This is a genomic window from Streptomyces bacillaris, assembly GCF_003268675.1.
GTDB lineage: Bacteria > Actinomycetota > Actinomycetes > Streptomycetales > Streptomycetaceae > Streptomyces > Streptomyces bacillaris.
This window is the reverse complement of the sequence record NZ_CP029378.1, coordinates 3839306-3896346: the sequence shown is the minus strand read 5'-3', so window position 1 is coordinate 3896346 and position 57041 is coordinate 3839306. Positions and strand designations below refer to the sequence as shown.

At 72.2% G+C, this 57041-nt stretch carries 50 protein-coding genes and 3 tRNA genes (2 of these 53 running past the window's edge); 28 read left to right on the top strand and 25 right to left on the bottom strand.

Annotated elements, in window-relative coordinates; all coding sequences use genetic code 11:
* Together cydD and DJ476_RS16825 are read left to right on the top strand one after the other, a co-directional pair.
* Positions 1 to 2767 carry the 3' portion of a thiol reductant ABC exporter subunit CydD gene (gene cydD / locus DJ476_RS16830; protein WP_112490943.1) on the top strand. The gene continues 800 nt to the left of window position 1, outside the view, so only the last 2767 of its 3567 coding nucleotides appear in the window; its start codon lies beyond the left edge, outside the window; it ends in the stop codon at positions 2765 to 2767.
* 163 nt (positions 2768 to 2930) lie between these two features.
* Positions 2931 to 4637 (top strand): sensor histidine kinase, encoded by a 1707-nt coding sequence (locus tag DJ476_RS16825; RefSeq protein ID WP_112490942.1) that lies wholly within the window; start codon positions 2931 to 2933, stop codon positions 4635 to 4637.
* A gap of 152 nt (positions 4638 to 4789) precedes the next feature.
* Here DJ476_RS16825 and DJ476_RS16820 read toward each other — a convergent pair whose 3' ends face one another.
* The gene (locus DJ476_RS16820; RefSeq protein WP_103418499.1) at positions 4790 to 5635 is read right to left on the bottom strand and encodes a Cof-type HAD-IIB family hydrolase; all 846 of its coding nucleotides are present in this window, start codon (positions 5633 to 5635) and stop codon (positions 4790 to 4792) included.
* Positions 5636 to 5785: 150 nt separating this feature from the next.
* Here DJ476_RS16820 and DJ476_RS16815 point away from each other — a divergent pair, with 150 nt between their 5' ends.
* The gene (locus DJ476_RS16815; protein WP_112490941.1) at positions 5786 to 6688 is read left to right on the top strand and encodes an LLM class flavin-dependent oxidoreductase; all 903 of its coding nucleotides are present in this window, start codon (positions 5786 to 5788) and stop codon (positions 6686 to 6688) included.
* A 93-nt stretch (positions 6689 to 6781) separates the two neighbouring features.
* Here the strand turns inward: DJ476_RS16815 and DJ476_RS16810 are convergent, their stop codons facing one another.
* The 4 genes from DJ476_RS16810 to DJ476_RS16795 all read right to left on the bottom strand — a co-directional run bounded on the left by DJ476_RS16810 (position 6782) and on the right by DJ476_RS16795 (position 11070).
* The gene (locus DJ476_RS16810) at positions 6782 to 7324 is read right to left on the bottom strand and encodes an RNA 2'-phosphotransferase (protein ID WP_103418474.1); all 543 of its coding nucleotides are present in this window, start codon (positions 7322 to 7324) and stop codon (positions 6782 to 6784) included.
* A gap of 148 nt (positions 7325 to 7472) precedes the next feature.
* Positions 7473 to 8453, bottom strand: coding sequence for a MerR family transcriptional regulator (locus DJ476_RS16805; protein ID WP_112490940.1), 981 nt, complete (start codon positions 8451 to 8453; stop codon positions 7473 to 7475).
* Entirely contained in the window at positions 8450 to 10222 is a 1773-nt protein-coding gene (locus DJ476_RS16800; RefSeq protein WP_112490939.1) for an SDR family oxidoreductase, read from the bottom strand. Before DJ476_RS16800 ends, DJ476_RS16805 begins: the two co-directional genes overlap by 4 nt.
* Positions 10219 to 11070 carry a M24 family metallopeptidase gene (locus DJ476_RS16795; protein ID WP_112490938.1) on the bottom strand — a complete coding sequence of 284 codons (852 nt, stop codon included), beginning with the start codon at positions 11068 to 11070 and terminating at the stop codon, positions 10219 to 10221. The genes DJ476_RS16800 and DJ476_RS16795 overlap by 4 nt, the downstream gene beginning before the upstream one ends.
* 218 nt (positions 11071 to 11288) lie before the next feature.
* Between DJ476_RS16795 and DJ476_RS16790 the strand changes: the two genes are divergently transcribed.
* The 5 genes from DJ476_RS16790 (at position 11289) to DJ476_RS16770 (ending at position 15995) form a co-directional block, all read left to right on the top strand.
* On the top strand, positions 11289 to 12410 hold the full coding sequence (locus DJ476_RS16790; protein ID WP_103418478.1) for an ABC transporter ATP-binding protein: 1122 nt from the start codon (positions 11289 to 11291) through the stop codon (positions 12408 to 12410).
* Positions 12410 to 13318: an ABC transporter permease subunit gene (locus DJ476_RS16785; protein ID WP_070200724.1), complete on the top strand. Its 909-nt coding sequence runs from the start codon at positions 12410 to 12412 to the stop codon at positions 13316 to 13318. Before DJ476_RS16790 ends, DJ476_RS16785 begins: the two co-directional genes overlap by 1 nt.
* Complete coding sequence (locus DJ476_RS16780; RefSeq protein WP_070200723.1) at positions 13315 to 14226, top strand: ABC transporter ATP-binding protein; 912 nt, start codon at positions 13315 to 13317, stop codon at positions 14224 to 14226. Before DJ476_RS16785 ends, DJ476_RS16780 begins: the two co-directional genes overlap by 4 nt.
* Before the next feature lie 30 nt (positions 14227 to 14256).
* Positions 14257 to 14976, top strand: a complete 720-nt coding sequence (locus tag DJ476_RS16775; RefSeq protein ID WP_019767227.1) for an ABC transporter permease — start codon at positions 14257 to 14259, stop codon at positions 14974 to 14976.
* Between the two features lie 311 nt (positions 14977 to 15287).
* Positions 15288 to 15995: a hypothetical protein gene (locus DJ476_RS16770; RefSeq protein ID WP_112490937.1), complete on the top strand. Its 708-nt coding sequence runs from the start codon at positions 15288 to 15290 to the stop codon at positions 15993 to 15995.
* A gap of 112 nt (positions 15996 to 16107) precedes the next feature.
* Here DJ476_RS16770 and DJ476_RS16765 read toward each other — a convergent pair whose 3' ends face one another.
* The 9 genes from DJ476_RS16765 to DJ476_RS16725 all read right to left on the bottom strand — a co-directional run bounded on the left by DJ476_RS16765 (position 16108) and on the right by DJ476_RS16725 (position 26412).
* The gene (locus tag DJ476_RS16765) at positions 16108 to 16935 is read right to left on the bottom strand and encodes an HAD family hydrolase (protein WP_103418479.1); all 828 of its coding nucleotides are present in this window, start codon (positions 16933 to 16935) and stop codon (positions 16108 to 16110) included.
* Positions 16932 to 18209, bottom strand: a complete 1278-nt coding sequence (serS, locus tag DJ476_RS16760; RefSeq protein ID WP_103418480.1) for a serine--tRNA ligase — start codon at positions 18207 to 18209, stop codon at positions 16932 to 16934. The genes DJ476_RS16765 and serS overlap by 4 nt, the downstream gene beginning before the upstream one ends.
* 714 nt (positions 18210 to 18923) lie before the next feature.
* Positions 18924 to 19859, bottom strand: coding sequence for a prephenate dehydratase (pheA, locus tag DJ476_RS16755; RefSeq protein ID WP_070200721.1), 936 nt, complete (start codon positions 19857 to 19859; stop codon positions 18924 to 18926).
* A 91-nt stretch (positions 19860 to 19950) separates the two neighbouring features.
* Positions 19951 to 21312: an iron uptake transporter deferrochelatase/peroxidase subunit gene (efeB, locus tag DJ476_RS16750; RefSeq protein WP_112490936.1), complete on the bottom strand. Its 1362-nt coding sequence runs from the start codon at positions 21310 to 21312 to the stop codon at positions 19951 to 19953.
* Between the two features lie 4 nt (positions 21313 to 21316).
* Positions 21317 to 23332 (bottom strand): copper resistance CopC/CopD family protein, encoded by a 2016-nt coding sequence (locus DJ476_RS16745; RefSeq protein WP_318294720.1) that lies wholly within the window; start codon positions 23330 to 23332, stop codon positions 21317 to 21319.
* Between the two features lie 13 nt (positions 23333 to 23345).
* Complete coding sequence (locus DJ476_RS16740; protein WP_103418482.1) at positions 23346 to 23795, bottom strand: copper chaperone PCu(A)C; 450 nt, start codon at positions 23793 to 23795, stop codon at positions 23346 to 23348.
* Complete coding sequence (locus tag DJ476_RS16735; protein WP_112490935.1) at positions 23792 to 24451, bottom strand: SCO family protein; 660 nt, start codon at positions 24449 to 24451, stop codon at positions 23792 to 23794. The genes DJ476_RS16740 and DJ476_RS16735 overlap by 4 nt, the downstream gene beginning before the upstream one ends.
* A gap of 98 nt (positions 24452 to 24549) precedes the next feature.
* On the bottom strand, positions 24550 to 25320 hold the full coding sequence (locus DJ476_RS16730) for a YcnI family copper-binding membrane protein (RefSeq protein ID WP_112490934.1): 771 nt from the start codon (positions 25318 to 25320) through the stop codon (positions 24550 to 24552).
* 222 nt (positions 25321 to 25542) lie between these two features.
* Positions 25543 to 26412 carry a hypothetical protein gene (locus tag DJ476_RS16725; RefSeq protein WP_112490933.1) on the bottom strand — a complete coding sequence of 290 codons (870 nt, stop codon included), beginning with the start codon at positions 26410 to 26412 and terminating at the stop codon, positions 25543 to 25545.
* A 305-nt stretch (positions 26413 to 26717) separates the two neighbouring features.
* Here DJ476_RS16725 and DJ476_RS16720 point away from each other — a divergent pair, with 305 nt between their 5' ends.
* Complete coding sequence (locus tag DJ476_RS16720; RefSeq protein WP_103418486.1) at positions 26718 to 27230, top strand: ATP-binding protein; 513 nt, start codon at positions 26718 to 26720, stop codon at positions 27228 to 27230.
* A 53-nt stretch (positions 27231 to 27283) separates the two neighbouring features.
* Here DJ476_RS16720 and DJ476_RS16715 read toward each other — a convergent pair whose 3' ends face one another.
* Complete coding sequence (locus DJ476_RS16715) at positions 27284 to 28765, bottom strand: aminopeptidase P family protein (protein WP_112490932.1); 1482 nt, start codon at positions 28763 to 28765, stop codon at positions 27284 to 27286.
* 158 nt (positions 28766 to 28923) lie between these two features.
* On the bottom strand, positions 28924 to 30303 hold the full coding sequence (locus DJ476_RS16710; protein ID WP_112490931.1) for a PP2C family protein-serine/threonine phosphatase: 1380 nt from the start codon (positions 30301 to 30303) through the stop codon (positions 28924 to 28926).
* A gap of 698 nt (positions 30304 to 31001) precedes the next feature.
* Between DJ476_RS16710 and DJ476_RS16705 the strand changes: the two genes are divergently transcribed.
* Positions 31002 to 31751, top strand: coding sequence for a bifunctional DNA primase/polymerase (locus tag DJ476_RS16705; RefSeq protein WP_103418489.1), 750 nt, complete (start codon positions 31002 to 31004; stop codon positions 31749 to 31751).
* Positions 31752 to 32333: 582 nt separating this feature from the next.
* Positions 32334 to 32771, top strand: coding sequence for a hypothetical protein (locus DJ476_RS35155; protein WP_318294719.1), 438 nt, complete (start codon positions 32334 to 32336; stop codon positions 32769 to 32771).
* 259 nt (positions 32772 to 33030) lie between these two features.
* On the opposite strand, the gene DJ476_RS16695 is transcribed toward DJ476_RS35155, so the two are convergent.
* From DJ476_RS16695 to DJ476_RS16685, 3 genes are all read right to left on the bottom strand, one after another.
* Positions 33031 to 33996: a DUF5926 family protein gene (locus DJ476_RS16695; RefSeq protein ID WP_112490930.1), complete on the bottom strand. Its 966-nt coding sequence runs from the start codon at positions 33994 to 33996 to the stop codon at positions 33031 to 33033.
* A 205-nt stretch (positions 33997 to 34201) separates the two neighbouring features.
* The gene (locus tag DJ476_RS16690; protein ID WP_103418492.1) at positions 34202 to 34810 is read right to left on the bottom strand and encodes an ATP-binding protein; all 609 of its coding nucleotides are present in this window, start codon (positions 34808 to 34810) and stop codon (positions 34202 to 34204) included.
* A gap of 83 nt (positions 34811 to 34893) precedes the next feature.
* Entirely contained in the window at positions 34894 to 35730 is an 837-nt protein-coding gene (locus DJ476_RS16685; protein WP_103418502.1) for a glycerophosphodiester phosphodiesterase, read from the bottom strand.
* Between the two features lie 201 nt (positions 35731 to 35931).
* Between DJ476_RS16685 and DJ476_RS16680 the strand changes: the two genes are divergently transcribed.
* Complete coding sequence (locus DJ476_RS16680; RefSeq protein WP_112490929.1) at positions 35932 to 37542, top strand: S1C family serine protease; 1611 nt, start codon at positions 35932 to 35934, stop codon at positions 37540 to 37542.
* Positions 37543 to 37625: 83 nt separating this feature from the next.
* Positions 37626 to 37710, top strand: a tRNA-Ser gene (locus tag DJ476_RS16675).
* Positions 37711 to 37780: 70 nt separating this feature from the next.
* Here the strand turns inward: DJ476_RS16675 and DJ476_RS16670 are convergent.
* Together DJ476_RS16670 and DJ476_RS16665 are read right to left on the bottom strand one after the other, a co-directional pair.
* A complete protein-coding gene (locus tag DJ476_RS16670; protein ID WP_103420475.1) occupies positions 37781 to 38194 on the bottom strand; it encodes an Imm10 family immunity protein in 414 nt (137 codons plus the stop codon).
* A 143-nt stretch (positions 38195 to 38337) separates the two neighbouring features.
* A complete protein-coding gene (locus DJ476_RS16665) occupies positions 38338 to 39216 on the bottom strand; it encodes a bifunctional DNA primase/polymerase (protein WP_112490928.1) in 879 nt (292 codons plus the stop codon).
* Positions 39217 to 39613: 397 nt separating this feature from the next.
* On the opposite strand from DJ476_RS16665, the gene DJ476_RS16660 reads away from it, so the two are divergent.
* From DJ476_RS16660 to DJ476_RS16625, 8 genes are all read left to right on the top strand, one after another.
* A complete protein-coding gene (locus tag DJ476_RS16660) occupies positions 39614 to 39928 on the top strand; it encodes a hypothetical protein (RefSeq protein ID WP_112490927.1) in 315 nt (104 codons plus the stop codon).
* A 241-nt stretch (positions 39929 to 40169) separates the two neighbouring features.
* The gene (locus DJ476_RS16655) at positions 40170 to 41345 is read left to right on the top strand and encodes an acyl-CoA dehydrogenase family protein (RefSeq protein ID WP_112492543.1); all 1176 of its coding nucleotides are present in this window, start codon (positions 40170 to 40172) and stop codon (positions 41343 to 41345) included.
* Positions 41342 to 42310 carry a bifunctional MaoC family dehydratase N-terminal/OB-fold nucleic acid binding domain-containing protein gene (locus DJ476_RS16650; protein ID WP_112490926.1) on the top strand — a complete coding sequence of 323 codons (969 nt, stop codon included), beginning with the start codon at positions 41342 to 41344 and terminating at the stop codon, positions 42308 to 42310. The genes DJ476_RS16655 and DJ476_RS16650 overlap by 4 nt, the downstream gene beginning before the upstream one ends.
* A 1-nt stretch (position 42311) precedes the next feature.
* Positions 42312 to 43358 (top strand): acyl-CoA dehydrogenase family protein, encoded by a 1047-nt coding sequence (locus DJ476_RS16645; protein WP_112490925.1) that lies wholly within the window; start codon positions 42312 to 42314, stop codon positions 43356 to 43358.
* A 23-nt stretch (positions 43359 to 43381) separates the two neighbouring features.
* Positions 43382 to 43885 (top strand): MaoC family dehydratase, encoded by a 504-nt coding sequence (locus DJ476_RS16640; RefSeq protein ID WP_112492542.1) that lies wholly within the window; start codon positions 43382 to 43384, stop codon positions 43883 to 43885.
* The gene (locus DJ476_RS16635) at positions 43882 to 45048 is read left to right on the top strand and encodes a lipid-transfer protein (protein WP_103420485.1); all 1167 of its coding nucleotides are present in this window, start codon (positions 43882 to 43884) and stop codon (positions 45046 to 45048) included. The genes DJ476_RS16640 and DJ476_RS16635 overlap by 4 nt, the downstream gene beginning before the upstream one ends.
* 159 nt (positions 45049 to 45207) lie before the next feature.
* Positions 45208 to 45774, top strand: a complete 567-nt coding sequence (locus DJ476_RS16630; RefSeq protein WP_112490924.1) for a SigE family RNA polymerase sigma factor — start codon at positions 45208 to 45210, stop codon at positions 45772 to 45774.
* A 195-nt stretch (positions 45775 to 45969) separates the two neighbouring features.
* The gene (locus DJ476_RS16625; RefSeq protein WP_112490923.1) at positions 45970 to 47622 is read left to right on the top strand and encodes a long-chain fatty acid--CoA ligase; all 1653 of its coding nucleotides are present in this window, start codon (positions 45970 to 45972) and stop codon (positions 47620 to 47622) included.
* A 125-nt stretch (positions 47623 to 47747) separates the two neighbouring features.
* On the opposite strand, the gene DJ476_RS16620 is transcribed toward DJ476_RS16625, so the two are convergent.
* Entirely contained in the window at positions 47748 to 52109 is a 4362-nt protein-coding gene (locus tag DJ476_RS16620; protein WP_103420488.1) for a PAS domain-containing protein, read from the bottom strand.
* 281 nt (positions 52110 to 52390) lie between these two features.
* Positions 52391 to 52948, bottom strand: a complete 558-nt coding sequence (locus DJ476_RS16615; protein WP_103420490.1) for an SSI family serine proteinase inhibitor — start codon at positions 52946 to 52948, stop codon at positions 52391 to 52393.
* Positions 52949 to 53211: 263 nt separating this feature from the next.
* Here DJ476_RS16615 and DJ476_RS16610 point away from each other — a divergent pair.
* Positions 53212 to 53302 (top strand) — tRNA-Ser (locus tag DJ476_RS16610).
* A gap of 214 nt (positions 53303 to 53516) precedes the next feature.
* Positions 53517 to 53589, top strand: a tRNA-Arg gene (locus tag DJ476_RS16605).
* Positions 53590 to 53683: 94 nt separating this feature from the next.
* Here the strand turns inward: DJ476_RS16605 and DJ476_RS16600 are convergent.
* Positions 53684 to 54877, bottom strand: a complete 1194-nt coding sequence (locus DJ476_RS16600) for a site-specific integrase (RefSeq protein WP_112490922.1) — start codon at positions 54875 to 54877, stop codon at positions 53684 to 53686.
* An 85-nt stretch (positions 54878 to 54962) separates the two neighbouring features.
* On the bottom strand, positions 54963 to 55199 hold the full coding sequence (locus DJ476_RS16595) for a hypothetical protein (RefSeq protein WP_318294718.1): 237 nt from the start codon (positions 55197 to 55199) through the stop codon (positions 54963 to 54965).
* Between the two features lie 243 nt (positions 55200 to 55442).
* Here DJ476_RS16595 and DJ476_RS16590 point away from each other — a divergent pair, with 243 nt between their 5' ends.
* The 5 genes from DJ476_RS16590 to DJ476_RS16570 form a co-directional block, all read left to right on the top strand.
* Positions 55443 to 55769, top strand: coding sequence for a helix-turn-helix domain-containing protein (locus DJ476_RS16590; RefSeq protein WP_318294717.1), 327 nt, complete (start codon positions 55443 to 55445; stop codon positions 55767 to 55769).
* Entirely contained in the window at positions 55766 to 55978 is a 213-nt protein-coding gene (locus tag DJ476_RS16585; RefSeq protein WP_112490919.1) for a helix-turn-helix transcriptional regulator, read from the top strand. Before DJ476_RS16590 ends, DJ476_RS16585 begins: the two co-directional genes overlap by 4 nt.
* Positions 55979 to 56066: 88 nt before the next feature.
* Entirely contained in the window at positions 56067 to 56423 is a 357-nt protein-coding gene (locus tag DJ476_RS16580; RefSeq protein WP_162638732.1) for a hypothetical protein, read from the top strand.
* Positions 56420 to 57040 (top strand): hypothetical protein, encoded by a 621-nt coding sequence (locus tag DJ476_RS16575; protein WP_112490917.1) that lies wholly within the window; start codon positions 56420 to 56422, stop codon positions 57038 to 57040. Before DJ476_RS16580 ends, DJ476_RS16575 begins: the two co-directional genes overlap by 4 nt.
* On the top strand, positions 57037 to 57041 hold the 5' end (the start) of the coding sequence (locus tag DJ476_RS16570; RefSeq protein ID WP_112490916.1) for a hypothetical protein. It continues 274 nt past the right edge of the window; 5 of the gene's 279 nt are visible here — the first part of the coding sequence; its start codon is at positions 57037 to 57039; its stop codon lies off the right edge, out of view. Before DJ476_RS16575 ends, DJ476_RS16570 begins: the two co-directional genes overlap by 4 nt.

Below are 57041 nucleotides of genomic sequence, written 5' to 3'. Positions count from 1 at the left end.
GGTGCACGGGGACCTCGACCTCTACACCGGTCTGGTGGTCCTGATCCTGGCCCCGGAGGCGTATCTGCCGATCCGCCAGGTCGGGGCGCAGTACCACGCGGCGGCGGAGGGGCTCTCGGCCGCCGAGGAGATCTTCGCGGTCCTGGAGACCGAGCCCCGGGCGGCGGGCACCGGGGACGCCCCGGACTCGGTGCGCCTGGAGCTGGAGGGCGTGACCGTACGCCACGAAGGCCGCACCGAACCGTCCTTGGACGCCGTCTCGCTGACCGTCGAGCCGGGGGAGACCGTCGCCCTGGTCGGGCCGAGCGGCGTCGGCAAGTCCACCCTGCTGAATGTGGTCCTGGGGTTCGCCGTACCCGACGAGGGGCACGTCCGGGTCGGCGGCCGGGACCTCGCGGAGCTGGACCCGGAGCGCTGGCGGAGCCGGATCGCCTGGGTCCCGCAGCGGCCGCACCTCTTCGCGGGGACGATCGCGGAGAACGTCCGCCTCGCCCGGCCCGACGCCGACGACGAGGCGGTGGTGGCGGCGCTGCGGGAGGCGGGGGCGTACGACTTCGTCGCGGAGCTTCCCGACGGGGAGCGGACGCGGCTGGGCGAGGACGGGGCCGGGCTCTCCGCCGGCCAGCGCCAGCGCCTCGCCCTGGCCCGCGCGTTCCTGGCGGACCGGCCGCTGCTGCTCCTGGACGAGCCGACCGCGAGCCTGGACGGCGAGACGGAGGCGGGGATCGTCGAGGCCGTACGGCGACTGGCGGCGGGCCGGACCGTGCTGCTGGTCGTCCACCGCCCGGCCCTGCTGGCGGTGGCGGACCGGGTGGTGACGCTGGAGCCCCGGGCGGTGGACGCTGCCGGACCCGCCGCGACCGCCGCGCCCGGACTGCCCGTTCCGCAGCCCCTCGCGGGCGGTGAGCTGCTGGACGCGCGCCGCCCCGGCGACGTACTGGAAGCCGCCGATCTGCTGGAGTCCGGGGACGTACGGGAGGCCGCGACCGAAGTTCTGCGGGAGACCGAGGCCCGCCCCGGACGGACCTTCGCCCGGGTCCGGGAGGCGGCGGGTGCGCAGCGCGGGCAGCTGGCCCTGGCGCTGCTGCTGGGCAGTCTCGCCGTCGGGTCGGCCGTGGGGCTCATGGCCGTCTCCGGCTGGCTGATCTCCCGCGCCTCCGAACAGCCGCCCGTCCTCTACCTGATGATGGCCGTCACCGCGACGCGCGCCTTCGGCATCGGCCGGGCGGTGTTCCGGTACGCGGAGCGCCTGGTCTCCCACGACGCCGTCCTCAAGCTGCTGGCCGAACTGCGGGTGGCCGTCTACCGGGGCCTGGAACGCGTCGCCCCCGCCGGGCTGCGCACGGTGCGCCGGGGCGACCTGCTCTCCCGGCTCGTCGCCGACGTGGACGCGCTCCAGGACTACTGGCTGCGCTGGCTGCTGCCCGCCGGGACCGCGCTCACCGTCTCGGTGGCCGCCGCCGGGTTCACCGGCTGGCTGCTGCCCGAGGCGGGCGTGATCCTGGCGGTCGGGCTGCTCGTCGCCGGAGTCGGGGTGCCGCTGGTGAGCGGTGGTGTCGCCCGCCGTACGGAACGTCAGCTGGCGCCCGCCCGCGCCGCCCTGGCCACCCGGGTCACCGATCTCCTCGGCGGCACGGCAGAGCTGACCGTCGCCGGGGCCCTTCCGGCCCGGCAGGCGCACATGCGGGCCGCCGACGGTCTGCTCACCCGGATCGCCTCCCGCGCGGCCACCGCGACGGCCCTCGGCGGCGGGCTCTCCGCCCTGGTCTGCGGGCTGACCGTGGTGGCCGCCGCAGCCGTCGCCGTCCCCGCCGTGAACGACGGGCGCCTCTCCGGCGTCGCGCTCGCGGTGGTGGTGCTCACCCCGCTCGCCGCCTTCGAGGCCGTCGCCGGGATGCCGCTCGCGGTGCAGTACCGCCAGCGGATCCTGCGGAGCGCGGAGCGCGTGTACGAGGTGCTCGACGCCCCCGTTCCCGTACGGGAGCCCGCTTCCCCGGCCGATCCGCCCGCCTCCCCCTTCCCGCTGGAGGCGCGGGGGCTGTCGGCCCGCTACCCGGGGGCGGACCGCGATGCGCTGGAGTCGCTCGACCTGACACTGGTGCCCGGCCGCCGCATCGCGGTCGTCGGCCCCTCCGGCTCCGGGAAGACGACGCTCGCGCAGGTGCTCCTGCGCTTCCTGGACGCGTCCTCGGGGACGTACCGCCTGGGCGGTGTGGAGGCGGCCGGGCTGGACGGCGACACCGTACGGCGCTCCGTCGGCCTGTGCGCCCAGGACGCCCACGTCTTCGACAGCTCGATCCGGGAGAACCTGCGCCTCGCCCGTACCGGAGCGACCGACGCCGAACTGGACGAGGCGCTCTCCCGGGCCCGGCTGCTGGAGTGGGTCCGCTCGCTGCCCGAGGGGCTCGACACCCCGGTGGGCGAGCACGGCGCCCGGCTCTCCGGCGGCCAGCGCCAGCGCCTCGCCCTGGCCCGGGCGCTGCTGGCCGACTTCCCGGTCCTCGTCCTGGACGAGCCGGCCGAGCACCTGGATCTGGCGACCGCCGACGCGCTCACCGCCGACCTGCTGGCGGCGACCGAGGGGCGGACGACCGTCCTGATCACCCACCGGCTGGCGGGTGTCGAGGCCGTCGACGAGGTGCTGGTGCTGGATGCGGGCCGGGTGGTGCAGCGCGGACCGTATGCGGAGCTGGCGGCCGAGGAGGGGCCGCTGCGCCGCATGCTGGAGCGGGAGGCGGAGACGGTGGGGGCGGGGGCGCGGGCCTGAGTGCGGTGGGTGCCGGACGCGGTGGGTGCCGAGCGCGGGCCGGTACCGCGCCCGGCGGGAATCGAGCGCGGGAATCGAACCCGGCGGGAATCGAGGCTGCACGAAATCGAGCACAGGGAAAACCCGACTTTCCTCGCCAATCGTCACTAACTAGGCTCAGGTCATGGCAGAGCCGGACCCGCAGGACTCACTCGATGCCGCCACGCAGGCCACCCGTAGCCTGCAGGGCCTCTCCACCGAGCTGACGGCCCGGGTCCCGCAACTCCTGGAGGCGATGCGTTCGATCGGCACGGGGCTGGAACTGCACTCCACCCTCGACCGCATCTGCGCGACGGCGGCCGAGCTGGCCCACGCCCGCTACGCCGCCATCGGTGTCGTCGACGAGTCGGGCGACGGCCTCTCCGACTTCATCACCCACGGGGTCTCCGAGGAGGTCGCCCGGGCGACCGGGCGCAGGCCCGACGGCCACCGGGGCCTGCTGGGTGCGCTGATCCACGACCCCGAACCCGTACGGCTGGCCGATCTGGCCGAGGATCCGCGCTCCGCCGGGTTCCCGCCCGGCCACCCGCCGATGCGGACCTTCCTCGGGGTGCCGATCCGGGTCCAGGGGGAGATCTTCGGCAACCTCTATCTGACCGAGAAGGAGGGCGGCGGCGAGTTCAGCGACTACGACCTGCACATGGTGCGGGTGCTCGCCACCGAGGCGGGGATCGCCATCGGCAACGCCCGGCTGTACGAGGCGGCGCGGCAGCGGGAGCGCTGGATCGACGGTTCGGTGGCGGTGACCACCGCCCTCCTGTCCGGCGGGGACGCTGACGACGCGCTCTCCGTCGTCGCCGAACAGGCCCGCCATCTCGCGGACTCCGCCGCCGGGATCGTGCTGCTGCCCACCGGGGACGGCGGGCTGGAGATCGTCGCGGTCTCCGCCGACGATCCCTCGTCCTCGCTCGGGGTGATCATTCCGGCCCGCTCATCGGTGGTGGCGAAGCTGCTGGCCGGGGAGGCGGTCTTCATCGACGACTCGGCCACCGACAGCCGGATGGTCACCAGGCTGGCCGGTCTCTTCGGGCCCAGCATGCTGCTGCCGTTGCAGAGCGGGGGCCGGGTGCTCGGCGCCCTGGCGACCCCCCGGGCGCGGGGCGCGCGCCCCTTCAGCCGGACCGAGCGGACGCTCGCCACCCAGTTCGCCTCGCAGGCGGCCCTGGCGCTGATGATGGCCGAGGCGCAGCGGGACCGGGAACGGCTCGCGGTCTACGAGGACCGCGACCGGATCGCCCGTGACCTGCACGACCTGGTCATCCAGCGGCTCTTCGCCACCGGGATGATGCTGGAGAGCGCCCAGCGCCGCTCGGTCGTCCCCGAGGTGCGGACGGGGGTGGGCCGGGCGGTCGACGAGCTGGACGTGACCATCCAGGAGATCCGTACGGCCATCTTCGCGCTCCAGCAGGAACCGGCCGAGGCTCCTTCGGGGCTCCGCACCCGTGTCCTGCGCGAGATCAACATGGCGGCGGTCCCGCTCGGTTTCAAGCCCTCGCACCGCTTCCTGGGCGCTGTGGACGCGCTCGTCGGGGAGCTGACCGGCAAGAACCTGATCGCCGCGTTGCGCGAGGCGCTGTCCAACGCCTTCCGGCACGCCGGGGCCTCGGTGATCGACGTGGTCGTGGACGCCACGGCGACCCTGCCGGACGGCCGGGCCGCGGTGCGTCTGTCGGTGGCGGACGACGGGGTGGGCATCCCGGAGGGCGGGCGCCGCAGCGGCCTGCGGAACCTGGCCCGCCGGGCGGAGTCGCTGGGCGGGGCGAGCTGGTTCGGCCCGGGGGTCGGGGAGGGCGGGGGCGGGACGACGGTGGTGTGGGAGGCGCCGCTGTGAGCCGTACGGCCACGGCCGGGGGAGCCGGGGTGGCGCTGTTGCGACCACGGGGAACGGCCGCCGAGGTCAACGGCCAGAGCCGTCAACGGCCAACGAGGGCAATGGCCTTGGATGCCTGACGCCCAATGCCCATCGGCTATCGGCCGTCGACGTCAGCGGCCGGCGAGGATCCGTTCGATGACCACGGCCACACCGTCCTCCTCGTTGGTGAGGGTCTGCCCCGAGGCGGCGGCCAGGGCGGCGGGGTGGGCGTTGCCCATCGCGTACGACGTACCGGCCCAGCCGAGCATCTCGACGTCGTTGGGCATGTCACCGAAGGCGACCACCTCGGCGGCGGAGATGCCCCGCTCGGCGCAGCAGGCGGCGAGCGTACTGGCCTTGGAGACCCCGAGCCCGCTGACCTCCAGCAGGGCGGAGGGGCTGGACCGGGTGATGGAGGCCTGCTCCCCGGCCACCGTGCGCGCCAGGGCGAGGAAGGCGTCGGGAGGCATCTCGGTGTGGTGGGCCAGGAGCTTGAGCACGGGGGCGCCCTCGCCCGGTACGTCCTCGTGCAGCAGCTTCTCCGCGAGGGCGACGGCGGCGCCCGGGTCCAGGTGGAAGGGCGGGTAGGACGGCTCGTAGTTGATGCCGGTGGTCATCTCGATGGCGAAGGAGGTGCCGGGGGCGGAGTCCCGCAGGCTGTGCACGACACGGAGGGCGGCGTCGCGTTCCAGCGCCCGTACGGTGAGCAGCTCGCCGTCCGCCCGCAGGTCGGTGACCACGGCACCGTTGGCGCAGATCGCCAGCCCGTGGCCCTGCACATGATTGCTGACGACGTCCATCCACCGGGCCGGCCTGCCGGTGACGAAGAAGACCTCGATCCCGGCCTCCTCGGCCGCCGCGAGCGCGGCGACGGTGCGTGCGGAGAGCGTCTTGTCGTCGCGCAGCAGGGTGCCGTCGAGGTCGGTCGCGATCAGCCGAGTGACGGCAGGAAGAGGCGTATCGGTAGCTGAGGTCACCCCGCCATTCTCGCCCACCGAGGCGCACGTGCGTGCGGAGGGGCGCACATTTGAGTGGGCGCGCCGCTGAGCTGCGGAACATTCCTCAGGTATATGCCAAAGGGCTACGGGGGCGGCGGCGCGGGCTGCGACGGCCGTAGGCTCGGGCCCATGACCTTGCGCCTGAGCACCGTGATCCTGCCCGTCGACCGCTGGCACGAGGGAGGCCGCGACCGCTGGCGGCGGGCGGAGGAGCTGGGCTTCCACACCGCCTACACCTACGACCACCTCTCCTGGCGCAGCTTCCGCGACCGGACGTGGTTCGGAGCGCTCCCCACGCTCACCGCCGCCGCGACGGCCACGCAGCGCCTCCGCCTGGGCACGCTGGTCACCTCACCGAACTTCCGCCACCCGGTGACCCTGGCCAAGGAGCTGATCTCCCTGGACGACATCTCCGGCGGCCGGATCACTCTCGGCATCGGCGCCGGAGGCAGCGGGTTCGACGCCACCGCGCTGGGCCAGGAGGCGTGGACACCGAGGGAGCGCGCCGACCGTTTCGGTGAGTTCGTGCCGCTGCTGGACCGGCTGCTCACCGAGGACGCGGTGACTCATGAGGGGACGCACTACTCCGCCGTCGAGGCCCGCAACATCCCCGGCTGCGTCCAGCGCCCCCGGCTTCCCTTCGCGGTCGCCGCGACCGGCCCGCGCGGGCTCCGGCTGGCCGCCCGGCACGGGCAGGCGTGGGTGACGACGGGCGACCCGAAGCTGTACGAGGAGGGCACCCCGGAGCAGTCGGTGCAGGCCCTCCGGGAGCAGGGCAAGAGGCTGGAGGCCGCCTGCGAGGAGACCGGCCGGGACGCCTCCGAGCTGGACCGGATCCTGCTCACCGGCTTCACCCCCGACCGCAACGCCCCGCTGGAGTCGGTGGACGCCTTCGTCGACTTCGCGGGCCGCCACGCGGAGCTGGGTTTCACCGAGATCGCCATCCACGCCCCGATCCCGGACTCTGACTTCGACACGGACCCGGCGGTCTACGAGCGCATCGCAACCGAGGCGCGCGCGCAGCTGGCCTGAGGGGCAGCAGCCGTCCTGAGGGGCGGCAGCCGACCCGAGGGCCGTACGCCGGCTCACTCGTGGCGGGTCACGCGGCGGCCCGCGCGCCCCGGCTCACTCGCGCAGGCGCAGGAACTCCGGTGGTACGGCGTCGGCCAGCCAGACTCCGTTGGCGCTGACCCGGAAGACATGGCCGGCCCGGTGCATGGCGCCCGCGTCCACCGTGAGGACCAGGGGGCGGCCGCGGCGGGCGCCGACCCGGGTGGCCGTCTCACGGTCGGGGGAGAGGTGGACGTGGTGGCGGGCCATGGGGCGCAGGCCCTCGGCCCGGATCGCGTCGAGCACCCGGGCGACCGTGCCGTGGTAGAGGTACGCCGGTGGCTCGGCGGGCGGCAGGTCCAGGTCGACGGTGACCGTGTGGCCCTGGTTGGCGCGGATGTGGTCGCCGTCCACCGTGAAGCGGCGCTTGTCGTTGGCGGCGACGACATGGTCCAGCTCGGCACGGGTGATGGTGAAACCGTGCCGGGCCGCCGCACTCAGCAGCGTCTCGACATCCACCCAGCCGTTCTCGTCGAGCGCGATCCCGATGCGCTCCGGCCGGTGGCGCAGATGGGCCGAGAGGTACTTGGACACCTTGACGGTGCGGCGTTCGTCCATCCCGTCAGAGTGCCCGCAGGCGGATCATCGGTGCATCCGGATTTCGTACAGGGTTCTTTTCGGATTTCTTCGTATCGATGTTTGATCCACAACCAACTCGACTTATCCACAGGGTATTTGATCGCTCTGTGGACAACTGGCAGGCGTTTTACTCCTTTTCGTCAACTTTGTTGGCTATGGCATGAGATGAGGCGAGTCCATCCAAAGTGCGTGCCTGCACTTCGCGTTCGGTCGCCGCTGTCACGAAGGCCGCGACCTGGTCCGCGCCAACCAGCTCCTGAACAGCCTGGGTTGTGCGGAGCGGGAGCAGCACCGGACGGGTCTCGCTCCCCTCGATGACGCTCTCCTGGGCGCCGAGGTGGTGGTGCAGATGGCGGGTGGCGAACATCCGCATGGCACGGGCCAGTTCGGCGTCGACCGTCTGCTGCGCGAGCGGGCGGAGGCGGCGCACCATCGACGCCGCCTCGGCCGCATCGGCGTCGGTGGGCGGGTGGTGGCCCAGATAGCGGGCGAAGACGTGCTCGGTGGTGAACTCCAGGAAACGGGAGGCGATGTGCTCGACCTGGCCGCGAAGTTCCTTGAGATGGCCGGAGATCGCGAGCAGGGGCACGCCCGCCGCGTGCAACTCGACCGCCACGGCAAGCTCTTGAGGGCTGGGGACGAGGAACTCATCGGCTGTGCCCGGGACGCGCTCCAGCACCCCCAGCTCCACCGCCTCCGCGATCGCCTCGTCGTCCTGGGTGCCGCCGAACTTCGCGTCCAGCTCCGCACGGGTGATCCGGCCGGCCTCCTCGTCGGTCCAGGGGCCGTGCACCTCTGCGACCAGGCCGAGCACGCCGCCCAGCCCCCGCCCCGCGTCCCATGCCTCCAGCAGCTCCTTGATGCTGGCCAGGGTGTAGCCCCGGTCCAGCAGGTCCGCGATCCGGAGCAGCCGGGCCAGATGGGCCTCCCCGTACACATTGGCCCGGCCGCGCCGCTCGGGCGTCGGCAGCAGTCCCCGGTCCTGGTACGCCCTGATCGTGCGCACCGTGGCCCCGCTGGCATGGGCCAGATCCTCGATCCGGTACTCGGGACCGCTGCTGCCGTTCGCTGTGGGACCCGCGGAGGCCCCCGCCTCCCGCCCGGTCACAGCGGGGGCTTCACTCGGGCGAGCCGTCGCAGCGCTCCGGGGCTGAGCCGGGAGAGCAGCCGGGCCCCGCGCGCCTCCGGGGTCACCGGCACCACGGCCCGGTTGCGGACGACCGCCTCCAGGATGGCGTCGGCGACCTTCTCCGGCGGGTAGTTGCGGCGCCCGTAGAGCCGGGTGGTCCGCTTCCGCAGCCGCTGCTCCTCCGCCGCGTCGGCTCCGGCGAAGCGGGTGGTGGCGGTGATGTTGGTGTTGACGATGCCGGGGCAGATGGCGCTCACCCCGATCGACCGCTCCGCCAGCTCGGCCCGCAGGCACTCGCTCAGCATCAGCACGGCCGCTTTCGACGTGCTGTACGCGGGCAGGGCGCGGGAGGGCTGGAAGGCGGCCGCGGAGGCGGTGTTGACGATATGGCCGCCCTGGCCCCGGTCGGCCATCTGCTTGCCGAAGATCCGGCAGCCGTGGATGACGCCCCAGAGATTGACGTCGAGGACCTGCTTCCACTCCTCGCTCGTGGTCTCCAGGAAGGAGCCGGAGAGCCCGATCCCGGCGTTGTTGACCAGGACGTCGACGATTCCGTACTCCGCGGCGACCCTGGCGGCCAGCTTCTCCATCGCCGCCTCGTCGCTGACGTCGACCGCCTCGCCCCAGGCCGCCGGGGCCCCGATCAGCCGGGCCAGCTCCGCCGTCCTGGCGGCCCCCTCCGCGTCCCGGTCCACGGCCACCACCCGGGCGCCCGCCTCCGCGAACGCGAAGGCCGTGGCCCGCCCGATTCCGGAGGCGGCGCCCGTCACCAGCACCAGCTGGCCGCCGAGCCGCTCCGCGTACGGGCCCTTCGCGGCGGGCTGCTGGGCCGTGGGCCCCTCCTGGCCGCCCGCCTCGTTGGCGGCGGCGAAATCGTCGATCCACGCGGCCAGTTGGTCGGGCCGGGTGCGCGGGACCCAGTGCTTGGCCGGCAGCGACCGGCGTATCAGACGGGGGACCCACTGCTCCAGGTCGTCGTAGAGGCGCTCGGAGAGGAAGGAGTCACCGGTCGGTGTGATGAGCTGGACCGGTGCGTGGGCATAGGCGTCGGGGCGCGGCCTGCCCAGCCGGGCACGGACGTTGTCCCGGTAGAGCCAGGCCCCGTGGGCCGCGTCGTCGGGCAGGGAGGCGGTCGGGTAGTCGCCGGCGGGCACCTTCTCCAGCCGCTGGAGGATGCCGGGCCACCGCTTGCCGAGCGGTCCGCGCCAGGCCAGCTCCGGCAGCGCGGGGGTGTGGAGCATGTACACGTACCAGGACTTGGCGCCCTGGCCCAGCAGTTGGCCCACCCGGCGCGGGGTCGGCCGGGCCATCCGCTGCTTGATCCAGTGGCCGAAGTGGTCCAGGGAAGGGCCGGACATCGAGGTGAACGAGGCGATCCGGCCCTCGGTCCGCCCGACCGTGACGAACTCCCAGGACTGCACGGACCCCCAGTCGTGCCCGACCACATGGACCGGCCGGTCCGGGCTCACGGCGTCGATCACCGCGAGGAAGTCGTCGGTCAGCTTCTCCAGGGTGAACCCCCCGCGCAGCGGCTTCGGTGCCGTGGAACCGCCGTGGCCGCGTACGTCGTACAGCACGACGTGCCACTGCTCGGCCAGCCGCACGGCGACCTCGGACCAGACCTCCTTGCTGTCCGGATACCCGTGGACCAGCACCACCGTCGGCCGGCCCCCGTCCCCCAGCTCCGCGACGCACAGCTCGACGCCACCCGTACGCACCCGGCGCTCACGCGCTCCCGGCAGATTCACGCCGCCACCCTCTCCTCGGCCCAGCGCCGCACATGCGGCAGATCGTCGTCCAGCCAGAAGGCGCTCTGCTCGGGGTCCTTGGAGTCGGTGACGACCAGGATCTCCTCGAACTTCGCGCCCGTACCCCGGAATCCGAGGTGGGGTTCGACCGCCCACAGCCCCGGCTGCGGGGGATGGTCGGAGAAGCGGTACGGGCTCCAGAGCGGCGACCAGCCGTCCCGGTGGCCGTGCACCGCGTCGCTCAGCAGCCCCTTGAGGGACTGCGTCCCGAACCCGAACACGTGCGGGGACCAGCGCCGTTCGGCCACGCGGTCCACCTTGTGGGCGATCACGCCGAAGGGGTAGGCGCGGTGCCTGTTCGCGTACCCCTGGGCGGTCATGAGGCGTTCGACGTCCTCATAGATCTCGCGGAGCGAACGGCGCTCACGGACCTGGCGCAGGATCAGCTCGCGGTGCGCCTCCAGATCGGCGAGGAGCCTGTCGTGGAGCGGGTTGAGGCCGAGACAGCCCGAGTACCCGATGTCGGCGGTGTACCCCTTGTAGACCGGGGCCATGTCCAGGATGAAGGGCATGCCCGGCTCCAGCTTCCGGTCGGTCGGGAAGAACTGGAGCGGCATCTTGAACCCGGCGAACGCCGTCCGGTCCCCGAACCAGGCGAAGGGGAGGTGGAACCAGTCCCGCACGCCCCGCTCCCGCAGCCAGACCCGCTGCATCCGGGCCGCCTCCCGCTCGGTCACCCCCGATCTGAGCTGACCGGCGACGGCCTCGGCGCAGGCGTAGGCCAGGCGCTGCACTTCCCTGAACCCCCGCAGCTCCGGGGCGTTTTCGTCCTGCACTGCCGAGACCATGCCACCGTCCGTTCCCTGCCGTGTGCGGTACGTGCCCGTAACGTGACACTGATGAATGTGACAATGTCCAGCGGCTACGTCAAGAGGTGTGCACGGCCTGTGGATAACTCCCGGCCGAAGGGAGGCCGTCCCGCGCCCCGAGCCGTCACGGCGCGCTCCCGCGTCCCGGAACTCCTCCTTCGCGGGGTCCCCCTACGGGGCCGTACGCCTGGAGTCTGATGCCGATCCAGCCGTCAGGGCTGACGATCGCTGTGGCCCGCGCCACTACCGTCGTATCCGTGACTGCCGTTATCGCTACCGAAGCCCTGAGCAAGCGGTTCCCCCGGGTGACCGCGCTCGACCGGCTCACGTTGGACATCGGACCAGGTGTGACCGGTCTGGTGGGTTCCAACGGGGCCGGCAAGTCCACGCTGATCAAGATCCTGCTGGGTCTCTCCCCCGCCACCGAGGGCCGGGCCGCGGTGCTCGGGCTCGACGTGGCGACCAGCGGTGCCGCCATCCGGGAGCGGGTGGGGTACATGCCGGAGCACGACTGCCTCCCGCCCGACGTCTCGGCCACCGAGTTTGTCGTGCACATGGCTCGCATGTCGGGGCTGCCGCCGACCGCCGCCCGCGAGCGCACCGCCGACACCCTGCGCCACGTCGGCCTCTACGAGGAGCGCTACCGCCCCATCGGCGGCTACTCGACCGGCATGAAGCAGCGGGTGAAGCTGGCCCAGGCCCTGGTCCACGACCCCCAGCTGGTCCTCCTCGACGAGCCGACCAACGGCCTGGACCCGGTCGGCCGGGACGAGATGCTCGGCCTGATCCGCCGCATCCACACGGACTTCGGCATCTCCGTCCTGGTGACCTCGCACCTCCTGGGCGAGCTGGAGCGCACCTGCGACCACGTCGTCGTCATCGACGGCGGAGCCCTCCTGCGCTCCAGCTCCACCAGCGACTTCACCCAGATCACCACCACCCTCGCGGTGGAGGTCACCGACAGCGACGCCCACCCCGACGGCACCGACGCCCTGCGCAAGGTCCTCACCGGGGCCGGGGTCACCCTGCTCGGCCACGACGGGCTCGACACGGAAGGGCTGCCGGGCGCGGGCCACATCCTGCTCGTCGAGGCGACCGGCGAGGAGACCTACGACCTGGTCCGCGACAGCGTCGCCGGGCTCGGGCTCGGCCTGGTCCGCATGGAGCAGCGCCGCCACCAGATCGCCGAGGTCTTCCGTACGGAACAGGGCGCGGCCCGCACCGAAGCCGTCCCGGCCCAGGCCGTCACCGCGGGGCCCGGTCCCGTACAGCAGGCCGCCACGCCGGGGCCCTACCAGCAGGAAGGGGAGCGGTCGTGATGAGCACCGAGACCAAGTCCGCGGCCGGGCGCGACACCTCCCGGATCCACAACATCGGCTACCGCTCCTACGACGGCAGGCGGCTCGGCCGGGCCTACGCCCGCCGCTCGCTCTACTCGCAGACCCTGCGCGGCTCCTTCGGACTCGGCCGTTCCGCCAAGTCCAAGGTGCTCCCCATGCTGCTGTTCGGCGTGATGGCCCTGGTCGCGGCGATCCTGGTGGCCGTCTCCATGGCCGCACCGGACGCCACCAAGCTCGTCGTCAAGTACACGTCGTACGCCCTCTACATGCAGGCGGTCATCGGCCTCTTCATCGCCGCTCAGGCCCCGCAGGCGGTCTCCAGGGACCTGCGGTTCAAGAGCGTCCCCCTGTACTTCTCGCGGCCGATCGAACGCTCCGACTACGTCACCGCGAAGTTCGCCGCCACGGCGACCGCCCTCTTCATCCTCACCGGGGCACCGCTGCTCATCCTCTATGTCGGCGCTCTGCTCGCGAAGTTCGACTTCGCCGATCAGACCAAGTGGTTCGGCCAGGGACTGGTGTCGGTGGCGCTGCTGTCCGTGCTGTTCGCCGGGCTCGGCCTGGTGATGGCCGCCCTGACCCCGCGCCGGGGCTTCGGCGTGGCCGCGGTGATCGCGCTGCTGACCATCTCCTACGGGGCCGTCTCCACGGTCCAGGTCATCGCCTGGGAGACCGGTTCGCCCGGGGCCGTGGAGTGGCTCGGCCTCTTCTCACCGATCACCCTGATCAGCGGCGTACAGACCGCGTTCCTCGGCGCCACCTCCTCCTTCCCCGGAGGGGAAGGACCGGGGGCCGGGATGGGAGTGGTCTACCTGTTCGTTGTCCTCGCGCTCGTCGCCGGCTCGTACGCCGTCCTCATGCGCCGCTACCGGAGGGTCGGGCTGTGACCACCATCGAGATCGACCACACCTCGCGCTGGTTCGGCAATGTGGTCGCCGTCAACGACGTCTCCATGACGGTGGGCCCCGGGGTCACCGGGCTGCTCGGCCCGAACGGCGCCGGGAAGTCCACGCTCATCAACATGATGGGCGGATTCCTCGCCCCCTCGACGGGGAAGGTCACGCTCGACGGACAGCAGATCTGGCGCAACGAGAGCGTCTACAAGGAGATCGGCATCGTCCCCGAGCGGGAGGGGATGTACGACTTCCTCACCGGCAAGGAGTTCGTCGTCGCCAACGCCGAACTCCAGGGGCTGGGCGGGGCCGAGGCGCAGCGGGCGCTCGCCACGGTCCAGATGGAGTACGCGCAGGACCGCAAGATCTCCACGTACAGCAAGGGCATGCGCCAGCGCGTGAAGATGGCGTCCGCGCTGGTCCACGAGCCCTCGGTGCTGCTGCTGGACGAGCCGTTCAACGGGATGGACCCGCGCCAGCGGATGCAGCTGATGGAGCTGCTGCGGCGGATGGGCGCCGAAGGCCGTACGGTCCTGTTCTCCTCGCACATCCTGGAGGAGGTCGAGCAGCTCGCCTCGCACATCGAGGTCATCGTGGCGGGCCGGCACGCGGCCTCCGGCGACTTCCGGAAGATCCGCCGGCTGATGAAGGACCGGCCGCACCGCTATCTGGTCCGCTCCAGCGACGACCGGGCGCTGGCCGCCGCGCTCATCGCGGACCCGTCGACGGCCGGCATCGAGGTCGACCTGACCGAGAAGGCCCTGCGCATCCAGGCCGTCGACTTCGGGCGCTTCACCGAACTGCTGCCGAAGGTCGCCCGCGAACAGGGCATCCGGCTGCTGACCGTCTCCCCGTCCGACGAGTCCCTCGAATCGGTCTTTTCCTACCTCGTAGCGGCCTGAGTAGTGGCCTGAAAGGAGCTGTGCACCGTCATGTACGACCCCACAGTCGCCCGGCTCACCTACCGGGCCCTGCTCGGCCGGCGCCGGGCCGCCATCCTGTTCGTCCTCCCCGCGCTGCTGCTGGTCATCGCGGCGGCGGTCCGCATGTTCGCCGGGGCCGACGACCAGGTCGCCGCCAACGTCCTCGGCGGGTTCGCCATCGCCACGATGGTCCCGCTGATCGGGGTGATCGCCGGGACCGGGGCGATCGGCCCCGAGATCGACGACGGCTCGATCGTCTATCTGCTGGCCAAGCCGGTGAAGCGGCCCACGATCATCTTCACCAAGCTGATCGTCGCCATCGCGGTGACCATGGTCTTCTCCGCCCTGCCGACCCTGCTCGCGGGGCTGATCCTCAACGGCAACGGGCAGCAGATCGCCGTCGCCTACACGATCGCGGCGCTGGTCGCCTCGATCGCGTACAGCTCGCTGTTCCTGCTGCTCGGCACGGTCAGCCGCCACGCGGTGGTCATCGGCCTGGTGTACGCGCTGGTCTGGGAGGCCCTCTTCGGCAGCCTGGTGCCGGGGGCGCGGACGCTCAGCGTCCAGCAGTGGTCCCTCGCGGTGGCCGAGAAGGTCGCCGGTCAGGGCATGGTCACCTCGGACGTGGGCCTGCCGCTCGCCACGATCCTGCTGGCCGCCGTGACGGTGGCCGCCACCTGGTACGCCGGGCAGAAGCTGCGGGCGCTGAAGCTGGCCGGGGAGGAGTGAGCCCGCGCCAGGTCTGATCCCGGTGGCACCCCGTGCGACCCCCGTCCCTGTTCCTCAGGGGCGGGGGTTGTCGTATGAGCGGGACATCTGTGCGCGTAACCGTACGTTTATCGGGTCGTTGGGCAGGGTGCGTGGAGGCAACTGGAATCCGTGGCGTCGTAGCGTTCGTGAAATCGGGGTTAGCCGGACCCGGGTGAGGCTGGAGCCCACCGTTCCGGTCATCGAGTGAGTGGCAACCGTGAGCGTCCTCCACCCCTGCAGCCCGGGGTAGGGGCGCTCCCTTGTCGTTCCCTCGTACGGAAGGCATGCCCATGCCCACGGAAGTCGCCCTGCTCGAATCGCGCGCGCTGCGCGTCGAGCAGATGGGGCGCGTCGATGTCCTGGACAAGGTGAAGAGCCTTGTCATGCTCCCGGACGCAATTCACGTTCGCACAGAGGAGGTGGCACGTTACTTCGAAGTATCCACAACCTCGGTGCGAAGGCTCACCGATCGCCACCAGGAGGAGTTCACCGAGAACGGGCTGCGCGTGCTGCGCGGCTCTGACCTGCGGACCTTCCATAGCGACACGCTGTCGCTATGGAAGGGTGAGGGGGTGGAAAGTTATCCACAGGCGGCCACTCAACTGCGTCTCTACACCCGCCGAACCGTCCTCAACGTCGCCATGCTTCTTCGCGACAGCGACATCGCCCGCTGCGTCCGTACGTACCTCCTCGACGCCGAGGGGACGCTCCGGGCCGAGCACGCGGCGCTCGAGGCGAGGGTCACCCGGATCGAGAGCTGCCTCGTCGATGTCGGCCGGGCGCTCCAGGAGCTCGGGCCGGTGCTCTGCCGGATGTCGGAGCGGCTGGACGGTCTGGAGCGGAAGGTCGACGCGACGCAGCAGCTGGTCGGGGCGATGAGCGTGCGGCTGTCGGATCTGTCGCAGGAGGTCGCGCGGATGGACGCCCGGTTCGACGCGCGCATGGAGGCCTTCGCGTATCAGCTGAGGGACCTGCGGCGCCGCACCGGGCGCCGTTGACCGCCGTCGCCGGACGGGAGGCGCCGTGACCCGACGGGAGGCGCCGTCAAAAGGCCCTGCCCGCCGCCCCGGACATCCGGTGGCGGCGGGCAGGGCCCTCAAGGGCTGTGCGTCAGTGGGGCGTGGCCGCGACGGAGCCCGTACGGAGCAACTCCTCCAGCACGACCGCGATGCCGTCGTGCTCGTTGGACGCGGTGATCTCGTGCGCCACGGCCTTCAGGGTGTCGTGGGCGTTGGCCATGGCCACGCCGTGCCGCGCCCACCCGAACATCGGGATGTCGTTGGGCATGTCACCGAAGGCGATGGTGTCGACGGCCTTCACCCCGAGCCGGCGGGCGGCCAGCGAGAGGCCGGTCGCCTTGCTCAGCCCGAGCGGGAGGATCTCCACCACACCGGGGCCCGCCATGACCACGTCGACCAGGTTGCCGACGGCGGCCCGGGCGGCGGTGGCCAGGGCGTCGTCGTCCAGCTCCGGGTGCTGGAGGTAGACCTTGTTGAGCGGGGCCGCCCACATCTCGGAGGCGTCCTCCACGAAGACGTACGGCAGCCGCCCCTCGTGCACCTGGTACCCCGGGCCGACCAGCACCTCGCCCTCCAGGCCGTCGCGGCTGGCGGCCAGCGCGAGCGGGCCGACCTCCGCCTCGACCTTGGACAGGGCGAGTCCGGCGAGCTGCCGGTCCAGGGTGAGCGAGGTCAGCAGCTTGTGCTCGCCCGCGTGGTAGACCTGCGCGCCCTGGCCGCAGACGGCGAGGCCGTCGTAGCCGAGGTCGTCCAGGATGTGCCGGGTCCAGGGGACCGAGCGTCCGGTGACGACGATGTGCGCGGCACCGGCCGACGTGGCGGCGGCCAGTGCCTCGCGCGTGCGCTCGGAGACCGTCTCGTCCCCGCGCAGCAGGGTGCCGTCGAGGTCGGTGGCGACGAGCTTGAAGGGGAAGGTCACTTGGCGACCGGCTCCAGGACCTCGCGCCCGCCCAGGTACGGACGGAGCATCTCGGGCACCCGGACCGAACCGTCGGGCAGCTGGTGGTTCTCCAGGAGCGCCACGATCGTGCGCGGTACGGCGCAGAGCGTGCCGTTCAGCGTGGCCAGCGGCTGGACCTTCTTGCCCTCGCGCATCCGGACGGAGAGGCGGCGGGCCTGGAAGCTGTCGCAGTTCGACGCGGAGGTCAGCTCGCGGTACTTGCCCTGGGTCGGGATCCACGCCTCGCAGTCGAACTTGCGCGAGGCCGAGGCGCCGAGGTCGCCGGTGGCGACGTCGATGACCTGGAAGGGGAGTTCGAGGCCGGTGAGCCACTGCTTCTCCCACTCCAGGAGCCTGCGGTGCTCGGCCTCGGCGTCGGCCGGGTCGACGTACGAGAACATCTCGACCTTGTCGAACTGGTGGACGCGGAAGATGCCGCGGGTGTCCTTGCCGTACGTCCCGGCCTCGCGGCGGAAGCAGGGGGAGAACCCGGCGTACCGCAGGGGCAGCTTCTCCGCGTCGACGATCTCGTCCATGTGGTACGCGGCGAGGGGGACCTCGGAGGTGCCGACCAGGTAGTAGTCGTCCTTCTCCAGGTGGTACACGTTCTCCGCGGCCTGGCCGAGGAAGCCGGTGCCCTCCATCGCGCGCGGGCGGACCAGCGCGGGGGTCAGCATCGGGATGAAGCCGGCCTCGGTGGCCTGGGCGATCGCCGCGTTGACGAGGGCCAGCTCCAGGAGCGCGCCGACGCCCGTGAGGTAGTAGAACCGCGAGCCGGAGACCTTCGCCCCGCGCTCCACGTCGATGGCGCCGAGCGCCTCGCCCAGCTCCAGGTGGTCCTTGGGCTCGAAGCCCTCGGCGCCGAAGTCACGGATGGTGCCGTGCGTCTCCAGGACGACGAAGTCCTCCTCGCCGCCGACCGGCACGTCCTCGTGGACGATGTTGCCGAGCTGGAGCAGCAGCCGCTTGGCCTCGGCGTCGGCCTCGTCCTGGGCGGCGTCGGCCGCCTTGACGTCGGCCTTGAGCTGCTCGGCCTTCTTGAGGAGCTCGGCGCGCTCCTCGGGGCTGGCCTTGGGGATCAGCTTGCCGAGCTGCTTCTGCTCGGCGCGGAGTTCGTCGAAGCGGACGCCGGACGACCTGCGCAGCTCGTCGGCGGAGAGCAGGGCGTCGACGAGCGCGACGTCCTCTCCACGGGCGCGCTGGGAGGCGCGAACACGGTCGGGGTCCTCACGGAGCAGGCGAAGGTCAATCACCCCTCCAGGCTACCGGTGCGCGGATCTCGCACTCGAACCGATATTGCCGAGCGTGTCACTTTGACCGAATTGCCGCAATTGGTATTTCTGGTGGTGAATCGTGAGGTGTGCCTCCGGTGTTGCGTCAATAACGGTGGTTAACTCCCCTGAACAGGGCAGAAGGTGCAGGCTTGATTGACGCAGGAGCCTTGGGCGGAGGGGGAGTTGGGGGCTTGCCCCTGCTGTTGTCCACAGGGGGCGGCGCTTCGGAATGGTTATCCACAGGCTGTGAAGAAGTTCTGTGGATGTCGGAACGGAATGTTCCGGAGGGTGGACGAAGGGCTCTCGCTTCCCTCGACTTCCGTGCCGAAACCCCTCCCGCACGCTCATTCGGGTGGCAATTCGTCGCCCTGGTGAGTTGATCAAGGGAATTCACGCGATCCAGGAGGGGGTGTAGCGACTCGACCGGCTGTGGACGCCCTCGGACCCACCGCATTGATTTGTCGATGATGTCGCATTGCGGTGTCGACTTGTCCCCAGGTCGAGAAGCCAGCCTGTGGATAACCCTGTGGGTGGATGACTATCCGTAGGTACGACCACAGCGCAGCGCGGTCGACCGCCCCCGGAACCGACGTGAGCCGACCGGAGCCGATGGGCGTCGTCGGGAGCAGTCGGGAGCCGACCAGACCGGTTCGGATCGCCCGTCCTGCGGACCCGCTCCGACCGCCCGTCCCGTCAAATCCGCCCGTCCTGGCTGCGCGCCAGCCAGTCGGCGGCTTCGGTGAAGTCGCTGTCCGAGGTGCCCGTCCGCAGCGGCCGGACCTCGTCGGCGGAGACGCCCGCCCTGGGGTACGACCCGAGGAACCGCACCTTCGGGCAGATCCGCTTCAGCCCCATCAGCGCCTCCCCCACCCGCCGGTCCGCGATGTGCCCCTCGGCGTCCACGGCGAAGCAGTAGTTGCCGATCCCCTCGCCGGTCGGGCGGGACTGGATCAGCATCAGGTTGACGCCGCGCACAGCGAACTCCTGGAGCAGCTCCAGCAGCGCACCGGGGTGGTCGTCGCCCAGCCAGATCACCACGGACGTCTTGTCGGCCCCGGTCGGGGCGGACGGCCGGGCCGGACGGCCCACCAGGACGAAGCGGGTCTGGGCGTTCTCCGCGTCGTGGATCTCCGTCACCAGCGGCTCCAGGCCGTAGGTGGCGGCGGCGAACTCACCGGCGAACGCGGCGTCGTACCGCCCCTCCTGGACCAGCCGGGCGCCGTCCGCGTTGGACGCGGCCGACTCCCACACAGCCTGCGGGAGGTGCGCGGCCATCCAGTTGCGGACCTGCGGCTGGGCGGCCGGGTGCGCGGTGACCGTCTTGATGTCGGACAGCTTGGTGCCCGGCCGTACGAGCAGGGCGAAGGTGATGGAGAGCAGCACCTCGCGGTAGATCATCAGCGGCTCGCCGCCGGTCAGCGCGTCGAGCGTGGCGGTGATGCCGCCCTCGACGGAGTTCTCGATCGGTACGAGGGCCGCCGCCGCCTCTCCGCTGCGTACGGCGTCCAGGGCCGCCGGTACGGAGACCATCGGGACCAGCTCGCGGGTGGCGGCTTCCGGGAGCGTGCGGAGGGCGACCTCGGTGAAGGTGCCTTCGGGACCGAGATAGGCGTAGCGCGTGGCTGACATACGCTCACCCTATTGCGCCGTACGGCGGGAGCCTCGCCGTCTCAGAATCCGGTCGAGGCCGAGCGCCCCCGGGCCCCTGAGGCACCCGGCCTCACGACTCCAGCAGCCGCTGCCCCACGTACTCGCCCTCCGCCGCCCCGCCCGGCACCGCGAACAGCCCGCTCGCCTCGTGCCGGATGAACGCCGACAGGGCATCGCCCCGGTCGAGCTTCCGCTGCACCGGAACGAACCCCTTGAACGGGTCCGCCTGCCAGCAGACGAAGAGCAGCCCGGCGTCCGGAGTGCCGTCCTCCGAGATCCCGTCGTGGTACGAGAACGGGCGCCGCAGCATGGCGGCCCCGCCGTTCGCCTCCGGGGCGGAGATCCGGGCGTGGGCGTTGTCGGGGATCACCAGCCGGCCGTCCGGGCCCGCCTTGTCGAGGTCCAGCGGCGTGGTCTCGCCGCCCCCGCTCAGCGGGGCCCCGTCCGCCTTGCGCCGCCCGATGACCCGCTCCTGCCGGTCCACCGGAAGCTTCTCCCAGTCGTCCAGCAGCATCCTGATGCGGCGGACGACGGCGTACGAACCGCCCTCCAGCCACTCGTGCGGGGTGCCGGGGGAGGCGGGCACGAAGACCCGCCGCTCGAAGTCCTCGTCGGTCTGCTTCGGGTTGCCGGTCCCGTCGATCTGGCCCATCAGGTTGCGGGCGGTCATCGGCCGGGCCGTCGCCCCGGGGGTGCGGTTGAAGCCGTTCATCTGCCAGCGCACCCGTGCCGTTCCCGCTCCCTCCTTCTGGACGGCCCGCAGGGCGTGGAAGGCGACCAGGGCGTCATCGGCCCCGATCTGCACCCACAGGTCGCCGTCGGAGCGCTTGGCGTCCAGCTGGTCGGAGGAGAACGGGGGGAGCGGGTCGAGCGCGGCGGGCAGCCGGGAGGTGAGACCCGTACGCGCGAAGAACGTACGGCCGAAGCCGAAGGTCACCGTGAGGGAGGAGGGACCCGCGTCCAGCGCGATGCCGGTGTCATGGCCGGGCCCGTCCGCCGAGCCGGCTGCCGGGCGGCCCGCCATCAGCTCGCGCGCCACCGCCGACCAGCGCCGCATCAGGGCCACGGCCTCCTTGCGGCCCGCCCCCGCCACCAGGTCGAAGGCGACGAGATGGCCCCGGGCCTGAAGCGGAGTGGTGATCCCCGGTTGATGTTTCCCGTGAAACATCGCCTCGGTGGAGCCGACGGTCGTCAGGGCGGTCGGCTCCTCGGGACGGGTCGCCGCATACCCGGCCGCCCCGCCCGCCGCGCCGACCACCAGCCCGGTGGCGCCCGCCGCACCCACGCCGCCCAGCAGCCGCCGCCGCGAGACGCCGACGGGGGCCGTATCCGGGGCGGTCTCCGGAGCCGTGCCCGGGCCGGAGTCCGCCGTGGAAGCGGAGCCCGGGGCCCGCCGGCCGTTGCCCTTCCCTGTCCTGGTCCTGCTGCTCATGTACTCAGCCGATCTTCACGGTCTTGTCGATGGTGACCTGGTCGATGTCGGACGTCCGTACCGTCACGTCCACCTTCCACTCCCCCGCCATCGGGATCTGGACATTGCTCGCCGACCAGTGCCCCTCGGCGAGCCGGTCGGGCGCGACCGGCAGCGGGCCGATCTCCTGCGCCTCCAGGGTGAGGGCCACCTTCAGCTCGGGGACGTCCATCGGCTTGCCGTCGCTGCCGTCGATCCACACATGCAGCTCGTTGGCGCCGGAGCGCCCGGGGTCGATGTCGATCCGGACGGTCCCCTTGCCGTTCCGGCCGCCGGTGTCGAAGGGCATGCTCAGGTTGACGGGCCCCGAGGCCGCCGGGGCGGTCGCCGCGGTGGAGGCGCCCTTGGCCTCCTCCTCCGTACGGCCCGGCTCGGTCGACGTCAGCAGGGTGGTGACGGCCAGCAGGACCACGGCGATCGCGGCCTCGGCCAGTACCGAGCGGCGCAGCCCGGAGCGCTCCGCGTCGGCGTCCCGTATCCGCTTCTTCTTCGTGGCGGTCAGGGCGGCCCGCTGCCGGGCGAGTTGCGCGGCACGCTCCGGGGCGACGTCGTCGGCGGTCTCCACCGTTTCGGCCGCGCCCTCGGAGGTCACGGAAGACTTGGAAGGATCGGAGGTCACGGAAGCCCCGGAAGCAGTGCCCGCATCCGTCAGCTGCCCCGTCCACCGCCGCGAGAACCACGCCACGGCGAGCAGGAGCACGATGAGCGCGACCTTGACGATCAGGAGCTGCCCGTACCGCGTCCCGGTCAGCGCCGACCAGGAGCCGACCTGCCGCCACGACTGGTAGATCCCGGTCGCCGCCAGGACCAGCACACTGGCGAACGCGACCCGGGAGAACCGCCGTACGGCCTCGCTCCCGATGTCCGGCGTCCGGTACAGCGCCACCAGGAGCGAGACCAGACCACCCAGCCAGGCGGCCACGGCCAGCAGGTGCAGGACGTCCACCGGCATGGCGATCCCCGCCTGGATACCGGTCGAGGCGTGCTCGGACATGGCCCAGGTGGCGGCGATGCCCGCCGCGACTACCCCGCCGCCGACGGCCAGGCCGAAGGTGAGGTCCCTCTTCTCGACGGCGTCCTCGCGTCGGGCGTACGTACCGAACAGCACCGCGATGAAGAGCGCGGCCGCGCCGAGCAGCAGCAGCCGGGAGACGAGGGCGGCGCCCGGCTTGGTGTCCAGGACGGCCTGGAGCCCGTCCAGGTCGAAGGCGTCGGCGAACTTCCCGCTGCCGGTGTACGGGTTGCGCAGCAGCAGCATGGCCAGGGTCGCCGCGGTCAGGGTGATCCAGCCGCGCACCACGAGCCGCTGCATCGGCCGGGCGGTCGCGCCCCGGGGCCAGCAGCCCAGGACGAAGGCCGCGCCGCCGACGAGCAGGATGAACCCGGCGTACGCGATGTACCGCGCGATGCCGTAGACCGTGCCGACCGCGCCGCCGCCCACCTCCTCGGAGGGCAGGGCCACGGTGGTCTCGGAGGGGGCGCCGATGGAGAACGTGAAGGCGCCGGAGATGGGGTGGCTGTCGGCCGAGATGGCCTGCCAGGCCACCGTGTAGGTGCCGTCCGGCAGGCCGGGGAGCAGTTCGACGCCGTACCGGACGGTGGAGCCGTCGGAGAGGTCCTTCGGCTCGACGCCCGTGTCGGCGCGCTTGCTGCTGGGGTCCAGGACCCGGATCGAACCGTCGCCGACGGCGATCGCCTCGGAGAAGGTGAGGGTGACCTCCTTGGGCGCGGTGGCCACCACCGCCCCGTCCTGCGGGTCGCTCCCGGTGAGGGCGGCGTGCGCGGCCGCCGGTCCGGCACCGGCCAGCAGCAGCCCGGACACCAGGCTGAACAGGGCGGCGAGGAGCGCGACGGCGGCGAACGGTCGCCGTATCGGGGACGGCCGGCGTGTCGGGGACGGCCGTCCTGCCGGGGACGGTCGCCCTGTCCGGGACGGCTGTCCTGTCCGGGAGGGCCGTGGACGCGGGGCGGTGGCGGTCATCACGGTCGGTCCCTCACTGCTTCTTCGGGTTGTGGGTGGTTTCCTTCACCGGCAGGTCGACCGTGATGGGGTCGGCCTTCTCGAAGTGCAGCTCGACGGAGACCTTCTCGCCCTGCTTGGGCTTCTGCTTGAGCTTCATGAACATGATGTGGTTGCCGCCGCGTTCGAGATCGAGCTCGCCGTTGGCCGGCACCTCGAACGACGAGACCTCGCGCATCTGCTGGTTCTTCGTCTCGTGGATCGTGACGTCGTCGGAGAGCGGGCTCGTCACCGAGGTGAGCCGGTCGGCGGTGGACCCGCTGTTCTGGACGACGAGGAAGCCGGCGGCCATGTCGCTGACGGGCTGCGGCATGAACGCGCCGACGACCTTCAGCTGGGGCTCACCGCTGTCCGTGGAGCACCCCGCCAGCGTCAGCCCGGTGGTGAGGGCGAGGACGGCGGCGAGGGTCGTGCGGCGGTTCACGGGTTCTCCCCCTTGACCAGCTTGGGGAGGTCCTTCGCGAAGTCCTCGGCGGTGGTCTCCTCGCCGTAGAGGACGTAACCGCCGTCCGTCTTCGGGGAGAAGGCGACGACCTGCGCCCCGTGCATCGAGACGGGCTTGCCGTCCTTGTCCGTCGTAGCGGGCTCGATGCCGATGCCGATCTGGCGCGCCCCCGCCTGGATGGTGGGGAAGTCGCCGGTGAGGCCGATGAAGGTGGGGTCCTGGGCCTTGAGCCACTTGCCGAGCGAGGCGGGTGTGTCGCGCTCGGGGTCGGTGGTGACGAAGACGACCTGGAGCTTCTCCTGGTCGGCCTTGGGCAGGTCCCGCTTGGCGACGGAGATGTTGCTCATGGTCAGCGGGCAGACGTCGGGGCAGTTGGTGTAGCCGAAGTAGATGAGCGTCGGCTTGCCCTTGGTCGCCTCGCGGAGGTCGTACTTCTTGCCGTCGGTGTCGGTGAGGACCAGGTCCGGCTTGGTGAACTCCTGGTGGAGGACGGTCGCGGCCCCGGTCTTGGGCGAGGCCTCGACATCGGCGATCGACGAGGAGCCCGCCTTGTCACCGTCGCTGCCGCAGGCCGAGAGGGCCAGTGCGGCAGCGGCGGCCAACGCCACGGCTGCCACTGCTGTTCTGTTGCGCATGAAGAGATGTCCTGAACGTGGTGAGGGTGGTGGGACCGGCGGGCCGGGCCGTACGCGTACGCCGCAGTACGGACGCGGTACGGCCCGGCCCGGCCGGATCAGGCCGAACGGCGGCGGCCGGCGAGCACGCCGAACGCGACGCCCGCGATGCCGACGACGATGCCGATGATGCCCAGGGTGCGCGCCGTGGTGTCGCTCGACGAGGAGGACGCGGCGTGCGTCTCCTTCTTGTCGCCCTCGGCCGACGCGGCCTTGTCGGTGGCCTTGTCGTCGGCCGCGTGGTCGTCACCGGCCTCGGTGTCACCGGCCGCGCCACCGCCGTGGTGGTCGTCGGAGGCGGCGGAGAGCGCCAGGACCGGGGCCGGGGAGTCGGGCTCCTCGCCGCCGGCCTTGGGCTCCTCGATCCAGCGGACGACCTCCTTGTTGTCGTACGTCTGGATGGCCTTGAAGATCATCTGGTCGGCGTCCTCGGGCAGCTGCCCCACGGAGACCGGGAACTGCTGGAAGTAGCCGGGCTCGATCTTGGAGCCGTCGGCGGTCCAGGTCACCTTGGTGACGGCCTCGGTGATCTTCCGGCCGTGCACCTCCAGGGGCTTGTCGAGCTTGCCCTTGGTGATCTCGATCTTCCAGCCCGGCACGGCCTCGGGGGTGACGGAGGAGAGCGGGTGCTCGGCCGGGAAGTTCACCTCGAGCTTGACCGTGGAGGCCTGGTCCCGCTCGTTGGGGACCTTGAAGTTGAGGGTGGCGTAACCGCCCTTGGCGGCCTCGCCCTGCGGCTGGACGCTGACGTGCGCGGCGGCGGGACCGGCGAGCAGCAGGACGGTGGACGCGGCGACACCGGTGGCGAGGGCGATACGGGAAAGGTTCATGGCAGGGATCACTCCACAGAGGAAGGGGAATCACGGTGGTCCGGCGCGCGGGTGCGCGACGGCGGCACGACACCTCGTCCGGTCCGGAGGGGTCCCCGGGAGCCCCGGGCGGGGCCTCCAGGAGGGATCCGGCACAGCCCACGGGGAGCCGCCCGGGAACAGGGGCGGGCGGCCCGTCCCGGCGGTGCTGATCCGTTCCGGGCGGTGGACGACGATGTCGCGTCAGGCTGCGAGGGCGTACGGGGCCGGAGGCCCGCGCCTGATCACCAGGTGCTGCAGAGGATCCCCGGCCGTCGGCACCGGGTCGTCGTCGGCCGTACGCAGGGCGCGCGGGCCGCTCGTGAGCTGCTCGCGCGCTCCGGTGCGCAGGGCGCGTACGAGTGCGAGCGCGGCGCGCAGGGAGCGCAGCCGGGCAGCGGCCGCCAGCTCCTGGGCGCCGTACGCCGAGAGCCGGGCCAGCCGGAAGAGGGCGGCCTCACCGCGCCGCAGCAGCCAGCCGGCGGCGAGCGCGGCGAGCAGGTGGGCCAGGAACATCGGCAGGGCCGGCAGCAGGGCGAGAGCCGTCGCGTACGCCGACGCGATGTCCGAGCCGCCGTCGGAGACCGCGCCGGCCGTGGTGGCGGCCGAGGCGAGGTGGCCGTGGCCCTGTGCCGTCGCGGCCGTGACCGTGGCGGGGTCTATGCCCGCCGTGGTGACGATGCGGTGCGCCTCGGTGGCGTCGAGCTGTCCCGGGCCCGCCCCGCACACCAGCCCGGCGGCGAAGCGGATCAGCTGGTTCTCGCCGCTGCCCCTGGGCGCGGCGGCGGCGACGGCCTGGGCGCTGCCGTGGCTGCCGTACGCGAAGAGGACGTGCAGGACGATCTGACCACCCGCCAGCGCACCCGCGATCGACCGCAGGGAGCGTTCCCGTCCGGCGAGCGCCGAGGCCACCGCGAGGACGCTCAGGAACCCGGCGAGCACGGTCCACGCGGGGACCGGCGCACCGGCGGCGAAGGTGTGTCCCGCCGCGGACAGCACGACGCAGACCGCGGTGAACACCGCGGCCCTCATGAGCCGCAGACCGGCTCCGGCGTGTGCGACAGGCGTGGACATGGCCGGAACATCATCGCACTGCGCACCCCCGCGCGGTACGGCAGGTCCGGAAGATCAGCCTCCGTCCCCAAGCGCGCTTGTTGCGGCTGTTGGCGGGGGATGTACGGAGTGCGGACGCCCCGTCTCCGGAACGTGCCCCGGCCCCCGGCCCCGCCCCCGACCGCTCCTTCCGCGCGCGGCCATACACCGGCGCGCGGAATATACGCATCCGCCGAATGAGGGCTCTCACAGCCGATCCGTGCTTACGAAGGGCGAAGCGCGGCAATACGTATCGATACGTCGAGCCGCGGCCGGGAGGCTGGAGCATGAGCATCTGGTGGTCACTCCATTTGCGGCGCGAGGCTGCGAGCGTTCCGCTCGCCCGTCGCTTTCTGCTCGGCACCATGGAGACCGCGGGGGTCGACCCCGACATCTGCTTCGACCTGTCGGTCGCGCTCAGCGAGGCCTGTGCCAACGCCGTCGAGCACGGCGGCGACCGGTCGGGCCTCGTGGAGCACGGAGAGCCGGGCGACCACGGCGAGCGGACGGACTCCCGCTCCGGACAGTCCCCGGCGGACTCCGGGCAGTACCGGGTCACGGCCTATCTGGACGGCGAGATGTGCCGTATCGAGGTGGCCGACTCGGGACCGGGCTTCCCCGCCCGGCGCGAACTCACCCCCGCCGCGCCCGTCCCCTGCGTCGCCGAGAGCGGCCGCGGGCTGGACCTCATCGAGCAGCTCGCGGACCACGTCCAGTTCGGCAACCGGCCGGGCCGCGGCGCGGTGGTCAGCTTCGACAAGGTCCTGAAATGGCGGGAGGGCGCGCTGCTCATGGTGTGAGCGGCACGCCCTCCGAAGCCGTGTGCGCCGGCTGTACGGGCTACGGCGATGGGTCAGCCCTTCAGCCGCGCCATCCAGGCCTCGACCTCGTCGGCCCGGCGGGGCAGCTTGTCGGACAGGTTCCGGTTGCCGTCCTCCGTGACGAGGATGTCGTCCTCGATCCGGACGCCGATGCCCCGGTACTCCTCCGGCACGGTCAGGTCGTCGGCCTGGAAGTACAGCCCGGGTTCCACGGTCAGGCAGACGCCCGGCTCCAGGATGCCGTCGACGTACGCCTCGGTTCGCGCGACGGCGCAGTCGTGGACGTCCATGCCGAGCATGTGGCCGGTGCCGTGCAGGGTCCAGCGGCGCTGGAGGCCCAGCTCCAGGACCTTCTCCACGGTCAGGTCCCCGAGCAGCCCCCACTCGACGAGCTTCTCGGCGAGCACGCGCTGCGAGGCGTCGTGGAAGTCGCGGAAGGCGGCACCGGGCTTCACGGCGGCGATGCCCGCCTCCTGGGCCTCGTACACCGCGTCGTAGATCTTGCGCTGGAGCGGCGAGAACGTGCCGTTGATCGGCAGCGTGCGCGTCACGTCGGCGGTGTAGAGGTCGTTGGTCTCGACGCCGGCGTCCAGGAGCAGCAGCTCGCCGGGGCGGACGGCACCGTCGTTGCGGACCCAGTGCAGGGTGGTCGCGTGCGGACCGGCGGCGCAGATCGAGCCGTAGCCGATGTCGTTGCCCTCGATGCGGGCGCGCAGGAAGAACGTGCCCTCGATGAAGCGCTCGCTGGTCGCCTCGGCCTTGTCCAGGCTCTTGACGACGTCCTCGAAGCCGCGCGCGGTGGCGTCGCAGGCCTTCTCCAGCTCGGAGATCTCGAAGGCGTCCTTCACGAGGCGGGCCTCGGAGAGGTAGACGCGCAGCTCCTCGTCGCGCTCGGCGGTCACCTTGTCGGTGAGGGCGGCCTCGATGGAGGCGTCGTGGCCGCGCACGCTGCGGACCGGGCCGGTGGCCTCGGCCAGCGCGGCGGCCAGCTCGCGGACGTCCTTGGCGGGGATGCCCAGCAGCTGCTCGGCCTCGGTGAGGGAGTGGCGGCGTCCGACCCACAGCTCGCCCTGGCCGTCCAGCCAGAACTCGCCGTTCTCCCGGTTGGAGCGGGGCAGCAGGTAGATCGTGGCCTGGTGGCCCTGCTCGCCGGTGGGCTCCAGGACGAGGACGCCGTCCTGGGTCTGGTCGCCGGTGAGGTACGCGTACTCGGTGGAGGCGCGGAACGCGTACTCGGTGTCGTTGGAGCGGGTCTTCAGGTTGCCCGCGGGGATGACCAGGCGCTCGCCGGGGAAGCGCGCGGAGAGCGCGGCGCGGCGGGCGGCGGTGTGCTCGGCCTGCGGGATCGGGGCGAGGTCGTGCAGTTCGGTGTCGGCCCAGCCCGACTTCATGTTCTCGGCAAGCTCGTCGGAGACGCCCGGGTACAGGCCGTTCTTCCGCTGCTTGATCGGCTCCGCTGCCTCGTTCTCTTCGGTCTCCTGCTCCGGGGTCTCCGGGATGAGCTCCTCAGACACGTGTGACTCTCCTTGATGCGACGCTGGACCACCCCCCATCGTACGGGCGTGCGGAAGGGGGCCCAGGGCCGAAAGACCTGTTACGCAGGAGGTCCCACGCGCCCCTCGGGCCTCGGCCGACGCGCGCGGAGGCCTCAGCCGAAGTGTGCGGGCCGACCTCAGTCGAAGTGCGCGGCGAGGACGACCACGTCCTCGGTTGAGTCGCTCCGGTCGAGGCCGTCGGGCAGCATCGCGCGCAGGACGTGGTCCGTGACGGCGGCGGGGTCGTGCCGGTCCGCCTTCGGCACGGAGGCGGCCGCGGAGTGCAGCCGGGCGAAGGCGCGGTCCATGGCGTCGCCGGTGCGGCGGAGCAGCCCGTCCGTGTAGAGCAGCACCGTTTCTCCCGGTGCGGGGGAGAACTCCACGCTCGGCGCCTCCCAGCAGGCGAGCATCCCCAGCGGGGCGGAGAGCGTGGTCTCGACGTACTCGCAGCGCCGGTCGCCGAGGACCAGCGGCGGGGTGTGCCCGGCCCCGGCGAGCACGACCTTGCGGGCGGCGGGCTCGCAGTAGGCGAAGAGGGCGGTGGCGGTCCGCGCGGGCTCGGTGAGCCGCAGCAGCAGTTCCAGATCGGAGAGTACGGCGACGGGGTCCTCGCCCTCCATCACGGCGTACGCCCGCAGGCTGGCGCGGAGCCGGCCCATGGCGGCCATGGCGCTCGGCCCGGAACCGCCGACGGAGCCGACCGCGAGACCGAGCGCGTGGTCGGGCAGCGGCAGCGCGTCGTACCAGTCGCCGCCGCCCTGGGGCCCGGTCCGGTGCCGGGCGGCCAGCCGGACGCCGGGGATGCGGGGCAGCCGGCTGGGCAGCAGCTCCTCGGCGACGGTCGCGATGTCGGCGCGGGCCCGCTCCAGCTCGGTCAGGCGGGCCAGGTGCTCGGTGGCGTACCGCGCGTAGAGGCCCACCAGGTGGCGCTGCTTCTCCGAGGGCTCGCCCGGTTCGTCGTAGAACCAGACGGCACCGCCGAGCCGGCCCGCCGCTTCGGAGGCGAGGGGCAGGGCGTAACTGGCGGCGTACCCGAGACGGGTGGCGACCTCGCGGTGACGGGGGTCGAGGTCCTGGTCACCGAGCAGGTCGGGGGTGGCGATCCCGTCCCTCGCGTCCGCGGCTTCCGGGGGGCCGTCGAGGACCCGGCCCAGGGCGGTGGCCGAGCGCTCCACGGTCTCCAGGTGCCCGAGGTCGGCGGGGCCGAGCCCGAGACCGAGGGTGGTGGAAGGGGTCGTGGTGCCCGCCCGTTCCAGTACGAGGAGTCCGCGGCGGGCGCCGACGAGGGCGGCTCCGGCGTGCAGCAGCTCGTTGAGGGCGGCGTCGAGGGTGGCGGTGGAGGCCAGCCGCTCGGTGAGTTCGTGCAGGGTCGTGAGGTCCGAGACCCAGCCCGCGAGGCGGTCCTGGATGAAGGCTCCGGGCGCTGCCGGGATCTCCCTCAGAGGAGCGGCAGTCTGCGTTGAAACCGGAACTTCTGGATCGATTCCAGCCACTTTCGGCAGGTGAGGGGCGCTCATGACAGCCAGCTCTCATGCTGGTGCGATTCGTCGAATAGCATCGCAAACCCCCATGTGATTCTGCGCCACTATCAATGCATCCACATGTACACGCACAAGTAACCCGATGTCCAGCATTGTCCCCTGGAGGCTCGCCGGATCAGCACCTCTTCCGGGCCTGTCCGGTGTTCTTCCAGCGCTCTTCCAGTGTTGGGCAAGTTGGCCGAAAAATGTACCCTCCGGCGCCGATTTGCGGTCGACTGGGGCAGCTCAACAAGGGGTTCCGCCGGGGTGAAATGCCCGGGGCGGCGTCATTCCGGGCAGGCTGGGTACGTAATCGACGATGCTCGGGGCAGACGCTCACGGGCGGATGCGACCGCTCAGGAACCTGACAGCGGGTCCGGAACGTCCTTACCCGTGACGGTCGCGATCAAGCGACGGTCACGCCTCCGCCCGACGCGGCGGGGACCGGGCCCGGCCGGTAGGCACGAGGCGCCCGTGGCGGGCGCCCCCGGCTCCACACAGCTCGGCACCACCCCAGATCGGTTCCACTCGGATCGGTTCCACTCGGCTCGGCTCGGCTCACGCTCGGTACCGAAGGCACGCCCGTACCGCAGAACCTCTTGAGCACGTACGCACAGCGAAGAGACGTGCACGCGATGTCCCACACGCGTCTACGTCATGTGGACTCGGCGTTCAACGGAAAGGAACGAGCGCTCATGCGCGAGATCCTCGGAAGGCGACGCAGGCTCCGGCTCCGGCGCAAGGAGGGTGCCGCCCGGCTGGAAGCGGCCCTGACCTTCGCCACCGCATGGCAGTGGCCCGTGCTCCCCGGAGCCGGGACCGCGCCGGCCGCCCTGCGCGACGGGCGCGGCCTCGGCTGCGCCTGTCGTGACCCCGACTGCGCCGTTCCCGGCGCGCACCCCTTCGACCCCGTACTGCTGGCGGCCACCACGGACGAGCGCATGGTGCGCTGGTGGTGGACCAACCGCCCCACCGCCCCGGTGATCCTGGCGACCGGCGGCCGTGCGCCGTGCGCCGTGAGCCTGCCCGCGCTGGCCGGTGCGCGGGCGCTGGTCGCGCTGGACCGGATGGGCATGCGGCTGGGCCCCGTCGTCGCGACGCCCACCCGGTGGTCGCTGCTGGTGGCCCCGTACACGCTGGAGCGGCTCGGTGAGCTGCTGTACAGCAAGGACTGGGTGCCCAGCTCGCTCCGGTTCCACGGGGAGGGCGGCTATCTCGTCCTGCCCCCCTCCGAGATCGGCACGGGCCAGGTCCGCTGGGAGCGGCCCCCCGCGCCCCTGGCGGCCCCGGCCCCCTCGACCCCGGTCCTCCGCCGGATCACGAAGGGCGGCGGCGGACGGGCGGGGGCGGCGGCCCCCTGGCTCCCGGATGTCGAGGCCGTCCTGGACGCCCTGGTCGAGGCGAGCACCAGCGCCCCGGACGGCGGCAGCCGACTCGCGTACTGACGGCGTGTGCTGGTGGCGCGCGTGCCGATGGCGGGCGTGCCGACGGCGTGTGCTGTCGGCTTGCGTACTGACGGCGCGCGGGCCCGGTTGTGTACCGACGGCGTACGCGGGCCGGCTTGTGTACCGCTGGCGCGCGGCCGGCTTGCGCGCTGTCGGTCCGCGGCGGCAGGCGTACGGCAGCCGGCTTGCGCGGCGGCAGGTGTACGACGGCGTACGGCCCGGCTCACTCGTACGGGTGTGAGCCGGGCCGTATCGGTGGTGAACGGGCGCAGGTCGGCCCGGCCGCGCGCCCCGCGTGGATATCGTCGGCCTCGAATACGCGCGTAGGCGCGTGCGCGTGTCAGCCGAGTCACCCGCGTTGCTCGGATACCGGCGTTGCCCGGTCACTCGCGCGCAGTCGGCAAGGGGGCCACCATGAATCTCCGCATGATCGGTCTCACGGCTGCCGTGGCGTTCGCGTGCCTGATTCCGATCGTTGCTTCCGCAGATCCCGGAGGCGCCCCGGATGCCGTATCGGCGGACGGTGAACCTCCGGACAGTTCGTCAGGAATCCGTGCGGAAAAGCTTTCTGATGATGTGTATATGAATTCCGGTGCGACGGCGGAACCCTCTTCTTCCGCATCGCCATCGACATCACCTGTCGGCGACGCGGCCCGGTGCGGGCCCGAGCTGGTCGCGCCGGAGGGTGTCGAGGCGCAGACCTGTGTCATGACCGGTGGCGGCGAGACCTGGGCGCGCGCCTACTACCGCAACACCTCCGGAGCCGAACTCCGTTCCGTACTCACGCTGATGGGGCCGGGCGGCCGGACCGTGGAACTGCACTGCGCCCTCCCGGCCCACGACGAGCCGGGCAGCTGCGAGACCCCGAGGAGCCCCTCGGCGGGCGGGCCGGACGCCTATGCGGCGGTGGCGGAGTACGCGGGCGCGGGTCCGGTGGAGGAGGCGCCGCTGCTGCTGCGCGCCGGATCCGACCGGGCGCCGGTGCCGGAAGCATCGGACCGGCCGGGTGCGTCGGGCTGAGCGAGCGCGTCGGGCGACCGAGAACATCGGGCGGGCGAGCGAGTCGGCCCGGGGCGCGGGCGGCCGAGGACGTGTGACGCCCGGAGACGAAGACGCCCGGTCGCTGGCGACGGGGGATGCACCAGCGACCGGGCTTCTAGAACGGTAACAAGAGATCTGCCGTTCGCAAATTCGATCTCGCCTATAGGGACGGCGATTTACTTGTGAGTACGGTGAGTTGTGACGCGAGTCACCGTACGCGGCAGGGGTCCCGGCAGGGTCAGCTGAGGGTCACCTGGCGGTTGGTGAGGCCGCCGCGGGCGCGCCGCTCCTCGGCGGTGAGCGGGGCGTCGGAGGCGAGGGCCGTCGCCAGCCGCTCGGCGAACGCGACGGCCGGCTTCTCGCACGCCTCGGCGCCCATCGAGGTCGGCAGGTCCCAGACGGGGACGACCACCCCGTGCGCCCGGAACGAGCCGACGAGCCGGGTGTTCTCGCCGAGCGAGGAGGTGCCGGCGGCGTGCAGCCGGGCGAGTGCGTCGAGGAGCTGCTCCTCGGGGTGCGGCATGACCCAGCGCAGGTGGTTCTTCTCCGGGGTCTCGCACCAGTAGGCGGCGTCGACGCCGGAGAGGAGCACCGTCGGGATCGCGGCGGCGTTCGCGCGCTCCAGGGAGGCGGACACCTCCGGGGTGGCGTTCTCCGCGTCGGGGACCCAGAACTCGAACCCGGTGTGGACGACCGGCTCGAACGCGGCCTCCGGGTCGAGCAGATCCTGCAGGCGCGGCCCGTCGGCCGGTACGCGGCGGGCGGTGACCGGGGTGCCCGGCTCGACCTCCAGCGCGCGCTGGAGGGTGTCCGCGAGGTCGCGGCTCAGGTCGCCGGAGGAGGTGTCGTTCTGGAGGGCCAGGAGGACGGAGCCGTCGTCGCGGCGCAGGGCGGGCCACGCCATCGGCAGCACGGTCGCCAGGGTCACCGACGGAACGCCCTCGGGCAGCCCGCCCTTCAGCGTCAGCTCGACGGTGGCGGCGGGCACCAGCTCGCGCAGGGCGACCCAGTCGCACTCGCCCGCCAGTCCCTCGAACGGGCGGTGGACCAGCTCGGTCACGGCCTGGGCGGCGGCGCGTCCGTGACACGCCTTGTAGCGACGGCCCGAACCGCACGGGCAGGGCTCACGGGCCCCGACGACCGGGATCTCACCGTCCTTGAGCTGCTGCTTCCCGGCCTTGGTCTGAGGGCGCTTCTTGGCCATGGTGGGCGTTCTCCCGATTGCGACAGTGCGGTCTCGGCGCGAGCCTAGCCGCCCGCGACCCGGTCGCCGTACACGCGCCCGCGAGACCGTCGCCGTAGATACGCCCGTGACACCGTCGCCGTAGATACGCCCGTGACACCGTCGCCGTAGATACGCCTGTGACACCGTCGTCGTACCGGCGCCTGCGACTCCGCGGTCGGGGCGGTCAGCTCGCGTCGTCGAGGACGTCGGAGAAGTCGAGCCCTTCGAACCCGGTGAGTCCGCCGACCGCGCCGATCTCGGGCGGCTTCGGGGAGGGGACGTGGGCCCAGACCGTGACCTCGCCCGACGAGTCGTCCCGTACGCCCCACTCCTGGGCCAGGGCGCTGATGATGTTGAGCCCGCGCCCGCCGCGTGCCGTCACCGAGGGGGTGGAGGGAACCGGGCGGGTGGGCCCGCCGCCGTCCGTGACCTCCACGGTGAGACCGCCGCCCGTGTCCACGTGCCACGCGGCCCGGATGTCGCCGTCACCGACATCCGCGTGCCGTCCCAGTGGCCTGCCGTGGCGACAGGCGTTGCTGAGCAGTTCGGAAAGGATGAGCACGGCGTCGTCCACGACCGCGTCCGACACCCCGTTGCCGCGCAACTGCTCACGCATCCGGTGTCGTGCCTGCCCCACGCCCGCAGGGCCATGGGGAACGGCCATGCTCGACGACGCAGGCACCTCTTGTGCCACCACCAACGCCACCCCCGAGACCTCCTTTGCCCCACGCCACGGGTTGGATGCCCCACTGAGCTGCACCGGAAACCGGCCAGGGGGCTGTCGGTGACGCACTCGTCACGAAGAAGTGCTCGACGAGTGCGCCGGTGTACTCCCCGCCGGGGTGGTACGGGGGTGCTTTGCGTGCCTGTTGTGTGCTAAATGCGGCCCAGTTGAGACAGAACCTGCTTGGGGCGGTTGGTGATGATCGCCTCGACGCCGAGTTCGGCGCACAGCTCCACGTCGGCCGGTTCGTTCACGGTCCACACGTGGACCCGGTGGCCCGCCCGGTGGAGCCGTTCGATGTATCCGGGGTGGCTGCGCACGATCCGCATGCCGGGTCCGGCGATCCGCGATCCGGCGGGCAGCCGGCCGTCGCGCAGCCGGGGCGAGACGAACTGCATCAGGTAGACCGTGGGCAGCGCGGGCGCGGCGGCCTGGACGCGGTGCAGGGAGCGGCCGGAGAAGCTCATGATGCGGATGGGGGAGGGCTCGTCGGCCGGCGGCTCGGCCAGGCCGAAGCGGTTCAGCAACTGCAGGAGCCGCTCCTCGACCTGTCCGGCCCAGCGGGTGGGGTGCTTCGTCTCGATGGCCAGCTGGAGCGGCCGCCCGGTGGCCCGTACGTCGGTGAACAGCTCCAGGAGCCGTTCCAGGGTGAGCACGGAGGTCAGCTCGCCCGGCGCCGGATCCCAGTCGGGCGACTCCTCGCGGTCCTTCCAGGAGCCGAAGTCGAGGGCGGCGAGGTCGGCCAGCTCCAGGGCGGAGACGGCGCCGCGCCCGTTGGACGTGCGGTTCACCCGGCGGTCGTGCACGCAGACGAGGTGGCCGTCGGCGGTCAGCCGGACGTCGCACTCCAGGGCGTCGGCCCCGTCCTCGATCGCCTTGCGGTAGGCGGCCAGGGTGTGTTCGGGGGCGTCGTCGGAGGCCCCGCGGTGGGCGACGACCTGGATCGCGGTGTGGGTGCTGCGCTGCCGTGCTTGGGTCACGCGCGCCATGGTGTCACCGCCACGGGGGTGGGTGAGCACATGTAACCCTGGAGGTCCGTTTTGTCTGATGTAAAGATTGGTGTGCGGATGCACAGGTCCTGCTTACAGTGGCCAGACGCGCCGTGGGAAAAGCTGACCGCAGACACCTGCACAGCGGATTTCTTGCCGAATGCCGACTGGATGCCGAGTGGAACCGAGGAGTAGAGAGCTGTGAGCACAGAGAACGAGGGCACCGAGGGCAACGCGGTACCGGCCGTGCCGTCCGTTCCGCCCGCACCTCCCGTGCCCGCCACCACTCCCGACCCGGCGGCGGAGAACGTACGGGACGAGCCCAAGGACACGACGGCCGCGGAGGCGACACCCCCCGCCGCCCCGCCCGTCACCCCGACGCACGCGGACGCGCCGCGCCACACCCCCACGGCCCAGGGCACGCCCCAGGACCACGCGGCGACGGCTCACACACCCCAGCCCCCCATGCCCCCGCACCCCCACCAGCCCCCGCACTCCCCGTACGGGGCGGCGCCCGAGCCCCCCGCGGGCGCCGCCTCCTGGCCCCCGCCCCCGCCCGCGGTCCCGTCGTACGCGGGCGGCGGCGCGGCCCACACGCCCGGCGGCGGCGTCGGCAACGGAAGCGGCGGCGGCCCGGTCTGGGGCGCCCCGTCCCCGCAGCCCGGCCACACCCCCTCCCCGGGCACCGGGAGGCGGGGCGCGGGCGGACTGGTCGCGGCGGTCGCGGTGGCGGCCCTGGTCGCCGGCGGCATCGGCGGCGCGCTTGGCTTCTGGGCCGCCGACCGCAACGACAACGGCTCGTCCGGCAGTTCGACCACCGTCTCGGCGTCGGACTCCCCGAGGGACCTCAAGCGCCCGGCGGGCACCGTGGCCGGGGTCGCGGCGAAGGCGCTCCCCAGCGTGGTCACGATCGACGCGCAGGGCGGCGACGGCGAGGGCGGCACGGGCACCGGTTTCGTGTACGACAAGGAGGGCCACATCCTCACGAACAACCACGTGGTGGCCTCCGCCGCGGAGTCCGGCGAGCTGTCGGCCACGTTCTCCGACGGCAAGAAGTACGCGGCCGAGGTCGTCGGCCGGGCCCAGGGCTACGACGTGGCCGTACTGAAGCTCAAGAACCCCCCGGCGGGCCTGACCCCGCTCCCCCTCGGCAACTCGGAGAGCGTGGCGGTCGGCGACTCGACGATCGCGATCGGCGCGCCCTTCGGCCTCTCCAACACGGTCACCACGGGCATCATCAGCGCGAAGAACCGCCCGGTCGCCTCCGGGGACGGCTCCAGCAACAAGAACTCGTACATGAGCGCCCTGCAGACGGACGCCTCGATCAACCCGGGCAACTCCGGCGGCCCGCTGCTCGACGCCACGGGCGCGGTCATCGGCATCAACTCCGCGATCCAGTCGACGGGCGGCGGCCTCGGCCAGTCCCAGGCCGGCTCGATCGGCCTCGGCTTCGCGATCCCGATCAACCAGGCGAAGAACGTCGCCGAGCAGCTGATCAAGACGGGCAAGCCGGTCTACCCGGTGATCGGCGCCACCGTCTCCATGGAGGAGAAGACCGGCGGCGCCGCCATCTCCCCCGAGGGCGCGGCCGGCACTCCCTCCGTCACCCCGAACGGCCCCGCGGCCGAGGCGGGCCTCAAGCCGGGCGACGTGATCACCAAGTTCAACGACACCGTGATCGACAGCGGCCCCACCCTCATCGGCGAGATCTGGACCCGCAAGCCCGGCGAGAAGGTGACCTTGACGTACGAGCGCGACGGCAAGACCTCCACTGCCGAAGTCACCCTGGGCCAGCGCGAGGGCGACAGCTGACCGGCTAGGCTGTCCTACGCGTCGACCGCCCCCACGACGCCTGACGGCCCATCGGCCGCCACGCCCCGGGGCGACGGACGCGGGGTGGGTTGCCCGAGCGGCCTAAGGGAACGGTCTTGAAAACCGTCGTGGCGCGAGTCACCGTGGGTTCAAATCCCACACCCACCGCAGCTGGAGCAGTACGAACGGCCCCCGACCGGAATCCACGGTTCGGGGGCCGTTCGCGTGCCCGGGAGGCCTACAGGTTCTTCACCACCGGGCGGGCGTCCGGTCGGCCGTACGCGAGGATCCCGGCGAGGACCGTGCGCATGCGGGCGACGTCGGCCGGCGGGGCGGCGAGCGTTATCTCGAGCAGGGGGTCGGAGAGCCCCAGGGCGGTGAGGGACGAGGGGTCCAGGGTGACGCGGAGGATGTCCCCGTCCAGCTCCGCCCGGCGTACGCACCCGTAGGCGGTGTTCTGGTCGGGGGTGACCAGGCAGTGGGTGTCGAAGCCGAGAGCGATCTCCTGGTCGTCGGGTTCGGCGAAGTCGCACATGAACATCAGGGAGAAGGCTCCCTCGTCGTCCGACTCGGCCAGCCCGGCCAGTACGCAGTCGTCCTGTTCCGGATCGTCGAGTCCGCACACCGTGCGCGCGGTGAATCTGTGGGCCATGGGTGGGTTCTATCAAGGGGGCGGGGCCGGGGCGGGCGGCCGAGGCCCTGGCGGGGCCGCACACCGTCGCTGCCCCGCCCTGCCGCTGCCTCGCCCCGTCACCGACGCACCCCACCGATGCACCCCGCCGCTGCCCGCCCCCGCTACTTCCGTCCCCGGGTCAGCCGTTCCGCCGAGGCGATCGCCGCGCGGGCCTCCTGTTCGGTGAGGCCCGTGCGGATGGCGGCGGCGGCGAGGGCGTCGGCCAGGGCGTCGCCCAAGCCGTGTTCGTAGGCCCGGCAGGCGGCCCAGAACAGGCGGGTGTTGCGCTGCCCCTCGTGGGCCGCCAGGACGAAGTGGATCAGGCCCTCACCCCGGCGGCCCGGGGGCGTTTCGCTGGTGAGTGTGCCCGGGGCGCGTCTCGGTGGGGTGAGGAGGCGGAGCAGGGCGCGGGGGCAGGGGGCCGGGGTGAGGCGGGCGGTGCCGGGGGCCAGGCGGTAGCGGCCGTGGGTGGTGACCGAGCCGGGGCCGACCAGGTAGCCGCCGCTGCCGCGGACGTCGATGCCGGGGGCGAGGCGGCCGGCCGAGTTCGGGACCGGGGTGTCGGCGGGGCCGGTGAGCCAGAGGTGGCGGCCGCCGCTCGGGGTGAGCACCGTGACCGTCGGCGGGATGGTGAACAGGTGCTGGAGCGCCAGTTGCTGGAGGGCGCCCACCGAGTCGTTGCCGTACGCCGTGTCGATGTCCAGGTCGATGCCGATGAGCCGGTGCGGGGCGCGGCCGCAGGCGATGCCGTAGCCGGTGGCCCGGGGCGCGGCGGCGAAGAGGGCCCGGACGGCGGCGGGGTCCGTGGTGGCGTCGTGCACCCCGTGGCCGGGCAGCCCGCACTCGCCCCGGCAGTGGACCGGCGGCTGCTCGCCGTGGTGGGGGGAGCGCAGCGCGGGGAGCTTGGTGGCGGACAGGGGGAAGACGGGGAGCCCGCGCCCGGCGGCGGCGAGGGCGTGGGCGAGGGCCAGGGTGGCGGTCTGCCGGTCGATGGTGGCCATGGGTCTAGTTTCGTACATACGTTCGAGATAGGGAAGTGGGGGTGGCCGGGAGGCCGGGTGAGGGGGTGTGGTGGGGAACCTTTCTGCCCTTGCGGGGCGCGGCCGGAGTGGGGGCGTCGCAGGGGCGGGGGTTTCTCTGTTCCGCGGGAGGTTTACCGCCTCTTCCTCATACGTGCGGGGGAATCAGGTGGTCCGCCATGGTTCGCCGGGGATGCGCTGGGCAACTCTGGTCTCGCGACGTCGTGACCAGCACCGGGGCGGTCGGCCAACTGCCCGGGAAACAGCCGCATATGGCGTGCTTCAAGCACGTGAAGTGCATCAAGTGCCCGAAGCGCATCAGTTGCCCGAAGCGCACGCACCCTATGAAGCCGGGCTTCCGGTTCCTGGAGGAACTCACATGGCAAGCATCCGTACCGCTCGTGTCCTCGCCGCAGTCGCCGCCCTGCCCCTGACCGTCGCCCTCTGCGGCGGTGTGGCCCTCGCGGACAACGGCTCCTTCGCGAACGACGGATCGAACGCGGCCGTGGCGACCGCCGGCGGCAGCGGCGTCGGCGGTGCCAACACCGGCAACTCGTCGACCACCCAGCAGCAGGCCGTCGGGCCCGGCGCCTCGAACCAGAACACCTCGGCCCAGGTGAGCGGCTCGGCCTTCACCGCCATCGACCAGTCGGACCACAGTGTCGCCGTGAACTTCACCCCCTTCTTCTGGTGATCGTTCTCCGGTGACGGCCCGGTGACGGCCCAGTGACTCCGAGGGTGGCTCCTCCTCGGTGATCGGGTGTCCGGGACCTTCCGGGGGGTGGGGCCCGGTCGCCTCAACGGCAGCCCGTACGAGGGCACTTCGGTGCCCCGTACGGGCTGTCGCCGTTGCTCCCGGCCTTGACGGCCGACCTGGATCTGACGGATAGTCAGAAATCGTTCGGTCGTCGTGATCCTTGTCCTGGGAGGCCTCCGTGCACCTCGCCCCGACGGAGCGCCAGCAGCGACTGCGTACCGAACTGCGCGCCTACTTCGCCTCCGTACTCCCTGCGGCGGAAGGTTGGCGAGACGACCCGGGCGAACAGCGGCGGCTGCTCCGGCGGATCGGGGCCGACGGCATGCTCGGCCTCGGCTGGCCCGTCGCGTACGGCGGTCAAGGGCGCGGCCCCGACGAGCAGTTCGTCTTCTTCGACGAGGCGTACCGGGCCGGCGCCCCCGTCTCCATGGTCACCCTCAACACCGTCGGCCCGACCCTGATGAAGTACGGCACCGAGGAGCAGAAGGCGTACTTCCTGCCCCGCATTCTCAGCGGCGACCTCGTCTTCGCCATCGGCTACAGCGAACCCGAAGCCGGTACGGACCTGGCGGCCCTGCGCACCCGTGCCGTGCGGGACGGCGACGACTGGGTGGTCCACGGCCAGAAGGTCTTCACCAGCAACGCCCAGCAGGCCGACTGGATCTGGCTCGCCTGCCGTACGGACCCCGACGCCCCCAAGCACCGCGGCATCTCGATCATCCTCGTGCCGACCGACGACCCCGGGTTCTCCTGGACGCCCATCGAGACCGTGGGCGGGCTGACCACGACCGCCACGTACTACGACGGCGTACGCGTTCCCGTCTCGCAGCTGGTCGGCGTCGAGAACCAGGGGTGGGGGCTCATCACCGACCAGCTCAACCACGAACGCGTCGCCCTCGCCGCCATCGGCATGCAGGCCGAGGACTTCTACGAGGAGGCCCTCGCCCACGCCCGTACCCCCGACCCCGCCACCGGGCGCCGCCGGATCGACGAGCCGTGGGTGCGCGCCCGGCTCGCGGAGGCGTACGCCCGGCTCGCGGCGACCCGGCTCCTGAACTGGCGGCTCGTCGGGGCGGTGGGAGCCGGTGCACTGGCCCCCGGCGAGGCGAGCGGCGTGAAGTTCGCGGGGACCGAGAGCGCCGTGGAGGTCTACCGGATGTGCCAGGAGGTGGTGGGGGATGCCGGGCTTCTGCGGGGAGGGTCGGTCGGCTGCTTCGGAGCGGGCGGCGTGCGCGGAGAGCTGGAGCGGATGAACCGGGCCGCGCAGATCAACACCTTCGGCGGCGGCGTCAGCGAAGTACAGCGCGAGATCGTCGCCACCATGCGGCTCGGGATGACCCGGGGCAAACGGTGAACCCGGGCGCCCAGGACGTGCGGGCCGATGCCCCGGATCCCCTGTACGAGCAGCTCGCCGCCTACGCCGGCCGTCCCGCCGCCACCGCCGCCTCCGGCAAGGACCCCGTCAACCTGCCCATGATCCGGCACTGGTGCGAGGCGATGGGCGACACCTCGCCCGCCTACCGGGGCCCCGGCGCCGTCGCCCCGCCCACCATGCTCCAGGCCTGGACGATGCGCGGCCTCGCCCCGGACCCGGAGTCCGACGACAGGACGGGCCGCTCACCCGCGTACGACGGACTCCTCCGCCTCCTCGACGGCGCCGGGTACACCTCCGTCGTCGCCACCGACTGCGAGCAGGAGTATCTGCGGCTGCTCCGCCCCGGCGACCTGATCACCTACGACTCCGTGATCGAGTCCGTCTCCCCGCGCAAGACCACCAAGCTCGGCACCGGGTACTTCGTCACCACCCGCATGGACGTCCGCGCCAACGGCGAACCCGCCGGGACGCACCGCTTCCGCATCCTCAAGTACCGGTCCGCCGAACGCCCCACCCAGCGGAAGGCACCCCTCCGCCCCCGCCCCGTCATCAACCGCGACAACGCCGGATTCTGGGCCGGGGTCGCCGAACACCGCCTCCTCATCCAGCGCTGCACGCGGTGCGCCACCCTCCGCTTCCCCTGGCTCCCCGGCTGCAACGCCTGCGCCGGCCAGGAGTGGGACACGGTCGAGGCGAGCGGTGAGGGCACGGTCTTCAGCCATGTCGTGATGCACCACCCGTCCTTCCCCGCCTTCGACCCGTCGGGCGAGGGCGGCCCGTACGCCGTCGCGCTGGTCGAACTCGTCGAGGGCGTACGGATCGTCGGGAACGTGGTGGGTGTGCCGTACGACAAGGTCCGCGTCGGCCTGCCCGTACGGCTGGAGTTCCAACGCATGGACCCCGATCTGGAACTCCCGGTCTTCCGGGCGAGCGAGGGCGGTTGAGATGGACTTCACCCCGAGCGAGGATCAGGCCGCCGGACAGGGGCTGGCCGCGCGGATCTTCGGTGATCTGTCGACGCACGAGCGGCTGGTGGCAGCCGGTACGGGGACGGACGCGGGGCTGTGGAAGGAGCTGTGCACCGCCGGGCTGCCCGGCGCGGTGGCGGACATCGGGCTCCTCGGCCTGGTCCTGCTCCTGGAGGAACAGGGCCGGACCACCGCCCAGGTCCCGCTGGCGGCGACCTGTGCGTACGGGATCCTCCCGGTCGCCGAGCACGGTACGGCCGAGCAGCGCGAGCGGCTGCTGCCCGCCCTGCGCGACGGTACGGCGGTGGCGACGGGCGCGTTGCCGGTGCGCGGTGAAGTGACGCTGGTGGACGGGGCGTTGTACGGGCACGTGCCCTGGGTGCCGTGGCTGAGGGACGCCACCCAGGTGCTGGTCGCGGACGCGGAGCGGGGGATGTGGATCGTCGACACCCGGGCGCCGGGGGTGAGCGCGGCGCCCGTGGAGACGACCGCGCCCTGGTCGGCGGGGCGGCTCGGCCTCGACGGCGTACGGGGAGAATCCCTCGGTACGGGCCCGGGGGCCTGCTCCTCGGTCCTCGCCGCGAGCCGGATCGCCTTCGCCGGGCTCCAGGCGGGCGTCTGCGCGGGCTCCCTCGCCCGGGCCGTCCACCACACCACTACCCGCGAGCAGTTCGGCCGCCCGCTCTCCACCAACCAGGGCGTCCTGCTCCGCGCCGCCGACGCCCATATGGACACCGAGGCCATCCGGGTCACGGCGTACGAGGCGGCCTGGCGGTACGACCGACGGCTCGACCACCAGGCGCAGGCGTTGACGGCCGCCTGGTGGGCCTCGGAGGCGGGCCGGCGGGTCGTGCACACGGGCCAGCATCTGCACGGCGGCACCGGGGCGGACCTCGACCACCCGGTCCACCGGCACTTCCTCTGGGGCCGCCAGCTCTCCGCGTACCTCGGCTGCGGTGGCGAAGTGCTGGAGGAGCTGGGCCTGTTGCTGGCGGAGGACGGCCGGAAGGAGGGCCCGCCATGAAGGACATGAAGAGCATGAAGGACATGGAGGGCCCGTACCGCGTCGGGGACGCACTGCCGCCCCTGGAGATCCCCGTCACCCGCACCCTGATCGTCGCGGGCGCCATCGCATCGCGCGACTACCAGGACGTGCACCACGACGCCGAACTGGCCCGGGAGAAGGGCTCACCGGACATCTTCATGAACATCCTCACCACCAACGGGCTGGTCGGCCGCTACATCACCGACCACTTCGGACCCGCCGCTGTCCTCCGCAAGGTCGCGATTCGGCTCGGTGTCCCCAACTACCCGGGAGACCTGCTCCGGTTGACCGGCCGCATCACCACCGTGGACGGCGGAATCCGCACCTATACAGACAGCGAGAACCGCATCCCTATAGAGGGCGAAAACCACACCCTTATAGAAGTCGCCGTCGCGGGCGACAACCGTATGGGCCGACACGTCACCGGCAAGGTCACCGTCACCCTCCCCCACGATTCCTGTCAGCCCCACCAGCCCCACAGGTCCCACCACGCGAGGCCCCTATGAGCATCCGCAGGCCCGACACCCTCGGCGGAAAGGCGGCCATCGTCGGCATCGGGGCCACCGAGTTCTCCAAGGACTCCGGCCGCAGCGAACTGAAGCTCGCCGTCGAAGCCGTCGGCGCCGCCCTGGACGACGCGGGCCTCACCCCCGCCGATGTCGACGGCCTCGTCACCTTCACCATGGACACCAGCCCCGAGATCACCGTCGCCCAGGCGGCGGGCATCGGGGAGCTGTCGTTCTTCTCCCGCATCCACTACGGAGGCGGCGCGGCCTGCGCCACCGTCCAGCAGGCCGCCCTCGCGGTGGCGAGCGGGGTGGCCGACGTCGTCGTCTGCTACCGGGCGTTCAACGAGCGCTCCGGCCGCCGCTTCGGCTCCGGCGTCCAGCGACGCGAGCCCACCGCCGAGGGCGCGGCGCTCGGCTGGAACCTGCCGTCCGGGCTGCTCACCCCCGCCTCCTGGGTGGCGATGGCGGCTCAGCGCTATCTGCATACGTACGGCCTCGGGCCGGAGGTCTTCGGGCAGGTGGCCGTGGTCGACCGCCGGCACGCGGCCCGGAACCCGGCGGCGTACTTCTACGGGAAGCCGATCACCCTCGCCGACCACGCCGCCTCGCGGTGGATCGTGGAGCCGCTGCGGCTGCTCGACTGCTGCCAGGAGACCGACGGCGGCCAGGCACTCGTCGTGACGAGTGTGGAGCGCGCCCGCGATCTGCCCCGGCCGCCCGCCGTCGTCGTGGCGGCGGCGCAGGGGGCGGGCCGGTCGCAGGAGCAGATGACGAGCTTCTACCGCGACGGCCTGACCGGGCTGCCGGAGACGGCGGTGGTCGCCCGGCAGCTCTGGCGCAGCTCGGGGCTGTCGGCGGCCGACATCGACGTGGGCATCCTCTACGACCACTTCACGCCGTTCGTCCTGATGCAGCTGGAGGAGTTCGGTTTCTGCGGCCCGGGGGAGGGCGGGGCGTTCGTCGCGGCGGACACGCTGCCCCTGAACACCCATGGGGGTCAGCTGGGGGAGGCGTACCTCCACGGGATGAACGGTATCGCGGAGGCCGTCCGGCAGCTCCGCGGCTCGTCGGTGAACCAGGTGGCGGGGGCGGCGAGGGCCCTGGTCACGGCCGGTACGGGGGTGCCGACGTCCGGGCTGGTCCTCGGGGCCGACGGCTGAACCACCCCGGACGGAGTCGGGGGCGGACCCTTACGGCGGGGCCACGGCCCGTCCACCTTCAGGAGGTGGAGGGTGAGGCGGCCCTACAACCTGAGGCGGACGGGCCTTCGCGACCTGGGGGCGATCCCCCGGGCGGGCCCCGCTCCTAGCGTTGAGTACATGACCACGCCAGTCTGCACGGGCGCCTCCAGGGCGGCTTCCGCCACCGCCGCCGGCCACCACGCGCACACGCCGTACGCGTCGTTCTCCTCGTACGTCCGGGCCCGGGGCCCGGTCCTGCTGCGCACCGCGCGCTCGCTCACCGCGAACCCGTGCGACGCGGAGGACCTGCTGCAGACCGCGCTCGCCAAGACGTACGTCGCCTGGGAGCGGATCGAGGACCACCGGGCGCTCGACGGCTATGTCCGCCGGGCCCTGCTGAACACCCGGACCTCGCAGTGGCGCAAGCGCAAGGTCGACGAGTTCGCCTGCGAGGAGCTGCCGGAGCAGGGCGGCGCCCCGGCGCCCGACCCGGCCGAGCAGCAGTCGCTGCACGACGCGATGTGGCGTGCGGTGCTCAAGCTCCCGGACCGCCAGCGCGCGATGGTCGTCCTGCGGTACTACGAGGACCTCAGCGAGGCCCAGACGGCCGAGGTGCTGGGCGTGTCGGTCGGTACGGTGAAGAGCGCGGTCTCCCGCGCCCTCGGCAAGCTCCGCGAGGACCCGGAGCTGACCCCGGTGCGCTGAAGCCCGGAGCTGACCCCGGTGCGCTGAGGACCCGTCGGCTCCGTCGGCTCGGCACGGCCCCCGCGCACGTCCCGCACCTTCGTCGGGGCACGCCCCCCGGACAGGAATTTCTCCCGCGAGTAGTGACATACCGCGTGGTATGTGCGCAGAATCAGGCCAACCCTACTGCCGCGTAGCGCCCACCGGGAGGACGCCGTGCTGAGCACCATGCAGGACGTACCGCTGACTGTCACCCGCATCCTGCACCACGGGATGACCATCCATGGGAAGTCGCAGGTCACGACCTGGACCGGCGAAGCAGAGCCGCACCGCCGCACCTTCGCCGAGATCGGCACCCGCGCCACCCAGCTGGCCAACGCGCTCCGCGACGAGCTGGGCGTCGACGGCGACCAGCGTATTGCGACCCTCATGTGGAACAACGCTGTCCATGTGGAGGCGTACCTCGCGATCCCCTCCATGGGGGCCGTGCTCCACACCCTCAACCTCCGGCTGCCGCCCGAGCAGCTCGCCTGGATCGTCAACCACGCGGACGACAAGGTGGTCATCGCGGACGGCACCCTGCTGCCGCTCCTCGTACCGCTCCTGCCTCACCTGCCGAGCATCGAGCACGTGGTCGTCTCCGGCCCCGGCGACCGCTCGGTGCTCGACGGGGTGGCGCCGCGCGTGCACGAGTACGAGGAGCTGATCGCGGGCCGCCCGACCACGTACGACTGGCCGGAGCTGGACGAACGCCAGGCCGCCGCCATGTGTTACACCTCCGGCACCACCGGGGACCCCAAGGGCGTCGTCTACTCCCACCGCTCGATCTACCTGCACTCCATGCAGGTCAACATGTCGGAGTCGATGGGGCTGACCGACAAGGACACCACGCTGGTCGTGGTCCCCCAATTCCATGTGAACGCGTGGGGGCTTCCGCACGCCACGTTCATGAGCGGCGTCAACATGCTGATGCCGGACCGCTTCCTCCAGCCCGCCCCGCTCGCCGAGATGATCGAGCGCGAGCGCCCCACGCACGCCGCCGCCGTCCCCACCATCTGGCAGGGCCTCCTCGCCGAGGTCACCGCCAACCCGCGCGACCTCTCCTCCATGGCCAACGTGACCATCGGCGGCGCGGCCTGCCCGCCCTCGCTGATGGAGGCGTACGACAAGCTCGGCGTCCGGCTCTGCCACGCCTGGGGCATGACGGAGACCTCGCCGCTCGGCACGATGGCCCACCCGCCCGCCGGACTGAGCGCCGAGGAGGAGTGGCCGTACCGCATCACCCAGGGCCGCTTCCCGGCCGGTGTGGAGGCCCGGCTGGTCGGCCCGGCGGGCGAGCACCTGCCGTGGGACGGCGAGTCGGCCGGTGAGCTGGAGGTACGGGGCGCCTGGATCGCCGCCGCGTACTACGGCGGGTCCGACGGCGAGCACCTGCGGCCCGAGGACAAGTTCAGCGAGGACGGCTGGCTGAAGACCGGCGACGTCGGTGTGATCAGCACCGATGGCTACCTCACTCTCACCGACCGGGCCAAGGACGTCATCAAGTTCGGCGGAGAGTGGATTTCCAGCGTTGAGCTGGAGAACGCCCTGATGGCCCACCCGGATGTCGCGGAGGCCGCCGTCGTCGCCGTACCGGACGAGAAGTGGGGCGAGCGGCCGCTCGCGACCGTCGTCCTCAAGGAGGGCGCCGCCGACGTCGACTACGAGGCGCTGAAGGCGTTCCTCGCCGATTCGGGCATCGCCAAGTGGCAGCTGCCGGAGCGGTGGTCGGTGATCCCGGCGGTGCCGAAGACGAGCGTCGGCAAGTTCGACAAGAAGGTGATCCGGAAGCAGTACGCGGACGGGGAACTGGACGTCACCCAGCTCTGACCCTTCCGCTCGCCGGTTTCACGTGAAACAGGCCGGGCCGGACAGGACCGGGCCGGACAAGGGCGGGGGCGGTACGGGAACTCCGTACCGCCCCCGCCCCGTTGTCCGCGTTGCGTTGTCCGCGGTCAGTTGGTCCCTATCTTCGCCAGCAGGTCGACGATCCGGGACTGCACCTCGTCACTCGTGGACCGCTCCGCCAGGAACAGAACGGTCTCCCCGGACGCCAGCCGCGGCAGCTCCGAGGGGTCCATTTCGGCCGAGGTGTAGACGACCAGCGGGGTGCGGTTCAGCTGCCCGTTGGCCCGCAGCCAGTCGATGATCCCGGCGCGCCGACGGCGTACCTGCATGAGGTCCATGACGACCAGGTTCGGCCGCATCCGGCCCGCCAGCTCGACGGCCTCGCTGTCGGTCGCCGCACGGGCCACCTGCATCTGGCGCCGCTCCAGGGTCTGTTCCAGCGCCGCCGCGATCTCCGCCTGCTCCTCGATCAGGAGGACGCGGGGCGGGTGCTGCTCGCTGTCGCGGGGGGCCAGCGCCTTGAGGAGGACGGCCGGGTCGGCCCCGTACGCGGCCTCCCGGGACGCCTGCCCCAGACCGGCCGTGACCAGCACCGGAACCTCGGCGGCGACGGCCGCCTGGCGCAGCGACTGCAGGGCCTTGCGCGTGATGGGCCCGGTCAGCGGGTCGACGAAGAGCGCGGCGGGGAACGCGGCGATCTGGGCGTCGACCTCCTCACGGGAGTTGACGATCACCGGGCGGTAGCCGCGGTCGCTGAGCGCCTGCTGGGTCGGCACGTCGGGGGCGGGCCAGACGAGCAGCCGGCGCGGGTTGTCCAGCGGCTCGGGCGGCAGCTCGTCGTCGAGGGGCTGGGGCTGCGGGCGGTTGGCGACCTCGACCGCTCCCCCGGGCCCGTCCAGCGGCTCCGGACCCTCGGCGCCCTCGTCGGGCGCCCCTATGGCGTACGCGCGCCCCTCGGAGACGGGGGGCGCCAGCAACTGGCCGGAGCCGGGGACCGCCGCCTGGGCCGCCTGGGCCTCCTGGGGGGAGGGCGCGGGCTGCTGCTGACCGGGCGCGCCCTGAGCGGCGGCAGCGGGATCCGGGGCCGGGGCGGTCGGCTGGGCCGAGGGACGCTCCCCCTCCGGCGGGGCGGCGAGCTTACGCCGCCGACCGGCACCCCCGAGGCTCGGCTGCGAGGCTGCAGGCTGGGCGGGCTGGTTCGGCTGAGGGGCGGGCTGGTTCTGCTGCTGGGGGAGGTGCTGGGCGAAGGGCACGCCCTGGCCCAGCGTCCGCACGCTGAACGCCCGTCCCTGGGTGGAGTCCGGGTCGATACCCGGCGGAGGCTCCTCGGCGGGCAGCGGCTGCCGCCGCGCGTCCGGGACCCGAGCGCCCGCTCCCGCGTCGGCCGGGTGCGGAGCGGTTCCGGTGGTCGCGGTTCCGGTGGTGTGGGTGGTCTGCCCGTTGCCGCCCCAGGACCGGTCGTCCGGTGCGGGACGCGAGCCGTGCGGCGCCGCCCCGGGAACCGGAGCCGGAGCCTGCGGCACGCCGGCACCCCAGGACTGCTGGTCGTCGCGAGCGGGAGCGGGAGCCGGGCCAGGGGTGGGCGCAGGCACGTGTGCGGGCGTCGCGCCGGTCGCGTCGGCCGTACCGGCCTGCGGTACGCCGTCGACGGGCGGGTCGGCGCGGTGGGGCGCGTGCGGGGCCACAGGGTGGGCCTGCGGGGGTGTGTGACCGGCCTCGGGCGCTGTGCGCTCGTGGCGACTGTCGTCGCCGGGCGGAGGTACGGGGGTGGCGCCCGGCGCCTGTACCGGTACGGGGGCGGGGCCCGGGGCCGCCGGTGCCCGGTCCGCGTCGGCGGGCGGCAGGGCGAAGGCGGTACGCGGACCGGCCTCGGCGGCGGTGCGCTCCTGGGCGGCGGCCAGCGCACGGCGGGCCCGACGCCCACCGGGCTGCTGGGCCTGGGCCTGGGCTTGGGCCTGGGCGTGCGCGTCGGCCGGGGGCTGGTTCGGACCCCCCTGGACGCCCTGGACCCCCGGGGCCTGCTCCTGGCCCTGGCCCGTACCCACCCCCGTACCGCCGCTGCTGCTGCCGGCCGCGAGGGCGGGAAGCGCCGGGCGGGGGTCTCCGCCCTCACGCTGTGCCCGTCGCCCGGCGGGCGGTACCGGCTGCTGCGGGTCGGCCGGTACGCCCTGCGGCGGCACGGTCTGCCCGCGCTGGGGACGCCCGGCGCCCTGGGCGCCTTCGGCCGCGGTGACGACGGACCCCTCGGAGGGTGCGGAGGGCGCGGTCGAGGTCAGTGCGAGGGCCTGCCGCTGGGGCTGCGGAGCCTGAGCCTGGGCCTGCTGAAGAGCGGCGGCTCCCCGCTCGCTGTCCGAGGCCGCGCTCTCGACCGGACCGCCCTGGGCCGCCCCGATGGCCAGCGGACCACTGCCGCTACCGCCACGATCGCCACCGGCGGGGCCGCTCCCCGCCGCTCCGGCGCCCACCGCTCCGGCTTCCGCCGGGCTGGGCCGGCCGCGCCGACGCCCCGATCCCTCGCCCTGCTGGGCCGGGATCAGCTCGGGGGCCGCCTGCTCCTCCGGGGCGGCGGGCCCACGGCGGGCCCGGCGCCGCCCGGTCGGCTCGGCGACGGGACCGTCAGCGGGGCCCTCCGCCGCCGGGGCCTCGGCCTCGGGCGCGCCGGGGGCGTCCAGGAACGCGTCGGTGGACGACCGGCGGGCCCTCCGCCGCCCGCCGCTGGTGACGCCCGGCGCCCCGACGGCCTCGGCGGGCGGGACCGGGGGTGCCAGGGACGGGTCGGCCGGTACGTCCACCGGCGCCTCCGGGGGCGCGATGGCGCCCGCACCGGCGCCGATCGGGATGTCGAGCACGTACGCGCTGCCGCTCATCCCCGGCATCTCGTGGGTCTGGAGCACACCGCCGTGCGCCTGGACGATGCCGCGGACGATCGGCTGGTGCACCGGGTCTCCCCCGGCGAAGGGCCCGCGGACCTCGATCCGTACGACATCGCCCCGCTGGGCGGCGGCCACGACGACGGTCGAGTCGACGTAACCGCCCCCGGGGACGGCCCGGGTCTTGCCGGTGGAGTCGACACCGCAGACGTCCGCGACGAGGTGGGCGAGGGCGGTGGCGAGCTGACGGGCGTCGACCTCGGCCTCGATCGGCGGGGCGTGCACGGCGAACTGGGCACGCCCGGGTCCGATCAGCTCGACCGCCCCGTCGATCCCGCCCGTCACGATCCCGTCGACCAGGGCGGGCGCCTTGTGCAGCCCCTCCACGCCCGCGTCGAGGCGCTGGTAGCCCAGGACGTTGTCGACGAGGGTGGTCATCCGCGCGTACCCGGCGGCGAGGTGGTGCAGGATCTGGTTGGCCTCGGGCCACAGCTGCCCGGCCGGGTCGGCGGCGAGCGTGGACAGCTCCCCGCGCAGCTCCTCCAGGGGCCCGCGCAGCGAACCGCCGAGGACGGCCGTGAGCTGGGAGTGCTGGGCGCCGAGGGAGGCGAGCCGCTCGGCCTGCTCCTCCAGCTCGGCGGCGTACCGCTCGCTCCGGTCGGCCAGCTCGGCCGTGTGGGCCTCCTTGAGCGCCTTCAGCTCGGCCGCGTGGGCCTCCTTGAGGGCGGTGACCTCGTCGGAGTGGCTCTTGGTCAGCTCGGCGACGACGTTCTTGTGCTGGGCGGACAGCTCCTCGTACGGGCGGCGGTCGGTGAACGTCATCACCGCGCCGACGAGCTGGTCCCCGTCCCGTACCGGTGCGGTCGTCAGGTCCACCGGCACCTGAGCACCGCTCTTGGACCAGAGCACCTGACCGCGCACGCGGTGCTTGCGCCCGGACTTGAGGGTGTCGGCGAGCGGCGACTCCTCGTACGGGAACGGCTCGCCCTCCGCCCGCGAGTGCAGGATCAGCGGGTGCAGCTCCTGGCCGCCGAGGTCGCTGGCCCGGAAGCCGAGGATCTGGGCGGCGGCGGGGTTGACGAGGACGACGCGCCCGTCCGTGTCGGTGCCGACGACGCCTTCGGACGCGGCGCGCAGGATCATCTCGGTCTGGCGCTGCGAACGGGCCAGCTCGGCCTCGGTGTCGACGGTGCCGGAGAGATCCCGTACGACGATCATGAGCAGCTCGTCGCCGGTGTAGCTGGAGTGGATGTCGTTGTACGCGGCCTGACCGCTGTCCAAACTGGCGCTGGTGACCTCGACCGGGTACTCGTGCCGGTCGGTGCGGCGCGCGATCATGCGCGTCGGCTTGGTCCTGCCCTGCTCGTCCGCAGCGTCGGGCCGGCGCATCGATCCCGGGATCAGCCTGGAGTCGAACTCCGGCAGCAGATCGAGCAGTCCGCGACCGACGAGCGCGGTGCCCGGGGTCTCGAACATTTCGAGGGCGATGGCGTTGGCGTTGACGACCGTGCCGTTGCAATTGACGAGCAGAAGCCCGTCCGGAAGGGCATCGAGTATGGCTGCGAGGCGAGCAGTGCCTCGGGATGGCCTGCTGCTCACGACGACGCTTCCTCCCTGATTACCGCACCTTGCCGACAGCCGGCCCCATCTTGCCCCTCGGGCCCCGGACTGTCACTGGAGGAGTCTAAGGCCAGGGGAGTGCCCGGGGGCGGCGGATGAGGGGCAGCTCTCACCAAGGTTCTGTGTACGCCGTGTACGCCACCGGCCCCCGACGCGGGCGTCCGCGCACCCGGTGACGTGCGCGGACGCGGTACGGGGCCGGTGGTCCGCCGGGCCCTTTCCGGGGCCCGCCGAAGGCTCGCCCGGGTCCGGCCGAGGCCCTATCGGAGGTCGGGAAGGACCGGCACCAGGTTGTTCCAGCGGGCGATCTCGCAGCCGTCGCCCCGGGTCACGGTGGTGTCCACACGCCGGCCCTCCCAGGTCCCGACGATCCGGGCGGAGGCGTCGCCGCCGTAGATCATGGTGCACATGGTCCCCTCGGGCGCGGGCCGGAACAGGTCCTGCCCCGCCCGCGTACCCCCGACCTCCGCGAGCCGGTCGCAGGCCCCCTGCCGCTCCGGGTGGGTGCCCCCGGTGGGCCCGCAGGTCAGCTCGAACGTCCCGTCGGCCCCGGCCACCCCGGAGCGCTCCACGGTCACGGTGAGCCGGGTCCGCGCGGCAGGCTCGTCCACCTTGCCGCCCCCGCCCAGGAACGAGGGCAGCGGCGGCAGCGGTACGGGCAGCGGCCCGAGGGCGGGCTGGACGGCCGAGAGCGGCCCGGAGGTGGGCAGGGCGGACGGCACCTGACCGGAGGCGCCCGCGAGGGCGGAGGCGCCGGGAGCGGTGACGGACACCGCGGCGAGCGTGACGACGGCGGTGAGGGCGAGACGACGCAGCATGCGGGCTCCTGTATCTCGGCTAGCTCTGGTTCTCGCTAGCTCGGCAATCTCAGCGAGGGCGGCGGGCGACGAAGGCGCCCCACCGACGGAGGCCGAAGCCCCACGCCTCTCTAACGCGCCTCGCGCCCGGACGTTGCGCCACCACGCCGAAGTGCTTTGCCCTGGCCCCCGCATGGCTAGTAACGTGAGCAGCGATTGGTGGCACGGCGTTCGACTGTGTCATCATCTGCACGCACCAATCGCGTCCGCGCGAGGCGTGCGGAGGAGGCGTCGCCTAGTCCGGTCTATGGCGCCGCACTGCTAATGCGGTTTGGGTCTTAAAGCCCATCGAGGGTTCAAATCCCTCCGCCTCCGCCCCACCCCGAAGCCCCGTGCCCCCGGCACGGGGCTTCGGCCGTTCCCGCCCCCGGGACGCCCGCACGCCGTGGTCAAGGGGCGGCGGAGATCCACCCCGGAAGGGCGTTTCCGCAGGTCAGAGTGGGTGGAGGCAATGGATTTCGCGTCACGGCGCAGGTCATGTAATGTTGTTCCCGCAACGCCGACCAGGCAGAAAAGCCCGGAACGCCAAGCACTCGTAGCTTAACGGATAGAGCATCTGACTACGGATCAGAAGGTTGCAGGTTCGAATCCTGCCGAGTGCACAAGAAATACCAGGTCAGGGCCCTGATCCTCGTAAGAGGGTCGGGGTCCTTCCTCGTTTCGTCTCACAATTTCTCACACCCTTATTGATCATGGTCAGCCGAGCAGCTCAGCGAGCTTGTCCGAACCGGCCCTGAGCGACTGAGGGTCGGGGTGCACGTACACCCGCTTCGTGAACGACAGATCAGCGTGGCCGGCCCAGGCCGACACCACTGTGTCCGGCACGCCGTTGTTCGCCATCCACGACAGGACCGCGTGGCGAGCCATGTAGAGAGTCACCCGCCGCACGCCGGTCGCGTCCATCAGCTTGTACGCCTCGCGCCGCAGCTTGTCCGTCTTCCACGGGCGCCCGAGCGAGTCCACCATCACGTAGCCCGTGCCCTCGTAGGCGGCTCCGGCCTCGAGCCGCTCGGCCAGCTGGACCTTTCGGAAGGCCTTCAGTCCGTTCCACGTGGGCAGGGGGAGTGGCAGCGCGCGCTCACCGGCCTGGGACTTGGCGTCCTTCTCCACCACCACCGACCGCTGCCCGCGTGGACGTGACGGGTCGTAGGTCAAGGTCCGGGTGTTGCCGATCGTCGTTGTCCCCTTCTCCAGGTCGATGTCCTTCGCCCAGCGAGCGCCGCACACCTCCGCCGGCCGCTCGGCAATGAACGTGAGCATCCACCCGCCGTACTCGCGAACGTCACGGATTCCCGCGAGGAACTGGCGTACTTCGTCCTCGTTCCACGGCGTCTTCTCACGCTTCTTGGCGCGGGCCTCCTTCCGGGCCGCCTTCGGCACGGAGACGTACTCGGCCACGTTCCGCGTGAGGATGTTGCGCCGGATCCCGACGGTGAGCACCGCGCGCAGGCGCCCCAGCGTCAGATCCACCGTGCGAACGCTGAGCCCCGTGCCTGGCTTCCCCCCGATCCGGCGCGCACTGGTCAGCATCCACGTGACCATGCCGACCACGTCCTCCTCAGTGAGCTGCTGGACCGCCTTCGCGCCTAGGTGCGTCTTGACGTACGCCATAGCGTCCACGTACGAGCGAGCGGTCTTCACCTCCACGTCGGGCGTCACCATCGCCAGCCAGATGTCGACCAGCTGCTCGACTGTCATGTCGGACGGTGCGACGAACGTGCCGGTCGCGCGCTCGTGCTGGATCCGCGCCAGTTCGTTCTTGGCCTGGGTCGACGTGTCCTTCGTTATCGTGAGCTGGCGCCGCTTCTTCGTCACCGGGTCCACGCCGATGTCGATCACGAACCGGTAGCGGGTCTTCCCTCTCGCCGTAACCTTCTTGATCTCGGGCATGCCGCCTCCTCTGTCGATGCTCTGCCTACGCCGAAGCCCCCGCGGCCTCGGGAATCCCATCGGCTACGGGGGCTTCGATGGATCTTCAGCCTTCGTCGATGCGCTTCCTGTCCTCCGGGCTCAAGCGGCGCAGTACCTCTTCGCGGACGCGCGGCGGCAGGTCCGTGAGGATGTCCAACGCCATCTGCACTCGGGGATCGGCCGGCCCGGGGCCCGGCTGCTCAGCCGCTTCCTGGCGCTTGATCTCCCGGAGGATCTCCGCAGCGTCGCCTCGCCCTGCGCCATCCAGCTGCTCGGGACGGACGCCTACGACGTTCGCCATGTGCGCGAGGGTCTTTGCCGGTGCGGCGGTCGGTGTGAACGGAACCCTGCGGGTGTAGCCCTGCTCGATGTGGCGCCACCTCCCACCGCCAAGACGCACGGGCGTACGGGCGGCCGCGGCCTCGGGACTCAGGCCTCGAGCTAGCCGGGCCAACCGGATGACCTCGGCCTCGGGCGGTGGTGCGGGTGGGGGCGCGCTCACCAGGGGTCCTTTCAGGATGCGTATCGAACTTCGCTGAACTTTATGGCACCAGTTCGCCAGACGGTAGACAACATTGAATTAGGGCAACCTAAGTCTTATTCTTTCTTGTACTTCTTTGAACTTGTGGCTACTGTGTCGCCCATGAGAGCGCACTACCAGGACCCCGCTCAGATCCGACGGCGCCGAGTCGAGGCCGGGCTCACCCAGAAGGAGCTGGCCCGCCGAGCTCGCACCACCAAGAGCCACATCTCCATGGTTGAACGCGGAATCTCTGGCGCATCCGCCCCGATGCTGGCTCGACTTGCCAGCGCGTTCGGGTGCGAGGTCTCGGACTTGATGCCGTCGTCCTCCGAAGCGGCTTCGTCATGAGCGCCGCGGCCGCCGGTCCGACGCTCGCTGAGGTGAGGTCATGGCCGGCAACGGTGGCCGTACCTGAAGCAGCCAAGGCGCTGGGCGTGAGTAAGTCCCACCTCTACGACCTCGTGAAGCGAGGAGAGGCGCCGGTCCGGACCTTGTCCTTCGGCAAGTGCCACCGCGTCGTCACCGCGTCGCTGGTTCACCTGCTCGAGACCGCCTGACCCACACGTACGTCGGGGCCGCCCCGGACCGGGCCTGGTCCATAGGCGACCCCTCACCAGCACATCTCAACGCACCTGAGAGGTAACTGTGTCCACGCAGACTATCGAAACCACGTCCCCCCAGTCCGTGAAGCCCCTCGCCTGGAAGACCGGCGTGCAGGCGGCGGCAAACGCAACGTGGAAGGTCCTCGCCTCGGCCTCGTCCCCGGCCGAGCCGTTCTTCACCTGCCAGAAGACGTGGGACCGCACGCACTACGCCGGGGAGGCCGGCTACCTGCTGCTCGCCCCGCTCCTGGAGATCGCCGCCGCCTACGACGTCCCGGTCACCAAGACCCAGACCGAGGGCGGCAGCACCACGTACAAGGTCGTCGTCCCGGTCGACGGGACCACCGTCACCCTCTGGACCACCGACCCGGACGACGCCGCCACGGCGGTGGAGGCGTGACGATCCGCACTCTGGTTCTGGACGCCATCCTGAGTGTCCTGCCCGGCGCCCGCCCCGATGCCCGGATCACCGTGGAGCAGCCGCTGCACCACGGCGGCCGCGACACCTGGACCGGCACTGCCGCACCGCTGGCCGACCGGATCACCGACGCCCTGGAGGGGAAGGACACCCAGCCGGGCGAGTCCACCGCTCACCGGCTGCGCCTGGTCCAGAACGTCCTGGCCGGTGCTGCCCTGCACTGGAACTCTGCGGGCAAACGCCCCTCCGCCCTGTACGCGCACCAGGCGGCTGCTCTGCATGCGGCGGGCCTGGTCCACACCGCCGAGGACCTGGCGGAGCTGGAGGCCCGGGAGCGCACCGTTTACCGGGCCGAGCACGAGACGATCCCGCTCGGCACGTACACCACCGAGGACGCTGCCCGGGCTCACGCCGAGGCCGAGCAGTCTCTGTCCTACGGGCCCGAGCACACGGTCCTCTTCGACTGGGTCCGCGACGAGGAGGACGAGGAGTTCTCGGAACTCACCGTCGAAGTGGACGGCGGCCAGCCCCAGTTCACCGGGTACGTCGTCGTCCCCGTGCTGGCCGAGGCGACGTACGACCCGGACGCGGAGCGGTGAG

Coding starts and splice junctions, on each gene's coding strand:
- DJ476_RS16645 (WP_112490925.1), top strand. CDS start 42,312: ATGGACTTCACCCCGAGCGAGGATCAGGCCGCCGGACAGGGGCTGGCC.
- DJ476_RS16595 (WP_318294718.1), bottom strand. CDS start 55,199: ATGGCGAACGTCGTAGGCGTCCGTCCCGAGCAGCTGGATGGCGCAGGG.
- DJ476_RS16735 (WP_112490935.1), bottom strand. CDS start 24,451: ATGCGCAACAGAACAGCAGTGGCAGCCGTGGCGTTGGCCGCCGCTGCC.
- efeB (WP_112490936.1), bottom strand. CDS start 21,312: ATGAGCAGCAGGACCAGGACAGGGAAGGGCAACGGCCGGCGGGCCCCG.
- DJ476_RS16615 (WP_103420490.1), bottom strand. CDS start 52,948: ATGCTGCGTCGTCTCGCCCTCACCGCCGTCGTCACGCTCGCCGCGGTG.
- DJ476_RS16720 (WP_103418486.1), top strand. CDS start 26,718: ATGAGCATCTGGTGGTCACTCCATTTGCGGCGCGAGGCTGCGAGCGTT.
- DJ476_RS16590 (WP_318294717.1), top strand. CDS start 55,443: ATGGCACCAGTTCGCCAGACGGTAGACAACATTGAATTAGGGCAACCT.
- DJ476_RS16660 (WP_112490927.1), top strand. CDS start 39,614: ATGGCAAGCATCCGTACCGCTCGTGTCCTCGCCGCAGTCGCCGCCCTG.
- DJ476_RS16600 (WP_112490922.1), bottom strand. CDS start 54,877: ATGCCCGAGATCAAGAAGGTTACGGCGAGAGGGAAGACCCGCTACCGG.
- DJ476_RS16665 (WP_112490928.1), bottom strand. CDS start 39,216: ATGGCCACCATCGACCGGCAGACCGCCACCCTGGCCCTCGCCCACGCC.
- DJ476_RS16810 (WP_103418474.1), bottom strand. CDS start 7,324: ATGGACGAACGCCGCACCGTCAAGGTGTCCAAGTACCTCTCGGCCCAT.
- DJ476_RS16770 (WP_112490937.1), top strand. CDS start 15,288: ATGCCCACGGAAGTCGCCCTGCTCGAATCGCGCGCGCTGCGCGTCGAG.
- DJ476_RS16670 (WP_103420475.1), bottom strand. CDS start 38,194: ATGGCCCACAGATTCACCGCGCGCACGGTGTGCGGACTCGACGATCCG.
- DJ476_RS16815 (WP_112490941.1), top strand. CDS start 5,786: ATGACCTTGCGCCTGAGCACCGTGATCCTGCCCGTCGACCGCTGGCAC.
- DJ476_RS16630 (WP_112490924.1), top strand. CDS start 45,208: ATGACCACGCCAGTCTGCACGGGCGCCTCCAGGGCGGCTTCCGCCACC.
- pheA (WP_070200721.1), bottom strand. CDS start 19,859: ATGTCAGCCACGCGCTACGCCTATCTCGGTCCCGAAGGCACCTTCACC.
- DJ476_RS16695 (WP_112490930.1), bottom strand. CDS start 33,996: ATGGCCAAGAAGCGCCCTCAGACCAAGGCCGGGAAGCAGCAGCTCAAG.
- DJ476_RS16795 (WP_112490938.1), bottom strand. CDS start 11,070: ATGGTCTCGGCAGTGCAGGACGAAAACGCCCCGGAGCTGCGGGGGTTC.
- DJ476_RS16825 (WP_112490942.1), top strand. CDS start 2,931: ATGGCAGAGCCGGACCCGCAGGACTCACTCGATGCCGCCACGCAGGCC.
- DJ476_RS16725 (WP_112490933.1), bottom strand. CDS start 26,412: ATGTCCACGCCTGTCGCACACGCCGGAGCCGGTCTGCGGCTCATGAGG.
- DJ476_RS16685 (WP_103418502.1), bottom strand. CDS start 35,730: ATGGCGCGCGTGACCCAAGCACGGCAGCGCAGCACCCACACCGCGATC.
- DJ476_RS16745 (WP_318294720.1), bottom strand. CDS start 23,332: ATGACCGCCACCGCCCCGCGTCCACGGCCCTCCCGGACAGGACAGCCG.
- DJ476_RS16640 (WP_112492542.1), top strand. CDS start 43,382: ATGGAGGGCCCGTACCGCGTCGGGGACGCACTGCCGCCCCTGGAGATC.
- DJ476_RS16790 (WP_103418478.1), top strand. CDS start 11,289: ATGCCGATCCAGCCGTCAGGGCTGACGATCGCTGTGGCCCGCGCCACT.
- DJ476_RS16730 (WP_112490934.1), bottom strand. CDS start 25,320: ATGAACCTTTCCCGTATCGCCCTCGCCACCGGTGTCGCCGCGTCCACC.
- DJ476_RS16710 (WP_112490931.1), bottom strand. CDS start 30,303: ATGAGCGCCCCTCACCTGCCGAAAGTGGCTGGAATCGATCCAGAAGTT.
- DJ476_RS16785 (WP_070200724.1), top strand. CDS start 12,410: ATGAGCACCGAGACCAAGTCCGCGGCCGGGCGCGACACCTCCCGGATC.
- DJ476_RS16775 (WP_019767227.1), top strand. CDS start 14,257: ATGTACGACCCCACAGTCGCCCGGCTCACCTACCGGGCCCTGCTCGGC.
- DJ476_RS16585 (WP_112490919.1), top strand. CDS start 55,766: ATGAGCGCCGCGGCCGCCGGTCCGACGCTCGCTGAGGTGAGGTCATGG.
- DJ476_RS35155 (WP_318294719.1), top strand. CDS start 32,334: ATGAATTCCGGTGCGACGGCGGAACCCTCTTCTTCCGCATCGCCATCG.
- DJ476_RS16705 (WP_103418489.1), top strand. CDS start 31,002: ATGCGCGAGATCCTCGGAAGGCGACGCAGGCTCCGGCTCCGGCGCAAG.
- DJ476_RS16635 (WP_103420485.1), top strand. CDS start 43,882: ATGAGCATCCGCAGGCCCGACACCCTCGGCGGAAAGGCGGCCATCGTC.